This window comes from Rhodococcus sp. As11 (assembly GCF_048957735.1).
In the GTDB taxonomy this organism is placed as follows: domain Bacteria; phylum Actinomycetota; class Actinomycetes; order Mycobacteriales; family Mycobacteriaceae; genus Rhodococcus; species Rhodococcus gordoniae.
Genome location: NZ_JARDJE010000015.1, coordinates 56,691 through 114,361, shown reverse-complemented (window position 1 = coordinate 114,361; position 57,671 = coordinate 56,691). Strand labels below are relative to the sequence as shown.

General features: G+C 67.6%; 52 protein-coding genes (2 of these 52 cut by a window edge). 19 read left to right on the top strand and 33 right to left on the bottom strand.

Translation table 11 applies throughout. The features are described 5' to 3' along the window. From PV766_RS17855 to PV766_RS17815, 9 genes are all read right to left on the bottom strand, one after another. Positions 1 to 690, bottom strand: partial view of a metal-dependent hydrolase gene (locus tag PV766_RS17855; RefSeq protein WP_016932507.1) — the 5' portion only. Its footprint begins 144 nt before the window's first position; 690 of the gene's 834 nt are visible here — the first part of the coding sequence; the start codon lies at positions 688 to 690; its stop codon lies off the left edge, out of view. A 355-nt stretch (positions 691 to 1,045) separates the two neighbouring features. Then, positions 1,046 to 2,506, bottom strand: coding sequence for a catalase (locus PV766_RS17850; protein ID WP_129977737.1), 1,461 nt, complete (start codon positions 2,504 to 2,506; stop codon positions 1,046 to 1,048). A 94-nt stretch (positions 2,507 to 2,600) separates the two neighbouring features. Continuing rightward, positions 2,601 to 3,035 (bottom strand): Fur family transcriptional regulator, encoded by a 435-nt coding sequence (locus tag PV766_RS17845; RefSeq protein WP_064062821.1) that lies wholly within the window; start codon positions 3,033 to 3,035, stop codon positions 2,601 to 2,603. A 105-nt stretch (positions 3,036 to 3,140) separates the two neighbouring features. Next, positions 3,141 to 3,773: an acetoacetate decarboxylase family protein gene (locus PV766_RS17840; protein WP_064062897.1), complete on the bottom strand. Its 633-nt coding sequence runs from the start codon at positions 3,771 to 3,773 to the stop codon at positions 3,141 to 3,143. Continuing rightward, entirely contained in the window at positions 3,766 to 5,478 is a 1,713-nt protein-coding gene (locus PV766_RS17835) for an FAD-dependent oxidoreductase (RefSeq protein WP_421097541.1), read from the bottom strand. Before PV766_RS17835 ends, PV766_RS17840 begins: the two co-directional genes overlap by 8 nt. Next, positions 5,475 to 6,980 carry a flavin-containing monooxygenase gene (locus tag PV766_RS17830; protein WP_421097540.1) on the bottom strand — a complete coding sequence of 502 codons (1,506 nt, stop codon included), beginning with the start codon at positions 6,978 to 6,980 and terminating at the stop codon, positions 5,475 to 5,477. The genes PV766_RS17835 and PV766_RS17830 overlap by 4 nt, the downstream gene beginning before the upstream one ends. Further along, entirely contained in the window at positions 6,977 to 7,555 is a 579-nt protein-coding gene (locus PV766_RS17825; protein ID WP_064062824.1) for a TetR/AcrR family transcriptional regulator, read from the bottom strand. The genes PV766_RS17830 and PV766_RS17825 overlap by 4 nt, the downstream gene beginning before the upstream one ends. 139 nt (positions 7,556 to 7,694) lie before the next feature. Next, positions 7,695 to 8,756: an aspartate-semialdehyde dehydrogenase gene (locus PV766_RS17820; protein WP_064062825.1), complete on the bottom strand. Its 1,062-nt coding sequence runs from the start codon at positions 8,754 to 8,756 to the stop codon at positions 7,695 to 7,697. A gap of 2 nt (positions 8,757 to 8,758) precedes the next feature. After that, positions 8,759 to 10,024 (bottom strand): aspartate kinase, encoded by a 1,266-nt coding sequence (locus PV766_RS17815; protein ID WP_016932516.1) that lies wholly within the window; start codon positions 10,022 to 10,024, stop codon positions 8,759 to 8,761. Positions 10,025 to 10,445: 421 nt separating this feature from the next. On the opposite strand from PV766_RS17815, the gene leuA reads away from it, so the two are divergent. Beyond that, positions 10,446 to 12,257 (top strand): 2-isopropylmalate synthase, encoded by a 1,812-nt coding sequence (leuA, locus tag PV766_RS17810; RefSeq protein ID WP_064062826.1) that lies wholly within the window; start codon positions 10,446 to 10,448, stop codon positions 12,255 to 12,257. 180 nt (positions 12,258 to 12,437) lie between these two features. Here leuA and PV766_RS17805 read toward each other — a convergent pair whose 3' ends face one another. Then, on the bottom strand, positions 12,438 to 13,334 hold the full coding sequence (locus tag PV766_RS17805) for a LysR family transcriptional regulator (protein WP_421097539.1): 897 nt from the start codon (positions 13,332 to 13,334) through the stop codon (positions 12,438 to 12,440). A 71-nt stretch (positions 13,335 to 13,405) separates the two neighbouring features. On the opposite strand from PV766_RS17805, the gene PV766_RS17800 reads away from it, so the two are divergent. The 3 genes from PV766_RS17800 to PV766_RS17790 are packed head-to-tail and all read left to right on the top strand — an operon-like array spanning position 13,406 to position 16,294. Next, positions 13,406 to 14,443 (top strand): EamA family transporter, encoded by a 1,038-nt coding sequence (locus PV766_RS17800; protein WP_421097538.1) that lies wholly within the window; start codon positions 13,406 to 13,408, stop codon positions 14,441 to 14,443. After that, on the top strand, positions 14,338 to 15,591 hold the full coding sequence (locus PV766_RS17795) for a Mur ligase family protein (RefSeq protein WP_064062829.1): 1,254 nt from the start codon (positions 14,338 to 14,340) through the stop codon (positions 15,589 to 15,591). Before PV766_RS17800 ends, PV766_RS17795 begins: the two co-directional genes overlap by 106 nt. Next, positions 15,584 to 16,294 (top strand): type 1 glutamine amidotransferase, encoded by a 711-nt coding sequence (locus tag PV766_RS17790; RefSeq protein ID WP_064062830.1) that lies wholly within the window; start codon positions 15,584 to 15,586, stop codon positions 16,292 to 16,294. The genes PV766_RS17795 and PV766_RS17790 overlap by 8 nt, the downstream gene beginning before the upstream one ends. 4 nt (positions 16,295 to 16,298) lie before the next feature. Here the strand turns inward: PV766_RS17790 and PV766_RS17785 are convergent, their stop codons facing one another. The 3 genes from PV766_RS17785 to PV766_RS17775 form a co-directional block, all read right to left on the bottom strand. Further along, the gene (locus tag PV766_RS17785; RefSeq protein ID WP_421097537.1) at positions 16,299 to 17,141 is read right to left on the bottom strand and encodes an alpha/beta fold hydrolase; all 843 of its coding nucleotides are present in this window, start codon (positions 17,139 to 17,141) and stop codon (positions 16,299 to 16,301) included. A 222-nt stretch (positions 17,142 to 17,363) separates the two neighbouring features. Continuing rightward, positions 17,364 to 17,831: a rhodanese-like domain-containing protein gene (locus tag PV766_RS17780; protein WP_129977744.1), complete on the bottom strand. Its 468-nt coding sequence runs from the start codon at positions 17,829 to 17,831 to the stop codon at positions 17,364 to 17,366. Beyond that, positions 17,828 to 18,499, bottom strand: a complete 672-nt coding sequence (locus tag PV766_RS17775; RefSeq protein WP_064062832.1) for a TetR/AcrR family transcriptional regulator — start codon at positions 18,497 to 18,499, stop codon at positions 17,828 to 17,830. Before PV766_RS17775 ends, PV766_RS17780 begins: the two co-directional genes overlap by 4 nt. 222 nt (positions 18,500 to 18,721) lie before the next feature. Between PV766_RS17775 and PV766_RS17770 the strand changes: the two genes are divergently transcribed. Further along, positions 18,722 to 19,657 (top strand): metal-dependent hydrolase, encoded by a 936-nt coding sequence (locus PV766_RS17770; RefSeq protein WP_421097536.1) that lies wholly within the window; start codon positions 18,722 to 18,724, stop codon positions 19,655 to 19,657. Then, entirely contained in the window at positions 19,657 to 20,832 is a 1,176-nt protein-coding gene (locus PV766_RS17765) for a hypothetical protein (protein ID WP_129977745.1), read from the top strand. The genes PV766_RS17770 and PV766_RS17765 overlap by 1 nt, the downstream gene beginning before the upstream one ends. Here PV766_RS17765 and PV766_RS17760 read toward each other — a convergent pair. After that, positions 20,738 to 21,739, bottom strand: a complete 1,002-nt coding sequence (locus PV766_RS17760; protein ID WP_421097535.1) for an oxygenase MpaB family protein — start codon at positions 21,737 to 21,739, stop codon at positions 20,738 to 20,740. The genes PV766_RS17765 and PV766_RS17760 overlap by 95 nt on opposite strands. A gap of 79 nt (positions 21,740 to 21,818) precedes the next feature. Next, positions 21,819 to 22,568 (bottom strand): GntR family transcriptional regulator, encoded by a 750-nt coding sequence (locus PV766_RS17755; protein WP_064062835.1) that lies wholly within the window; start codon positions 22,566 to 22,568, stop codon positions 21,819 to 21,821. A gap of 130 nt (positions 22,569 to 22,698) precedes the next feature. On the opposite strand from PV766_RS17755, the gene PV766_RS17750 reads away from it, so the two are divergent. Continuing rightward, entirely contained in the window at positions 22,699 to 24,234 is a 1,536-nt protein-coding gene (locus PV766_RS17750) for an aldehyde dehydrogenase family protein (RefSeq protein ID WP_064062836.1), read from the top strand. Between the two features lie 4 nt (positions 24,235 to 24,238). Continuing rightward, a complete protein-coding gene (locus tag PV766_RS17745; protein ID WP_129977746.1) occupies positions 24,239 to 25,204 on the top strand; it encodes an oxygenase MpaB family protein in 966 nt (321 codons plus the stop codon). 121 nt (positions 25,205 to 25,325) lie between these two features. On the opposite strand, the gene PV766_RS17740 is transcribed toward PV766_RS17745, so the two are convergent. From PV766_RS17740 to PV766_RS17720, 5 genes are all read right to left on the bottom strand, one after another. Further along, complete coding sequence (locus tag PV766_RS17740; protein ID WP_421097534.1) at positions 25,326 to 26,801, bottom strand: MFS transporter; 1,476 nt, start codon at positions 26,799 to 26,801, stop codon at positions 25,326 to 25,328. Positions 26,802 to 26,896: 95 nt separating this feature from the next. After that, positions 26,897 to 27,499 (bottom strand): TetR family transcriptional regulator, encoded by a 603-nt coding sequence (locus PV766_RS17735; protein WP_064062838.1) that lies wholly within the window; start codon positions 27,497 to 27,499, stop codon positions 26,897 to 26,899. Then, the gene (gene recR, locus PV766_RS17730; RefSeq protein WP_016693177.1) at positions 27,496 to 28,104 is read right to left on the bottom strand and encodes a recombination mediator RecR; all 609 of its coding nucleotides are present in this window, start codon (positions 28,102 to 28,104) and stop codon (positions 27,496 to 27,498) included. The genes PV766_RS17735 and recR overlap by 4 nt, the downstream gene beginning before the upstream one ends. Positions 28,105 to 28,113: 9 nt before the next feature. Further along, a complete protein-coding gene (locus tag PV766_RS17725) occupies positions 28,114 to 28,437 on the bottom strand; it encodes a YbaB/EbfC family nucleoid-associated protein (RefSeq protein WP_016931828.1) in 324 nt (107 codons plus the stop codon). A 102-nt stretch (positions 28,438 to 28,539) separates the two neighbouring features. Continuing rightward, entirely contained in the window at positions 28,540 to 28,974 is a 435-nt protein-coding gene (locus PV766_RS17720; RefSeq protein WP_421097533.1) for an SRPBCC family protein, read from the bottom strand. A 137-nt stretch (positions 28,975 to 29,111) separates the two neighbouring features. Here PV766_RS17720 and PV766_RS17715 point away from each other — a divergent pair, with 137 nt between their 5' ends. From PV766_RS17715 to PV766_RS17700, 4 genes are all read left to right on the top strand, one after another. Continuing rightward, positions 29,112 to 30,572, top strand: a complete 1,461-nt coding sequence (locus tag PV766_RS17715) for an FAD-binding oxidoreductase (RefSeq protein ID WP_421097532.1) — start codon at positions 29,112 to 29,114, stop codon at positions 30,570 to 30,572. After that, positions 30,569 to 31,876, top strand: coding sequence for a class I SAM-dependent methyltransferase (locus tag PV766_RS17710; RefSeq protein WP_129977748.1), 1,308 nt, complete (start codon positions 30,569 to 30,571; stop codon positions 31,874 to 31,876). The genes PV766_RS17715 and PV766_RS17710 overlap by 4 nt, the downstream gene beginning before the upstream one ends. Next, positions 31,864 to 32,904, top strand: a complete 1,041-nt coding sequence (locus PV766_RS17705) for an AraC family transcriptional regulator (protein ID WP_421097531.1) — start codon at positions 31,864 to 31,866, stop codon at positions 32,902 to 32,904. The genes PV766_RS17710 and PV766_RS17705 overlap by 13 nt, the downstream gene beginning before the upstream one ends. Before the next feature lie 109 nt (positions 32,905 to 33,013). After that, the gene (locus PV766_RS17700; protein WP_064062841.1) at positions 33,014 to 34,213 is read left to right on the top strand and encodes a serine hydrolase domain-containing protein; all 1,200 of its coding nucleotides are present in this window, start codon (positions 33,014 to 33,016) and stop codon (positions 34,211 to 34,213) included. Between the two features lie 56 nt (positions 34,214 to 34,269). Here the strand turns inward: PV766_RS17700 and PV766_RS17695 are convergent, their stop codons facing one another. The 8 genes from PV766_RS17695 to PV766_RS17660 form a co-directional block, all read right to left on the bottom strand. Continuing rightward, the gene (locus tag PV766_RS17695) at positions 34,270 to 36,405 is read right to left on the bottom strand and encodes a 3-hydroxyacyl-CoA dehydrogenase NAD-binding domain-containing protein (RefSeq protein WP_303660429.1); all 2,136 of its coding nucleotides are present in this window, start codon (positions 36,403 to 36,405) and stop codon (positions 34,270 to 34,272) included. A 35-nt stretch (positions 36,406 to 36,440) separates the two neighbouring features. Beyond that, positions 36,441 to 37,655, bottom strand: coding sequence for an acetyl-CoA C-acetyltransferase (locus PV766_RS17690; RefSeq protein ID WP_064062842.1), 1,215 nt, complete (start codon positions 37,653 to 37,655; stop codon positions 36,441 to 36,443). A gap of 158 nt (positions 37,656 to 37,813) precedes the next feature. Beyond that, positions 37,814 to 38,821, bottom strand: a complete 1,008-nt coding sequence (locus tag PV766_RS17685) for a zinc-binding dehydrogenase (protein ID WP_064062843.1) — start codon at positions 38,819 to 38,821, stop codon at positions 37,814 to 37,816. After that, complete coding sequence (gene phnE, locus PV766_RS17680) at positions 38,797 to 40,386, bottom strand: phosphonate ABC transporter, permease protein PhnE (protein ID WP_421097530.1); 1,590 nt, start codon at positions 40,384 to 40,386, stop codon at positions 38,797 to 38,799. Before phnE ends, PV766_RS17685 begins: the two co-directional genes overlap by 25 nt. Next, positions 40,383 to 41,195, bottom strand: a complete 813-nt coding sequence (phnC, locus tag PV766_RS17675) for a phosphonate ABC transporter ATP-binding protein (RefSeq protein WP_016931819.1) — start codon at positions 41,193 to 41,195, stop codon at positions 40,383 to 40,385. Before phnC ends, phnE begins: the two co-directional genes overlap by 4 nt. A gap of 2 nt (positions 41,196 to 41,197) precedes the next feature. Next, complete coding sequence (locus PV766_RS17670) at positions 41,198 to 42,166, bottom strand: phosphate/phosphite/phosphonate ABC transporter substrate-binding protein (RefSeq protein ID WP_129977753.1); 969 nt, start codon at positions 42,164 to 42,166, stop codon at positions 41,198 to 41,200. 25 nt (positions 42,167 to 42,191) lie between these two features. Further along, entirely contained in the window at positions 42,192 to 42,866 is a 675-nt protein-coding gene (locus PV766_RS17665; protein ID WP_421097529.1) for a phosphonatase-like hydrolase, read from the bottom strand. Positions 42,867 to 42,897: 31 nt separating this feature from the next. Continuing rightward, on the bottom strand, positions 42,898 to 44,028 hold the full coding sequence (locus PV766_RS17660) for a TIGR03364 family FAD-dependent oxidoreductase (RefSeq protein ID WP_129977755.1): 1,131 nt from the start codon (positions 44,026 to 44,028) through the stop codon (positions 42,898 to 42,900). Positions 44,029 to 44,126: 98 nt separating this feature from the next. Between PV766_RS17660 and PV766_RS17655 the strand changes: the two genes are divergently transcribed. After that, positions 44,127 to 44,843 carry a GntR family transcriptional regulator gene (locus PV766_RS17655; protein ID WP_016931815.1) on the top strand — a complete coding sequence of 239 codons (717 nt, stop codon included), beginning with the start codon at positions 44,127 to 44,129 and terminating at the stop codon, positions 44,841 to 44,843. On the opposite strand, the gene PV766_RS17650 is transcribed toward PV766_RS17655, so the two are convergent. The 3 genes from PV766_RS17650 to PV766_RS17640 form a co-directional block, all read right to left on the bottom strand. Continuing rightward, the gene (locus tag PV766_RS17650; protein ID WP_421097528.1) at positions 44,798 to 45,529 is read right to left on the bottom strand and encodes a response regulator; all 732 of its coding nucleotides are present in this window, start codon (positions 45,527 to 45,529) and stop codon (positions 44,798 to 44,800) included. The genes PV766_RS17655 and PV766_RS17650 overlap by 46 nt on opposite strands. Next, positions 45,484 to 47,430 carry a histidine kinase gene (locus PV766_RS17645; protein WP_421097527.1) on the bottom strand — a complete coding sequence of 649 codons (1,947 nt, stop codon included), beginning with the start codon at positions 47,428 to 47,430 and terminating at the stop codon, positions 45,484 to 45,486. Before PV766_RS17645 ends, PV766_RS17650 begins: the two co-directional genes overlap by 46 nt. A gap of 70 nt (positions 47,431 to 47,500) precedes the next feature. Then, on the bottom strand, positions 47,501 to 48,196 hold the full coding sequence (locus tag PV766_RS17640) for a hypothetical protein (RefSeq protein ID WP_172506073.1): 696 nt from the start codon (positions 48,194 to 48,196) through the stop codon (positions 47,501 to 47,503). A 633-nt stretch (positions 48,197 to 48,829) separates the two neighbouring features. Here PV766_RS17640 and PV766_RS17635 point away from each other — a divergent pair. Beyond that, complete coding sequence (locus tag PV766_RS17635) at positions 48,830 to 50,428, top strand: FUSC family protein (RefSeq protein ID WP_421097526.1); 1,599 nt, start codon at positions 48,830 to 48,832, stop codon at positions 50,426 to 50,428. Positions 50,429 to 50,469: 41 nt separating this feature from the next. Here PV766_RS17635 and PV766_RS17630 read toward each other — a convergent pair whose 3' ends face one another. Then, a complete protein-coding gene (locus tag PV766_RS17630; protein WP_421097525.1) occupies positions 50,470 to 52,056 on the bottom strand; it encodes a hypothetical protein in 1,587 nt (528 codons plus the stop codon). A 327-nt stretch (positions 52,057 to 52,383) separates the two neighbouring features. On the opposite strand from PV766_RS17630, the gene PV766_RS17625 reads away from it, so the two are divergent. Continuing rightward, on the top strand, positions 52,384 to 53,853 hold the full coding sequence (locus tag PV766_RS17625) for an MFS transporter (protein WP_129977759.1): 1,470 nt from the start codon (positions 52,384 to 52,386) through the stop codon (positions 53,851 to 53,853). Here the strand turns inward: PV766_RS17625 and PV766_RS17620 are convergent. Next, positions 53,840 to 55,492 carry a PucR family transcriptional regulator gene (locus PV766_RS17620; RefSeq protein ID WP_129977760.1) on the bottom strand — a complete coding sequence of 551 codons (1,653 nt, stop codon included), beginning with the start codon at positions 55,490 to 55,492 and terminating at the stop codon, positions 53,840 to 53,842. The two genes, PV766_RS17625 and PV766_RS17620, sit on opposite strands and share 14 nt — an antisense overlap. A gap of 328 nt (positions 55,493 to 55,820) precedes the next feature. Here PV766_RS17620 and PV766_RS17615 point away from each other — a divergent pair, with 328 nt between their 5' ends. The 4 genes from PV766_RS17615 to PV766_RS17600 form a co-directional block, all read left to right on the top strand. Next, the gene (locus tag PV766_RS17615; RefSeq protein WP_006552488.1) at positions 55,821 to 56,270 is read left to right on the top strand and encodes a GlcG/HbpS family heme-binding protein; all 450 of its coding nucleotides are present in this window, start codon (positions 55,821 to 55,823) and stop codon (positions 56,268 to 56,270) included. 40 nt (positions 56,271 to 56,310) lie between these two features. Further along, positions 56,311 to 57,030, top strand: a complete 720-nt coding sequence (locus PV766_RS17610; RefSeq protein ID WP_006552489.1) for a TenA family transcriptional regulator — start codon at positions 56,311 to 56,313, stop codon at positions 57,028 to 57,030. An 84-nt stretch (positions 57,031 to 57,114) separates the two neighbouring features. Continuing rightward, positions 57,115 to 57,501 (top strand): Rieske (2Fe-2S) protein, encoded by a 387-nt coding sequence (locus PV766_RS17605; protein WP_421097551.1) that lies wholly within the window; start codon positions 57,115 to 57,117, stop codon positions 57,499 to 57,501. Continuing rightward, on the top strand, positions 57,498 to 57,671 hold the beginning of the coding sequence (locus PV766_RS17600; protein ID WP_129977761.1) for an NAD(P)/FAD-dependent oxidoreductase. Its footprint extends 1,053 nt past the window's final position; only the first 174 of its 1,227 coding nucleotides appear in the window; the start codon lies at positions 57,498 to 57,500; its stop codon lies beyond the right edge, outside the window. Before PV766_RS17605 ends, PV766_RS17600 begins: the two co-directional genes overlap by 4 nt.

Genomic DNA, 57,671 nt, shown 5'->3' with positions numbered 1-57,671 from the left:
GAACGGGCCGCCCGCACGGATGGACAAGACCGAGGGCAGCTTGATCTCCCACCAGCGCGACCCGCGCCACGGCACGAACGGCGCGAGGAAGGGGATGCCTTCCTTGGTGATGGCATCCCCGAGACAGTGCGTGGCGCACCCGAGGGCCACCGCCACACCCAGGCCCGTCGATGCGACCTCCTGAGGGAACCACGTCCACGACAGGATCGACAGCACCGCAGCGCTCAGGGTGACGATCACCCACCCGCGCTTGTTGGCCCACGACCCGAACAGTCCCCGCAGAGCGAGACCGAGGGTGACGAACAGGACCCCGATGATCGCTTCCCTGCCGAAGCTCGCGACGAGTGCCGAGACTCCGGCGCCGAGCAGCGCCGCGAACAGTGCGGTGTGCGTCATGGTGCGGTGCCCGCCACGTCGCTTCCGGTCGCGGCTTCCCTTGGTGAGCGAGTAGTAACCGAGCGAGACCGCGTCGACGCCCTTGGCGCAGATCTGGCTCACAGGCCCGAACGACCTCGCGACCGTCGACTGTGCCGTGTCGAGATCCGGCAGCAGGGCCGCCCCCGAGCACACCGCCGCGAAGGCGAAAGTCTCCGCGGTGGACGCGGGCGCACCCCAGTCGGGAGGAAGCAGATCGGCGACGACGAGCCCCACCAGCGCTCCGGAAACTGCATGGGTAGGACCCATCACCATGTCGGGCAACACCTTTCGAAGAACGGCCGCGGACCCGCCCCGACGGGGACACCGCCGGTCCGGGTCTCCAACCTAACAACCACAGCCGACACAGCTGTCACACGCATGTTCGAACGAGCGATATGGTGCCCGGATACGGACGGGGCCGCCCCCTGGAGCGGTGGACGGCCCTGTCATCCGTGCCGGATTCCTCGTCCGCGAGGAAGATGGAGTTGTACCGTCGGCGCCGCGAACGGCGCATGACCGAAGGTCCGGAGGGAGAGCGACATGGATACCACGCTGATCGTGCTGGCGCTGGCAGCGCTGATCTACTGGTGGGGGCTCCTCTGATCCCGCCGGCTCCCCCGGCGACGGATCAGGCTCCGGCGCGCACGCCCGCCTCGACCCGCTTGCCGAGTTCCTCGTCGACATTGCGCCAGTACTCGAAGATCCGCTCGTAGAGCGCCTCCGAGGTACCGCCGAGGACGTGACCGACGATGTTGTTCACGAGCCGCTCACGTGCCGCGTCGTCCATCACCTCGCGGACGAGAGTGCCCGCCTGGGCGAAGTCGTCGTCCTCGCGGTGCTGCACGTATCCCGCACGCACGGCCTCGGTTCCGAAGTCCCACAGGCCTTCGTCACCGGCCCGCCCGGGGTCGGCGTGCGGGCCGCCGAAGCTGTTCGGTGCGTAGACCGGCGTCTGCGGGTCGCCGAAGGTGTAGGCCATGCTGCCCTCCTTGCTGTAGGAGTCGACACGGGCGGCCTTCGCGGAGTTCACCGGCAGCTGTGCGTGGTTGACGCCGATGCGGTAGCGATGGGCGTCGGCGTAGGAGAACACGCGGCCGAGCAGCATCTTGTCGGGCGAGAAACCGATGCCCGGCACGATGTTCGACGGCGCGAACGCGGCCTGCTCGATCTCCGCGAAGAAGTTGCGCGGGTTGCGGTTCAGGGTCATGGTGCCGACCTTGATCAACGGGTAGTCCTTCTGCGACCACACCTTGGTCAGGTCGAACGGGTTGAACCGGTAGTTCTCCGCCTCCGCGACCGGCATGATCTGCACGTGGAGCGTCCAGCTCGGGAACTCGCCGCGCTCGATCGCCGTGTACAGGTCGGCGCGGTGGTAGTCGGGATCGGAACCGGCCAGGCGGTCGGCCTCGGCCTGGGTGAGGAACTCGATGCCCTGGTCGGTCTTGAAGTGGTATTTCACCCAGAAGCGCTCACCGGCGGCATTGATCCACTGGTAGGTGTGCGAGCCGAAGCCGTCCATGTGCCGCCAGGTGCGCGGCAGGCCGCGGTCGCCCATCAGCCAGGTGACCTGGTGCGCCGTCTCGGGACGCAGAGTCCAGAAGTCCCACTGCATCGTGTGGTCGCGCAGGCCGGAGCCGGGCAGGCGCTTCTGCGAGTGGATGAAGTCGGGGAACTTGATGGGGTCCTTGATGAAGAAGACCGGGGTGTTGTTGCCGACGAGATCGTAGTTCCCGTCCTCGGTGTAGAACTTCAGGGCGAAGCCACGCGGGTCGCGCCAGGTGTCGGGGCTGCCCTGCTCACCGGCGACGGTCGAAAAGCGGGCCAGCATCTCGGTTGTCGCACCGGGCTGGAACAGCTCGGCCTTGGTGTAGGCGGAGACGTCCTCGGTGACGACGAGCTCACCGAACGCACCGGCGCCCTTGGCGTGCACGACGCGCTCGGGTACGCGTTCGCGGTTGAAGTGCGCGAGCTTCTCGACCAGGTAGTGGTCGTGGAGCAGGATCGGGCCCTGGGTGCCGGCGGTCAGCGACTCGTCGTCGCTCGCGACGGGGATACCGACGTTGTTCGTGGTGAAACGGGTGTTCGTCATGGATGACCTCCGAATACGTGGGTTCGGGTTCTCGGGACACGAACCCGGCAGCTCGACCCGTGGCGGGCCGGGCCACCGGCGAAGTGAGCGGGAGCTAGTTCTCGCGACAGGAGGGGCACAGGCCCCAGAAGGTGACCTCCGCTTCGTCGACGACGAAGCCGTGGTCGTCGGACGGCGTCAGACAGGGCGCGGCCCCCACGACGCAGTCGATGTCGACGACCGTGCCGCATGCGCGGCACACGAGGTGGTGATGGTTGTCGCCGATGCGGGTCTCGTACCGTGCGGGCGAACCGGCCGGTTCGATCCGGCGGAGCAGCCCGTTCCCCACGCATGCCTTGAGTACGTCGTACACAGCCTGCGTCGACACCGAACCGAGTTCGTCGCGCACATGTGCGGCGATCCGGTCTGCATCCGAATGAGGATGCTCGGCAACGGTTCTCAGTACGGCAACGCGGGGAGCGGTCACCCGCAGACCCACGGAGCGCAGTTGCTCCTGGGGGTCGAAGTGATCCTCACGTCCTTGTTGCACGACCCCAAGTATGCCCCTTTTCTGGAATAAGTCAAGAAAAGGATCGATGCGGCCGCCGGTGGACCGAACACCAGGTCCATCAGCGCACGCACGACACCCGGTGACCTACACCCGGTGCACGACCCGTGACCGGCCCGTCGACATCCGCCCGGAGGTGATGACGATGCCGTGGTGGGTGCCCGGGCGCAGCCAGCGGCTCAGCGTCGGCCCCTCCGCGGCGACGGTGACCCGCGCATAGCGGAACCTGCCCCGCAGCCGGGCCGTGGCGCGTCGGACCGCACCACCGGGAATCGGCTGGGCGAAGGTCAGCCCACCCGCGATCGGCAGTTCGGGCCCCTTCGGAACGGTCGACGTGGCGACACTCCACCGCGCGCCGGTCGCGGAGAAGTCGCCGAGGACGTCTCCGTCGAACTTCGCAAGCACCTTCGGCAGCTTCCAGTGCTCGCGACCTCCGTGCACCGACGGCTCGGAATCGACGGCGATGAACGGCACCGCCATCGCCGGGATCAGGCCGCGACGCAGAACCGGACTGGCGAGCACCTCGCGGTACGGTCCGACCGGCGAGTCGAGATAATCGACCGCCATCGCGAGCGTGACGGGCAGTGTCGGCCCGGTCGGGCCGTATTCGGCGGCCTCCGGCGTGCTGCGATGCCACCACAGGGTGGCCCGCACGGCGGCCGGCCAGGGCGGCGGCGGTGAGACCGGGTACTCGGTGCGGTCGTCCCTGCTCTCAGGCACTGTCCAGAGCACGGGTGCTCTCCTTTCGCACGGGGGTGATCGGGAGCCTCAGCGCCGCCGGAGCATCGACGGGCACGGCCGGTCGCACGGGCCGGACGGGCTGCACGGGTTCGTACGCGGAACCGAGCGGCGGCCGGTTGTCCTTCTGCCCCTTGTTCGGCCACAGCGCCATCGCACGCTCGGCCTGCGCGGTGATGGTGAGCGACGGGTTCACGCCGAGGTTGGCGCTCACCGCGGACCCGTCGACGACGTGCAGCCCCTCGTGTCCGTAGACGCGCAGATACGGATCGACGGTGCCGCTACGCGGTGAATCCCCGATCGCACAGCCGCCGAGAAAATGCGCCGTCATCGGGATGTCGAACAGGTCGGCGATCGAACCACCGGCGTCACCGCCGATCTTGTCGGCGACGCGGCGAACCGCCTCGTGGCCCACCGGGATCCACTCGGGGGGCGGGGTGCCCGGCCCCGGTTTGCCGGTCAGTCCCCGGCCGACCGGTGTGCGGCGCGTCGCGAGCTCGAGCGAGTTGTCGTCGGTCTGCATGACCAGGGCGATCACCGTGCGCTCCGACCAGTTCCGCACCGACAGCGAGCGGAGGAAGGCACCGGGATTCTTCGCGGCGACACCGAAGAACCTCAGCAGTCGCGGCATACGGGTGCCACCGTCCACGAGCAGCGTCTGGAGCAGGCCGATCAGATTGCTGCCCTTGCCGTACCGCACCGGCTCGATGTGCGTGTGGTCGTCGGGATGGAAGGACGACGTGATGGCCACGCCCTGCGTGTAGTCGACGACACGATCCTGCGCGGTCGCGGCGAGCACCGCCTCGGAGTTGGTCCGCACCACGGTGCCCAGAGCAGGCGACAGGTTCGGAAGATCACCCGTCTCCCGGCTCGCGAGCAGCAGGCGAGCCGTACCGTAGGTACCGGCTGCGACCACCACCTGGTCGGCCGTGAAGACCTTGCGCTGCTTCCTGATCCCGTCTGTGCCGCGGGTGTGGACCTCGTATCCGCCGCCCGGACGGGGCACCACACGGGTCACCGTGGTGAGTGCGTGGATGTGCGCACCGGCCTTCTCGGCGAGGTAGAGATAGTTCTTGACGAGCGTGTTCTTCGCTCCCACACGGCAACCCGTCATGCAGCTGCCGCATTCGGTGCATCCCGTGCGGTCGGGGCCCGCTCCGCCGAAGAACGGGTCGGGAACCGTCTTGCCGGGCTCGTCGAAGAACACACCGACCGGAGTGGTCGTGTAGGTGTGGCCCACACCCATCTCCTCGGCGACCTGGCGCATCACTTCGTCGGTGGGAGTGGTGCCGGGGTTGGGGCGCACCCCGAGCATCCGGGCCGCCTGGTCGTAGTAGGGCGTCAGTTCCGCTTCCCAGTCGGTGATGTGACCCCACTGCGGGTCGCGGAAGAAGGGCGTCGGGGGCTTGTACAGGGTGTTGGCGTAGTTCAGCGACCCACCGCCCACACCCGCACCGGCCATGACGAGCACGTTCGGCAGCAGGTGCATACGTTGCACCCCGTAGCACCCCAGCTGGGGCGCCCACAGGTACTTGCGCAGCCGCCAGCTCGTCTCGGGCAGCTCGTCGTCCTCGAAGCGCCGTCCGGCTTCGAGAACTCCCACCGTGTAACCCTTCTCGGTGGCGCGCAGTGCTGCAACGCTGCCGCCGAATCCGGATCCGATGACGAGGACGTCGTAGTGGGTCATGCGCTCGCCCCTCCCGTCGCTCGGTGCTCGGTGTAGCTCTCCGGGTCGAACTGCTTGGTCCGCGCCCGGTACTGCCACGTGAAGGTCGGCCACATCACGGAGTTGCGGCCCTTCTCGTCGATGTACCAGCTGCTGCAGCCACCCTGGTTCCAGACCGTGTCGTCCAGTGCCGGATCGAGGTCGGCGGTGTAACGGCGCACCGCGTCGTCGCGCACCTCCACGGCTGCAATTCCCCGGCGCTCCATCGTGCGCAGCGCGTCGGAGATGTAATCGGCCTGCGATTCGAGCATGTACACGATCGAGCTGTGACCGAGGTTGGTGTTGGGTCCGTACATGAGGAACAGGTTCGGGAAGCCGGGCACGGTGATCCCGAGATAGGCCGACGGACTGCCGTCCCACGTCTCGGCGAGAGTGCGGCCGTCGCTCCCACGGATATGGTGCGCGACAGGTGGTTCCGTCGGCGTGAAACCGGTGCCGAAGATGATCGTGTCGACGGGGTATTCGGTGCCGTCGTCGTCGACGACACCGTTCTCGGTGACCGCCGCCAGACCCGAGGACACGACGTCCACATTCGGCCGGGTGATGGCGGGGAACCAGTCGTTGGACAGGAGGATCCGCTTGCAGGTGATCACGAAGTCCGGTGTCAGACGCCTGCGCAGTTCGGGATCGCGCACGCTCCTGCGCAGTACCTGCCGGGCCCGAACCTCGAACAGCGGCAGGAAGCACTTACGGGCGAAAGGCTTCGTCATTCCGACGACGTAGATCTCCTTCTGCCCGTAGACCCCTGCGCGCACGATCTTCTGGGTGACGGGGAGACGCCGGTAGAGCGTGCGGACCGCCCGCGCGATGACGTGGTCGTGCTTGGGCATCACCCAGGAGGCGGTGCGCTGGAACAGCGTGAGGTGCTCGACGCGATCGACGATGGCCGGCACGAACTGGACGGCCGAGGCTCCCGTACCGATGACGGCGACACGCTCGCCGGTGAGGTCGTGGTCGTGATCCCACTCGGCCGAATGGAACTTCTTGCCGCGGAACAAGTCCAGTCCGGGCACCTTCGGGTGGACGGGCGTGGAGAGAGTGCCGGTCGCGGCGACGAGCACGTCGGCGGTCAGATCGCCGCGGGAGGTGGAGATCCGCCACACGGCACGCTCGGCATCCCACTGCGCCTCACGCAGTTCGCATCCGAACATCGTCCGGTCGGTCACACCCTGCTCACGGGCGACGCGGCGGAGGTACGCGTAGATCTCCTCCTGGGTGCCGTGCGCTCGCGACCAGTCGGGTTCGGGCGCGAAGGAGAACGAGTACAGCGCACTCGGAACATCGCATGCGGCACCGGGATAGGTGTTCACACGCCAGGTTCCACCGACATCGTCACCGCGCTCGAGGACGAGGACGTCGGCATCGAGGTTCTCGCGCAACAGCGTTGCGGCCATACCGATACCGCCGAAGCCCGCGCCGACGACGAGCGTGTGCACGTGATCGGGAAGCAGTGCGAGACTCATTTCATCACCAGCGCCTTCCAGACCGGGAGCAGGCGCTCCCGGAATTCTCGATCGGATTCGGGGGTACGCATCAGGGCCGAGACGGCGAAGCCTCGGGCGATTTCGATGCTGAGGTCGATGTGGTCGGGCGAGACCCGGTCGCCCATGATCTGGAGGCATCCGGTGCGAAGAGCGTCGGAGACCTTGCGCTCGAGCGGGATCATGGCCTCGTGCAGGGAGGGATCGGTCCGTGCCGCGACCCACAGTTCGAGCGCCGCGGCGAAGAGCGGCCCGGAGAAGGCATCCATGAGGGCCTCGAAGCCGTGCTCCGGGTCGGGCCGCGTCTCGAGGATCTCCCGCAGTCGCTTGTCGACGAGGTGTCCGACCGCCGCGACGACGAGACTCTCCTTCGTCGGGAAGTGGTGGAGCTGGGCGCCTCGCGAGACTCCGGCACGTTTGGCGATGCCCTGGGTGCTGGTGCCCGAGTAACCGTGTTCGACGAGCGAGTCGACCGCAGCGTCGAGCAGCTTGCCTCGCGTCGCGGCTGTGCGTTCCGCCTGGGTCCGACTACCGTTCGGCGCAGTGTCCTCGATCACGCTCCGAAGCGTAATGGGAAAACAACAAACAGTCCAGACTGCTTGTAAATAACGTCCGGAGTGCAGGTCACCCGAAAAACGACGGAGCGGGCGGACCCGGAAGAGGTCCGCCCGCTCCGCCGAGAAGCTCGGAAGATCGCTAGACGAGCAGCTCCGCGATCTGGATCGTGTTCAGAGCAGCACCCTTGCGCAGATTGTCGCCCGAGACGAAGAGCGCGAGACCGCGCCCCTCCGGAACACCCGGGTCCTGGCGGATACGACCCACGAGCGAGACGTCGTCACCCGCTGCCGCGAGCGGGGTGGGCACGTCCACGAGTCGGACGCCCGGCGCGTTCGCGAGCAGTTCCTGCGCACGTTCGACCGACAGCGGCCGCTCGAACTCGGCATTGATCGACAGCGAGTGACCGGTCACGACGGGAACACGTACGCACGTGCCCGACACGAGCAGGTCGGGCAGACCGAGGATCTTGCGCGACTCGTTGCGCAGCTTCTGGTCCTCGTCCGTCTCACCGGATCCGTCGTCGACGATCGAACCCGCGAGCGGCACCACGTTGAACGCGATGGGGGCGACGTAGTTTTTCGGGGCCGGGAAGTCGACCGCGTCGCCCGCATGGACGAGCTTGTCGGCCTCGTCGGCGACGGCACGCACCTGGCCGACGAGTTCCTCGACGCCTGCCAGGCCGCTACCGGAGACGGCCTGGTAGCTCGACACGATCAGGCGCTGGAGCCCGGCCTCGTCGTGCAGCGCCTTGAGCACCGGCATCGCAGCCATGGTGGTGCAGTTCGGGTTGGCGATGATGCCCTTCGGGGGGTTCTTCACCTGCTCCGGGTTGACCTCGCTCACCACGAGCGGGACCTCGGGATCCTTGCGCCACGCCGACGAGTTGTCGACGACGATCGCACCGGCCGCCGCGAACCGCGGCGCCTGTTCCTTGGAAAGGGTGCCACCGGCCGAGAACAGCGCGATGTCGATGCCCTTCAGATCCTCGTCGGAGGTCGCGGCGACGTCCTCGACGACGATCTCCTCACCGCGGAACGGCAGCTTCTTGCCGGCCGAGCGGGCCGACGCGAAGAACCGCACCGTGTCGGCGGGGAAGTTGCGCTCCTCGAGCAGAGTGCGCATGACGATGCCGACCTGACCGGTGGCACCTACGACTGCGACGGTCGTCCCCGTCGCCCGGCTCGCGTGATCGGTGGTCATCGTTACCGCCCCGTTCCTGCGTGCACGACGGCTTCTTCGTCGCCGCCGAGCTCGAATGCCGCGTGCAGCGCGCGCACGGCGTCGTCGAGTTCGTTGTCGTCGACCAGCACGGAGATGCGGATCTCCGAGGTCGAGATCAGGTCGATGTTGATACCGGAGCCGGCGAGAGCCTCGCAGAACTTGGCCGTGACACCGGGATGGCTCTTCATACCGGCACCCACGAGGGAGACCTTACCGATGTGGTCGTCGAAGAGGACCTGGGTGAAGCCGATATCGCTCTGCTGCTTGGTGAGCAGTTCGACCGCACGCGGCCCGTCGCTCTTCGGGCAGGTGAAGGTGATGTCGGTCTTGCCGGTCTCCACCTTCGAGATGTTCTGCAGCACCATGTCGATGTTGATCTCGGCGTCGGCGACGGCACGGAACACCTTGGCGGCGTAACCGGGAGTGTCGGGGATTCCGACGACGGTGATCTTGGCTTCGCTGCGATCGTGCGCAACGCCGGTGATCAGGGCCTCTTCCACAGGAATGTCCTCCATCGATCCGGACACGATGGTGCCGGGCTTGGTGGTGTACGACGAACGAACGTGCACGGGCACGTTGTAGCGGCGGGCGTACTCCACGCACCGCAGCATGAGAACCTTCGCGCCGCACGCGGCGAGCTCGAGCATCTCCTCGAACGAGACCTTCTCGAGTCGCTGAGCGTCCTTGACGATGCGCGGGTCCGCGGTGAACACGCCGTCGACGTCGGTGTAGATCTCGCAGACGTCGGCCTTCAACGCGGCGGCGAGTGCGACGGCGGTGGTGTCCGAACCGCCACGACCGAGAGTCGTGATGTCCTTGCTGTCCTGGCTCACACCCTGGAAGCCGGCGACGAGCACGATGCTGCCCTCGTCGAGGGCGGTGCGCACACGGCCGGGGGTGACGTCGATGATCTTCGCCTTGCCGTGGCTGCCCGTGGTGATCACGCCCGCCTGCGAACCGGTGAACGACCGGGCCTCGGCGCCGAGCGAGTGGATCGCCATCGCGACGAGGGCGTTGGAGATGCGCTCACCGGAGGTGAGGAGCATGTCCATCTCGCGGGCCGGCGGGACCGGGCATACCTGCTGCGCGAGATCGAGGAGTTCGTCGGTCGTGTCTCCCATGGCCGAGACGACGACCACGACGTCGTTGCCCGCCTTCTTGGTCTCGACGATCCTTTCAGCGACGCGCCGGATCCGCTCGGCCGTCGCGACCGAGGATCCTCCGTACTTCTGGACGACGAGTGCCACGCTGGCCAACCTCCGAGTTTCGGGAACAAGTCCAGTGGCCCAGCTTACCGACCGTGCCTTTCGTCGCCCCGGGGCGTCTCAGGAAAGTGTCGTGTGCAACAGGGACGCGGCGAAGTACAGGTCCGATTCCGTGGGCCGGGGATGGATGAACGGGGCACGATCCCATCGACTCGCCGATCACCCGTCATGTCCGGCGAGTGTGTATCGATCGGGTCACGAGCCGGCGATCCGGTCGGGTGTGGGCGGTGCCACTTGGGTGCTGTGGGGGATGTCGCGATACACTTCTCCACATGCAGCGCGTGCTTCTCCTCGGCCGCCGCGGCGGGATCTGACCAGACCGGCTTCCCGTCGCGGGGTTTCGACGCGCCGGTCGATATTCGATCTGGGCCTACAGGTCCCTTTTTCTCTTTGGAGTTACGTCATGTCACCCGCCGACGCTTTCACCTCCGGCTCGCGCACCATCACGCCGCCGAGCAAGCCGGGCCCGGCCGACCAGCCGTCGTGGAACAAGCAGAAGAACTCGTCGATGCCGGCCTACCGGTACCGGCCGTTCGCCGAGGAGGTCGAGCCGGTCTCGCTGCCCGACCGCACCTGGCCCGACAAGATCATCGATCGCGCTCCCGCCTGGTGTGCCGTGGACCTGCGCGACGGCAACCAGGCCCTGATCGACCCGATGAGCCCCGCTCGCAAGCGGCGCATGTTCGATCTGCTCGTGCGCATGGGGTACAAGGAGATCGAGGTCGGTTTCCCGTCCGCGAGCCAGACCGACTTCGACTTCGTCCGCGAGATCATCGAAGACGGCGCGATTCCCGACGACGTCACCATCCAGGTCCTGACGCAGTCCCGTCCCGAACTGATCAAGCGCACCTTCGAGGCCTGCGCCGGGGCACAGAACGTGATCGTGCACTTCTACAACTCGACGTCGATCCTGCAGCGGCGCGTGGTGTTCCGGGCCGACAAGGAGACGGTGAAGAAGATCGCCACCGACGCGGCCGAACTGGTGCTCGAGGAGGCGAAGAACCACCCCGACACGAACTGGCGCTGGGAGTACTCCCCCGAGTCCTACACGGGAACCGAACTGTCGTACGCCAAGGAGGTCTGCGACGCGGTCGTCGAGACCCTCGGCGCGACCCCGGAGAACCCGGTCATCATCAACCTGCCGGCAACGGTCGAGATGGCCACGCCCGATGTGTATGCCGATTCGATCGAGTGGATGCACCGCAACCTGGCGAAGCGCGATTCGATCATCCTGTCGCTGCACCCGCACAACGACCGCGGCACCGGTGTCGCGGCGGCCGAACTGGGTTACCAGGCCGGCGCCGACCGTATCGAGGGCTGCCTGTTCGGCAACGGTGAGCGCACCGGCAACGTGTGCCTGGTGACCCTGGGCATGAACATGTTCAGCCGCGGCATCGACCCGCAGATCGATTTCTCGAACATCGACGAGATCCGCCGCACCGTCGAGTACTGCAACCAGCTGCCCGTCCCCGAGCGCCATCCCTACGGCGGCGACCTGGTCTACACCGCCTTCTCCGGCAGCCATCAGGACGCGATCAACAAGGGTATGGACGCGATGAAGGTCGACGCGGAGGCCGCCGGCGTCGACGTCGACGACCACACCTGGGCCGTGCCGTATCTGCCCATCGACCCGAAGGATGTCGGCCGTACCTACGAGGCCGTGATCCGCGTGAACTCGCAGTCCGGCAAGGGCGGCATCGCGTACATCATGAAGCAGGACCACGGCCTGAACCTGCCGCGACGTCTGCAGATCGAGTTCTCGCAGGCCGTGCAGAAGGTCACCGACGGCGAAGGTGGCGAGGTCAGTCCCAAGGAGATGTGGGACATCTTCCACGAGGAGTACCTGGCTCCGGTCACGCCGCTCGAACGCATCCGGCAGAAGGTCACCGCAGCCGAGACCGACGACGGCGAGGACACCATCACCGCTGTGCTCGTGGTCGACGGCGTGGAGAAGGAGATCTCCGGTACCGGCAACGGCCCGTTGGCGGCCTTCGTCGATGCCCTCGAGTCGTTGGGCTACCGGGTGGCCGTCCGCGGTTACGCCGAGCACGCCATGTCCGCCGGCGACGACGCCAACGCCGCCGCATACGTCGAGGCCGACGTCACGCGTCCCGACGGCACGACCACGCTGGTGTGGGGCGCGGGTATCGCCCCGTCGATCACCACGGCGTCGCTGCGCGCGGTGGTCTCCGCGGTGAACCGTTCGCACCGCTGACCCTTCCGACAGGAATGCGGTGGCCCCTTCGGGGGTCACCGCATTCGTCGTTGTCCGGGATTTCACCCCGGCAGTTCATCCGGACATCGACAGTTGCTCGACGACGGTGTCATCGACCGGGACGAGTTCGATGCACTGAAGGCCGGGGTGCTCGCCCGACCCGCACGATCGCGTCGTTTCTCACGTCGACAGCTTCCGCGCCGCGGCGGCACGGAAGCTGTCGAGCACCGCGCCCACGGCCGGTCGTCGCGCCGCGCCCGGACGGGTGACGAGTTCGTAGATCCGCGCCGCGCGCACCCCGGCCAACGGCAGCCGCACCAGCGCCGGGTGCAGCACCGAGTACCGGGGCAGCAGCGCCACCCCGCGACTCGCCGCCACGAGCTCTTCGATGACACGGAAGTCATTGATGCGGTGCGCAACTCGCGGCCGTATTTCTGTCACCGCGGCGACGGAGAGCAGCACGTCGTCGACGGGGAAACCACCCCGCACACTGATCCAGCTCTCCCCCGCGAGTTCGTCGACCCGCACGCGTTCCTGCGACGCGAGGCGGTGCCCGGACGGCAGGACGAGATCGATCGGTTCACGCATCAGCGTCTCGACCTGGAGGCGGGGTCCCGACAGCGGCGCCGATCGCTCGTCGCGGTGGGTGAGCACCACGTCGTAGTCGGCGAGCAGAGCGGGTGCGGCCGAGGCAGGGACGTCCTCGTCGCTCACGTCCAGCTCGACACCGATCGCTTCGGCTGCTTCGAGCACGGCCGGGAGCAGGAGCGCCGCCCCCGAGGGGAACGACGCCACGCGTACCCGCCCGCGAGGCGACCGCGCGTAGGCGGCCATCTCGTCGGTCGCTCGGTCGAGGGCGTCGAGCACCTCGTCGGCGCGCACCACCAGCGCACGACCCGCGTCGGTGAACCGTAGCCGGCGACCGTCCGGTTCGAGCAGCGGGACTCCCGCCTCCCGCCCGAGCACCTTGAGCTGCTGCGACACGGCCGACGGCGTCATCGACAGGGCCGCAGCGGTCGCGGCCACCGTCTCGCGGTCGGCGAGTTCGCGGAGAATCCGCATGCGCGCGACATCCATGTAGAAAAATTACACGATCTCTTCAGAAACATTCGCTTGATCTGATTGTTTCCTGAGCAAAGAATCGATGCATGTCGTTCCGGGACCGTCTGCTCGCTCTCACTGTTGTGGTGCCCTGGGGATGCAACTTCCTCGCGATCAGGATGGGTCTCGACCACTTCCCTCCGTTCTTCTTCGCCGGTCTGCGCTTCGCGGTCATCGCCGTCCCGGTGGTGCTGTTCGTGCCGCGACCCGCTGTTCCGCTGCGCTGGCTCCTGCTGTACGGCGCCGGATTCGGTTTCGCCCAGTTCGCGTTCCTCTTCTGGGCGATGGAGGCCGGTCTGCCCACCGGCCTCGCGTCCCTCGTACTGCAGTCGTCAGCGCCCTTCACGGTCCTGCTCGCCGCGCTGTTCCTGCGCGAACGGCTCGACGGCATCCGTCTCGCCGGTCTCGTGGTCGCCGTGTCCGGCATGGTGATCGTCGCCGTGGGACAGGGCGCCGCGGACGCGAGCCTGATACCCATGACCCTCGCGTTGCTCGCCGGACTGTCGTGGGCGGTCGGCAACATCGGGACCCGCAAGGCCGGCGCCGGTGACCCCATGCGCCTGATGCTGTGGATGTGCGTCGTGCCCGTGCTCCCGTTCTTCGGGGTCTCCTGGTTCGTCGAGGGCCCGCAGGCGTGGTCCACCCTCGGTACCGCCGTCACCACCGTGGACGGGGGCCTGGCACTGGCCGGACTCGCCTACGTCGTGCTGGCGGGCACGATCGCCGGTACCGGGATCTACGCCTCGCTGCTGTCGCGCTATCCCGCCGGGACCGTGGCGCCGCTCTCCCTCATGGTGCCGGTCGTAGGTTTCACCGTCGCATGGATCACGCTCGGTGAGCGACCGGCGCCGTCGTCCCTGATCGGCGGTGTGATCGTCGTCGTCGGAGCCCTCGCCGCCCAGGGTGGCCGCGTCAGTGTGACGAGCAGGACGCTCCTCCGGCGACACAACGCTCCCGCGCCTGTGGAACACTCGCCGACGTGGGAACCAGCACAGGAATCACCGCACGTGGACGGCTCGCACTACGCGCAGCCCGGGCCGCCGCGTGGGCGTCCCAGAAGGCCGGACGCGGTAAGGGCTCGATGATCGGAGGGCTCGTCGCCCTGAAGATCGATCCGGCACTGATGAAGCAGCTCGGCCACGGCCGGCAGACCGTGCTCGTCACCGGGACGAACGGCAAGTCCACGACGACACGCATGACGGCCGCCGCTCTCGAGACGATCGATTCGGTCGTCACCCAGGCGGACGGCGCGAACATGGACGCCGGGATCGTCGCCGCTCTCGCCACCGACCTCCGGGCGCCGCTCGCCGCGATCGAGGTCGACGAGCTCCACACCCCGCACGTCGCCGACTCCCTCGAACCCAGAGCGATCGTGCTGCTCAATCTCAGCCGCGACCAGCTCGACCGGGTCGGTGAGATCAACATGATCGAGCGGAAGCTGCGCGAGGGCCTGAAGCGGCATCCCGACGCCGTGATCGTCGCGAACTGCGACGACGTGCTCGTCACGTCCGCCGCCTACGACAACCCGAACGTCGTGTGGGTCGCCGCCGGAGCCGGCTGGGCCAACGACTCGGTGAGCTGCCCGCGCTCGGGCGAACCGATCGTCCGTGAAGGCGACCACTGGTACAGCACGGGCTCCGATTTCGCGCGCCCGACACCCGACTGGTGGGTCGACGACGAGAACCTCCACGGACCCGACGGTCTCGTCCTCCCGCTGAAGCTCACCCTCCCCGGCCGCGCGAACCGCGGGAACGCCGCCCAGGCGGTTGCGGCCGCCGTGGCCCTCGGCGCCGATCCGGAGAAGGCCGTCGCGGCCGCAGCGGTCGTGGAGGAGGTCGCCGGCCGCTACAAGACGGTGCAGGTCGGGCCGCATTCGGTGCACATGCTTCTCGCGAAGAACCCCGCCGGCTGGCAGGAGGCCCTGTCGATGATCGATCCGACCGTCGACGGTCTGGTCATCGCCGTCAACGGTCAGGTGCCGGACGGCGAGGACCTGTCGTGGTTGTGGGACGTGCGGTTCGAGCACTTCGAGGGCGTGCAGGTCGTCGCCGCAGGTGAACGCGGCACCGATCTCGCGGTCCGTCTGACCTATGCGGGGGTCGAGCACACGCTGGTGCCGGATCCGCTGAAGGCCATCGCCTCGTGCCCTCCCGGCCGTGTGGAGGTGCTCGCCAACTACACCGCGTTCCGCGATCTCAACACCGCCATTGCCAGGAGAGCTGCCCATGTCTGAGTCGACCGTCCGCATCGGACTCGTCCTGCCCGACGTGATGGGCACCTACGGCGACGGCGGCAACGCCCTGGTGCTGCGCCAGCGACTGCGGATGCGCGGTCACGACGCCGAGGTCGTCGAGATCGGATTGAACGATCCCGTCCCCGAGTCCCTCGACCTCTACACCCTCGGCGGCGCGGAGGACGCGGCACAGCGGCTGGCCACGCGGCACCTGCAGCGCTACCCGGGACTGCAGCGTGCAGCCGAGCGCGGAGCGCCGGTGCTCGCGATCTGCGCCGCGATCCAGGTGCTCGGCCACTGGTACGAGACGTCCTCCGGCGAACGTGTCGACGGCGTCGGCATCCTCGATGCGACCACCTCGCCGCAGCAGACCCGCGCGATCGGCGAGATCGTCATCCGGCCCGCCCTCGCCGGCCTCACCCAGCCGCTGACAGGATTCGAGAACCACCGCGGTGGAACGACTCTCGGCTCCGATGCCATCGGGCTCGGCCGCGTCGACCGCGGTGTCGGCAACGGCGTGGGCGACGGACTCGAAGGTGCCGTGCAGGGCTCGGTGATCGGCACGTATCTGCACGGTCCCGTACTCGCCCGCAACCCCGAGCTCGCCGATCACCTCCTCATGCGCGCTCTGGGCGTGGACTCCCTGCCGCCGCTGGACCTCCCCGAGGTCGATCTGCTGCGGCAGGAACGGTTGCGCTCCTGAGCGCTCAGCCGTGCGCGGCGACGTGTTCGAGGACCAGCCGTGCGAGTTTCTCCGGTTCCTCGTCCGGGATCCAGTGACTCGTGCCGACAAGGGTTTCCCGTCGATACGGTCCGGTCACGTAGCGGGCCGTCGCCTCGACCCCGCCGGGTCCGATCGCCGAGTCCTTGTCGCTCCATACCATGAGCGTGGGCACGGTGACCTTCGCGAAAGACCATTTCGGATTCGACAGTGGCACAGCCCGATACCAGTTCACGCCGGCCCGCACCGCAGCCCGGTCCTTCAGACGCGCGACATCGCGGTCGGTCGCGGCGGACGGCTGGCCGGTACCGCTGAGCATCCGGCGCGCGACCGTTTCCTCGCCCAACAGGATCTCGGGGATCCAGGGCAGCTGGAAGACCAGCATGTACCACGAGCGGAGCAGCTGCGGACCGGTGACGAACGAGCGCAGGAAGGCTGCCGGATGCGGAACGGACACCGCCGTCACGGTGCGGACGAGTTCGGGGCGGTGCGCGGCGAGCACCCAGGCGACGGCGGCTCCCCAGTCGTGCCCGACGACGTGCGCACGACCGCCCGGCACCGCTTCGACGAGCGCCACGACGTCGTCGACAAGCAGTTCGAGCAGGTAGTCGCGACGCCGGGGTGGTCGCGCGCCGGGCGAGTAGCCACGCTGGTCGGGTGCGAAGGTGCGATATCCCGCGACATGCAGGTGAGGCGCGACCGCGTCCCAGGAGCGGGAGTCCTGCGGGAATCCGTGGAGGAGAACGATGGGTTCCCCGTCGAGCGGTCCGTCGTCGCGGATGTCGAACCGGAGTCCGTCCCTCTCGACGGTGGTGATGCGCTCCTCCATCCGGGCCCCCTTGCAGTCGTGGCGATCGGCACCGACCGACATGTGTCTGCGAATCCACCCCCGGACAGGGGTTCGGCCCGGTGATTCGCTTGACGCGTTCTCCGGGCCGGATCTCTGCTTCACGAGCTTCTCTCTGTCGTCCGCGGACGTCTCATAAGCTCGATTCGCACCTTCGATGTTAGCTACGTCACAGCTCGAATGCAAGCTTTTTCGTGCTGCCGGTCAGACCGGAGCGAGGGGGTATCCCAGCGTCGCCCAATCGTGCAGGCCCCCGCGGTAGTAGGCGAGCGCGGACGCGGGATATCCCGCCTCGATCAGCTTCCGGATCGCATCGGGCGACTGAGGACACTGGGGACCGTTGCAGAAGACGATCGTCGTCCGGGCGGTATCGAGCTCTCCCTTCCGCGCGACGATGTCGTCGTGCGGCATGTTCACGGCGCCGGGGAGAGTCACCCCGCTCCGGGAATCGGGCACACGCGTGTCGACGAGTACGGCACCCCGGCCGAGCAACTCGATCACCTCGAGCTCCCCCACGGTCGTCACGCCCGTCGCCACCTGCAGTGGCTGCACCTCGCCCCAGGTCGTCTCCACCACCATGCGGTCGGCTTCACCGTCCGCCGGACGGGGAACGTTCTGCGGGTCGCCGTCGCGCGTACGATCGGCGCGCCTGATCTGCTCCTCGTTCGTCACGAACCGGACTCTACGGGAGAGTGGTCGCTCCTCGCGGCCCCCGGCGTCGGATCCTTCGGTCCCCACTCCCGCTGGGCGAGGATCGCCGTTCCCATCCAGCGGCGCAGATAGCGACGCAGGTCGTCGTCGGAGCGCGGCGGGGTTCCCGGCGAGACGAAGAACGACTGCATGGTGCGCAGCACGTACTCGACCAGTTCGGCGAGGGAGTCGTCGTCGTAGCCGTAGCTCTTCCAGTCCACATCGAATCGCGTGATCATCGCCATGCCGAACATCCACGCCTCCTCCGAGGCCAGCGCCTCGGGGTGCGGGTTCGAATAGGTGCTCGACAACAGGATGCCGAGATGCGGGGTGCGACGCACCTCCGCGAGTGTGTAGACCACACCCTCGGTCATGGCCTCGACCGGATCGTCGAGTCCCGCGACCTGCCGGGTGAGTCGGTCCAGAAATCCTTCGACCGAAGCGATGGCGGCCGCGCGCATCAGCGCGTCGGCGCTCGGGAAGTAGCGGTAGACCGTCTGGCGGATCACCCCGAGGGACTGGGCCACGTCGGCGATGCTGATCTCCGCGCCGGTCCGGTCGATCAGGTCGACGGCAGCAGCGACGATCCGCTGCGACGCCTCGTCGTCGTCGGCGGGAGGACTCCCACCCCACCCACGTCTGCGTGCCACTTCGCGCTTCCTCGAACCGTCGCCTGGAGAAGGCCCGACGGTAACACGCTCGTCCTCTGCGGAGGTGGTCCGAAACGCTCCCCCTCGAGCGAATGGGACACCTATCATACAGATTGCGCCAGTCGTGTATGTTCACGCCGACCGGGGTCTCCCGGCTCTTCCGGGATCCTTCCCAACGGTGTCCCCCACCAGTCCGGTGTCGACGAGACGAGGTACCGCCCCATGACGAACCTGCAGGTCCGCAAGATGCGTTTCGCATTCGCGGATTACGACGTGCCGTTCCTGTGGAACGAGGAGAATCCCGCTTTCTCGAGCATGGCCAACGCGGTCTCGTTCCTCGCGATCGGCTTCGAGAAGATGATCGTGAACATGATCCGCGAGATCACTCCGCGCATCACCGATCCCGGCGTCCGCGAAGAGGCCGATGCCTTCATGTACCAGGAGGGCCAGCATTCGACCGCTCACCGGCAGCACGTGAAGGGCCTGATCAAGAGTTATCACGGCCTGCAGGAGACCCTCGACGACGTCATCGGTGCCTTCGACACGCTCACCGCCGAGACCTCCGCCGAATACCGGCTCGCGTACACCGCCGACCTCGAGGCGACCTTCACGCCCGTCTTCAAGCTCATGCTCGACAACGACGCAGCGCTCTTCCGCCCCGGCGACGACCGGGTCGCCTCGTTGTTCATCTGGCATTTCGTCGAGGAGATCGAGCACCGCAGCTCGGCGCTCGTCATCTTCGACGCGGTGGTCGGCAGCGATCTGTACCGCATGCGGCAGGCACCGTCGGTGTTCAAGCACGTGCTCGACGTCATCGCCATCGCGTGCGAGGGTTTCAACAAGCACGTGCCCCTGCAGGAACGGAAGATCGACGCGATGTCGATGTTCGCCTCGTACCGCCGTAAGCAGAACCTGCGACGGAGGTTGCCGTTCCTGCAGTACGAGGATCACGGCCCCATGCCGCGCGCGTTCGACGTCCTGCCGCTCGGCGAACAACTCGTCTCGCTGATGGGCATCATCCGCAGCCAGATGCCCAAACACAATCCCGACCACGAGAAGCTGCCGGCCCTCGCCGACGTGTGGTTCCGGCGATTCGACGAAGGTTACGACGTCTCGCACTGGTACACGGCGGACACCGCCGGCGGAAGGAACGATTGATGTCCGACCTGTGCTCGCCCACCTTCGAGGACCTTTCGGCCCGCCTCGGATTCTCGTGCGACGAAGCCGGTGGGATCTTCGAACTGCGCAGTCCGTTCGCGTCGGAGAACTGGACGCTGCCCGTCCTCGAGGCGACCATCGTGCTCGGCGCCGTGCTGATGCTGGTGTACGCGATCGTCCGGCTGCGGCGCACCGGTGACGCCACGAACCTCGTCGTCTGGCTCGGCACGCTCGCGTTCCTGTTCATCATCGAACCACTGCTGTACTTCCCCGACGTATTCGGCGTCGAGGAGTACCTCGATACGATGTTCGCGCACAACGTGTTCACCGTCGAGTTCCTGTGGGGGCGCCTGCCGCTCTACATCATCGCCATCTATCCGATGATGGCGACGATCGCGTTCGAGATCGTCCGCATGCTCGGGGTGTTCCGGCAGTACGGCACCCTCGTCGGGGCGGTTTGTGCAGGTTTCGTCCACCACGCCTTCTACGAGATCTTCGACCATCTCGGTCCGCAGCTGCGGTGGTGGGAGTGGTCGCTCGACAATCCGATCAACCAGCCCTTCTTCGACTCGGTGCCGCTTCCCAGTGTGGTGGTCTTCGCCGCCCTGTGGCCGATGTCCCTCGCGTTCTGCGCGCAGTTCTTCGTCGGCCGGCACATCGACGCCGGTCGCACCTTCGGTGGACTCGAACTGACCTGGCGCACGATCACTGTCGGACTTGTCGCGTCCGTGGGCGTCGTGATCCTCCCGGCGCCGGCGACCGTGATCGGCATGGGCAGCACGACGGTGCGGGCGGCGATCTACGCCGCCGAACTCGTGATCCTGTCGATCGTGGCGATCTACGTGCTCTCGCGCCAATGGTCCCGGCTACGGAGCACACCCGCCGATCGCCCCTGTTCGAACGACCTCGTCCGCTGGTACGCCGTCGCGTATCTCGCCGTGATGGCCGTGCTGTGGATCGGCGCGCTGCCCGACTGGTTCTCGGCCGTCGACGGGGTCACCGAGGCGGGCGACCCGATCGGCAGCCTGTGGTACACCGCGGCGTGCTTCGTCGTCGCAATCGCTTGTGTCGCTGCGACCTTCACCATTCCGCGGAAGGCCGATGCGGGCACGAACGGGACCGCATCGAAGACGCTCGCTGCCGCACCCGGCGGCACCCGCCCGCCCGAGACCTGAGCCGCCCGGCATCCGCACCGTATCGGTCCTCGCGAACTCGATGCGCTGTGGGAGCCTGTCGGATGACCTGTCCGTGCGCCTTCATCCGGCGGCGCATGTCGTGCAGGTAACAGGTGGCCGAGAGCTGACGGATCGGCTCGGGCACCGCACGATAGATGGGCGGGACCACCTTCCAGAACAGATCGAACCGACGCTGGTCGCGCGGACTCCACGGCAGCGCGAACTCGTCACGCATACGTTGCGGGAGCAGCCCGATCGTCATGAAGCGCTGCAGCGGCATGAGCGCGCGGACGGGAAGCGGGGCGTCACCACCGGTGAGCAGATTGCGGGTGAACGAACGCACCTCCGCGTCGACCTCGAAGGTCGCGATCATCTCGTCCCAGTACTTGTCGAACTCCTTCCGCGTCTTCGGCCACATGTCGTCCTCGACCTGCAGGGCAGTGCCGTAGACCGCGGACTGGCGGTAGATGCGTTCGATGTCGGCCTCGGCGAGAGGGCCGAACATCCGCTGGTACATATCGATGCCGTTGCGGTACAGCGTTGCGGCGACCCACAACTGGAGTTCGGGATCGAAGGCGTTGTAGGTCTCCGAACGCACCGGGACGTGCGCCTTGTCGACCATCCGCACGATCTGCTTCTTCTCCTCGGGAGTCCCGAGGGTGACCGCGTAGACGTAGGTCATCGTGGTGCGCAGCCGGTCGAGAGGCCGCTGCAGGGTGCTGCTGTGGTCGGCGACGCCGTGCCCGACTCCGCGCGATGCCAACTGCAGCAGGACCGTCGCGCCGGCCCCGAGCAGGAGCATCGACTCACCGACGAAGTCGGCCAGATCGACGGTGGCGGCCGGGAGCGGCGCAGGGGCCGTCACGGATTTCCCGGCGGGGACGCGCTCGTCGGCGTGGGTCGTCATCGGAGGTCTCCTGATGGTGAAAGTACCAGTGCGGCACCGTCATACGATTGCGCCCATCCGTACCCGGATGGGCGGATGCCTATCCGGAAGGCGAATCGACCCCTGCTCGCTCGCGGTGCGCGACCAGACGCGCGGCCGCATCCTCGAACTGCACGAGCGTCTGCGTGATCACCTCGCTGTGGTCCTGCGCGGTGAGCGCCTCGATCAACGTGATGTGCGATCGGACGGCGAGCCTCCCCCACTCGGCGTCACGTGCGTAGAGGCGGTACGGAATCGTGCGAGCAGCGGCGTTGAGGAACCACGCGAGCTTCGGGCTGTCGGCGATGCGGTTGAGTTCCCGATGGAAGTCGAACTCCGCGTCGGCGATCCGTTCGATGTCGGGTGTCACCCCGTCCGGAAGGACGACGAGCATGCGCAGGCGCTCGTTCAGCTCGGTCAGACGTTCGAGATCGGCCGGCGTGGCGCGGTCGACCGCGCGGAGGGCGAGCTCGACGGCGATCTGCCCCTGCAGCCAGAAGATGTCGTCGATGTCGCCGCGGGTGAGCGGCGAGACCCGGTATCCGCGATTCGGGGCGGACTCGACCATCCCCTCACCTCGCAGCGTCAGCAACGCCTCCCGCACGGGAGTGACGCTGACGCCCAGTTCGACGGCGGTCTCGTCGAGCCGGATGAAGTCGCCCGGGCGCAGGACGCCCGACATGATCGATCCGCGGAGGTGGCCGGCCACCTCGTCGGAAAGTTGCGGACGGCGCCGCACGCGCCCCTCCGAACGTCGGGATGCCGCAGCGTGATCCGTCTCGATCCCGGGGCTGCGTGTCGGTGCCGCCATCGTGTCTCCTGTAGCAATCCGGACAACTGCGCACGGGGGTTGTCCAATCGGCCCGCGAACGCTTAGTGTGATGTCCACTACAGTTATCACATCAAATATATGTGATGTGGTCCACCAGGAAGTGTCGAATATGACCCAGAACCTCACCGATCCGAAGAGGGCCGTGGCCACCTCGGACTCGGCATCCACGACGGCGAGCACCGACACCTTCGCGAGCCTCGATCCCCGGAACGGCGAGGTGATCGCCGAGTACCCGATCGCCGACGAAGCCGCCGTGGGTGCGGCCGTCGAACGCGCCCGTGTCGCCGCCCGCTGGTGGGAGGCGCAGGACTTCCGCGGCCGTCGCGACTGGCTCCTCGAGTTCAAGAAGGCCGTCGCATCCGATGCATCCTCGCTCGCATCGACGGTGTCGAAGGAGACCGGCAAGCCCTTCGGCGATGCCTTCCTCGAAGTGATGCTCGCGGTCGAGCACCTCGACTGGGCGGCCAGGAACGCGAAGAAGGTTCTGAAGCCGCGCAAGGTGCCCTCGGGGCTCGCCGCCTTCAATCAGGCCGCGACCCTCGAGTACAAGCCGCTCGGTGTCATCGGCGTGATCGGTCCGTGGAACTACCCGGTGTACACGCCCATGGGTTCGATCGCCTACTCGCTGGCCGCCGGTAACGCCGTCGTGTTCAAGCCGAGCGAGCTCACCCCCGGCGTCGCGAAGTGGCTCGAGGACAAGTGGAACTCGATCGCTCCCACTCAGCCCGTCTTCCAGGTGATCACCGGTCTCGGTGAGACGGGTTCGGCGCTCGTGCGTTCGGGTGTCGACAAGGTCGCGTTCACCGGTTCCGGCCCCACCGCCCGCAAGGTCATGGCGGTGTGCGCCGAATCGCTCACCCCGCTCGTCGCCGAGTGCGGCGGCAAGGACGCGATGATCGTCGCAGCCGATGCGAACATCGACGAGGCCGTCGAGTTCGCGGCGTTCGGTGCCTTCGGCAATGCCGGCCAGACCTGTGCGGGTGTCGAGCGCATCTACGTCGAGGAGCCCGTCTACCGCGAGTTCCTCGACAAGCTCACTGCCACCGTCGAACGCGCGAAGCCGGGCGGCGACGAGAACTCGACCTACGGCCCCATGACGCTTCCCCGCCAGGTCGACATCGTCCGCAGCCACATCCAGGACGCTCTGTCGTCCGGCGGCAAGGCCGTCCTCGGCGGACTCGAGTCGGTGCAGGAGCGCATCGTCGAACCCGTCATCCTCACCGACGTGCCCGAGACCTCGGCCGCGGTACGCGAGGAAACCTTCGGTCCGACGGTCGTCGTCAACAGGGTCCGCGATCTCGACGAGGCCGTCGAACGCGCCAACGGCACGAACTACGGTCTCGGAGCGTCGATCTTCACGCGCGACAAGAAGAAGGGCCGCCGGCTCGCCGAGCGCCTGCGCAACGGCATGGTGTCGGTCAACTCGGTTCTCGGTTTCGCCGCCATCGCGTCGCTGCCCTTCGGCGGCATCGGCGAGTCCGGCTTCGGCCGCATCCACGGCGCCGACGGCCTGCGTGAGTTCAGCCGTCCCAAGTCCGTCACGGTGGCGAGGTTCGGCTCGCCGCTCGAGCTCATGAGCCTCGAACGCCCGGAGCGCCACCTGAAGATCGCGAAGATCATGCTCGAGTACATGCACGGAAGGTGAGCCGATGACGACCACTCCCCCGCGCACTCGAAGCCGGAAGGCCGCCGTCGTCGCACATCCCGAGGCACGCGTCGAGAAGGCCGGTACGTTCCCGCCTCCGAACAGGGATCCGCGCCCCAAACGTGGACGGAGGGGCTGGGTCGAGGTGATCGACGGACTCGATCCGGTCACCCACCACCAGGACATCGTGCGGATCACCGCCGGCTACGAGTTCCCGTGGGACTACCAGCGGTCGCTGGAGTTCGCCCTGTTCCGCACGTACTGCGTGCCGAGCATCTCGGAGCTGCTCGCCCGCACCGGCGAGTTCGAGAAACGGCCGCAGAAGCGGTACGACGACACGGCGCTGCTCATGGCCGAGCTGGTCGAGCACGGTTACGACGCCGAGCGGGGACGCGAGTCGCTGCGCAACATCAACCGGATGCACGGCAAGTACTCGATCGACAACGACGACATGTTGTACGTGCTGTCGACCTTCGTGTACGACCCGCTCGACTGGATCGACCGTTACGGGTGGCGTCGTCTCCATCCGAAGGAGCGGCTGGCGTCGTTCTACTTCTACCGCCAGGTGGGCATCCGGATGGGCATCAAGGACATCCCGGAGTCGTTCCAGGAGTTCCACCGGTTCAAGCTCGAGTACGAACGCGAGAAGTTCACCTACAGCGACGACAATCACGCCATCGGCACGTACACGCTGCGCCTGTTCCAGTCGTGGTACCCGAAGGTGCTGAACAAGGGCATCGAGAAGGTCGTCTTCGCGCTGATCGACGACCGCATGGCGTCGGCTTTCGGTTTCCCCCAGAGCTCGCCACAGCTGACGGAGATCGCCGAGGGCGCACTGCGGGCACGGTCGGCATTCGTACGGCGACTGCCGAAGCGACGTGTGTCGCTGTCGGCAGGTAATGCCGCGAACCGGACGTATCCGGGCTACCCCCTCGGCTACCGCCCGAGCGACCTCGGCGTCGAGCACTGAATCCGGTCGAACACTCGATCCGGTCGGATACCGAGACCTGGGGACAGGAGGGTCGGCCCCGCATTCCGGTTTCGCGACCGGGGTACGGGGCCGTAACCGTCGCGGAGGAAGCCGGAGCGACTCAAGTCGTGACGGAACGCAGGGACTGCTTCGAGGGGAGCGCGAAACCCGAGACGAAGACCACCACGGCGCAGCCGGCGCACACGAGATAAGCGATCACGAAGCCCGCGGTGCCGATGCCGAGCCCACCGCCGACGGTGTGGGCCGCGAGCACCGACGCGACCACCGCGCTGCACACGGTGCTGCCCACGGTGCGGAGCAGGACGTTGACGCCGTTCGCCGCCGCGTTCTGCGACAGGGGCACCGCACCGAGCAGGAGCACCGGAAGCGTGCAGTACACGAGCGATGTGCCGATGGCCGCGACGAAGATCGCGGCCACCACGACCCACAGCGGTTTTCCGGGCACCGCGTGGACGCTGTAGCCGGCGAGCAGGAAGACCGCTCCCGTCATGATCGTGATCTTGGGCCCGAAACGCTCGGTGATCCGGGAGGCCACGATCGCGAAGATCATCATCGCGAAGCTTGCGGCGAGCTGGCATGCCGCCGCCTGGAGGATGGTCAGGTCGTATCCGGCTCCGTGCGCGGACGACGCCTGCAGCAGCTGGGTGGTGATGAGGGTGTTGCCGTAGAAGGCGAACCCGACGAGCAGCGCCGACAGGTGCGGCGCGAGGACGGAGCGGCGGGCCGAGACGCGGAGGTCGACGAGCGGGTTGCGGTTGCGTAACTGCTGCGCGCCCCACAGCACGAACAGCAGTACCGCCGCGGCGAACGAGAGCAGCACGGCAGGACTCGTCCAGCCCCATGTGCTGCCTTGGGTGATGGGCACGAGCAGGCACACGAGGGCGGCGGACAGGCCGGCGGCGCCCACTGCGTCGAAACGGCCTCCGGTGCGGCTGCTCGACTCCGGGATGACGATCCACGCCGCGAGGGCCACACCGGCCCCGATGGCGGCGGTGATCCAGAAGAGCAGGTGCCAGTCGGCGAACTGGACGATGGCGGCCGCGAACGGGATGCCGACCGCGGTGCCGATGCCGAGAGTGGAGCTGAGGATCGCGATGGAGCGCTCCACCCGATCGCGGGGCATGACTTCCCGGAGGATCGCCATGCCGATGGGCAGTACGGCTGCGCCGGCACCCTGCAGGCCGCGGGCGAGGATGAGCAGTCCGATGTCCGAGGTCAGCGCGCAGATCAGCGAGCCGATGGTCATGAGCGAGAACGCGACGAGCAGCATGCGCTTCTTGCCGATCATGTCGGCGAGGCGCCCGAAGATGGGCGTCATCACCGCACCGACCAGCAGTGTGCTCGTCACCAGCCACGACACCGCGGTGGGTCCGGCGCCGGTGAAGCCCGGCATGCTCGGCAGGAGGGGCACCATGACGGTCTGCATGATGGCCTGGAAGACGGCTCCCACCGCGAGGACCGGGAAGACGAGGTGCCCCAGGTCGCGTCGCTTCTCCGCAGCTCCCGAGGCCGGGCGCCTCGGGGCGGAGGTGGCCCTGCCCGGTACGTGCAGGCGCAGAGGGAGCGAAACCGACATGACGTCCCTCCTCACCGAATAGGTAAATAGCCATTCACCACATTAGGTGAACGGCTATTTACCCTCAAGGGAGGTGACCAAAATCATTTCAGCCGCTAAGAACCGTCTCCGTCGAGCAGTCGCTGCACCAGCGGCGCGTACAGCGCCACCACCTCCTCGACCGTGCCGGTCGCGCGTTCCTGCATCATGCGGCGCCGCATGATCGCCAAACCCATCACCGCCGACATCGCCAGCTCGGCCCGGAGGCGGGCGTCCTGGCCCGGAAGCCGCGCGGCGAGGGCATCGATCATCTGCGTGGAGTAGTTGTCGCGGAGCATGCGGTTGCTTTCCTCGCTGCTGCCCCCGCTCATGAAGAGGATGTTCATCGACAACGGCTTGTAGGGCTCGAGCGGGCGGGCGAGCATCGCGACCATCCTCTCCCCCAGGCTCTCGAGCGGGCCGTCGAACAGCACCTGCGCGCCGTACTGGAAGTCGACGAGTTCCTCGTACAGTTGCTCCTTCGAGCCGAAGTACTTGATGATCAGCGGTGCACTGACCCCCGCGTCCTCCGCGATGTCCTTGAGCGTGATGTCGCGATAGGGGCGCGTCGCGAACGCCTTCCCCGCGGCATCGATGATCAACTGCCTGGTCTCGTCGGAAGTCCGGCGGCGCTTCTCGGGCTCTCCCCGACGCGATGCCTCCGTGCCGCGCACGGTCACATCGCCCGCCTCCCCGACAGCGCTCGTCCCAGCGTCAGCTCGTCGGCGAACTCGAGGTCGCCACCCATCGGCAGACCCGACGCGAGGCGTGTGACGCTCAGCCCCGGGAAGTCACGCAGCATCCGCACCAGATAGGTGGCCGTCGCCTCACCCTCCGTGTTGGGGTCGGTCGCGATGATCACCTCGGAGACGTCGACGCCGTCTTCCTGATTGCCGATCCGGGTGAGCAGTTCGCGGATGTGCAGCTGGTCGGGGCCGACGCCGTTGAGCGGGTCGAGTGCACCACCGAGGACGTGATAGCGCCCCCGGAACTCACGGGTGCGTTCGATCGCCTGCACGTCCTTGGGTTCCTCGACCACGCAGATCACCGTGCGGTCGCGGCGAGGATCGGAGCAGATGCGGCAACGCTGCTGGTCCGAGACGGTGCCGCAGACCTCGCAGAACTGGACACCGTCGCGGATCCGCTGGAGCGCCGCCTGCAGGCGGTCGATCTCGGGCGGCTCGACCGAAAGCAGGTGGAACGCGATGCGCTGGGCACTCTTCGGACCGACGCCCGGAAGTTTGCCCAGCTCGTCGATGAGGTCCTGTACCGGTCCTTCGTACAACGCCGACCTCTAGAAGCCGGGCAGGCCGGGGATTCCGCCGCCGAGCCCACCCGCGAGCGGACCGAGCTTCTCGGCCGCGATGTCCTGGGCCTTCGCCGAGGCATCGGCGATCGCACCGACCACGAGATCCTGCAGGGTCTCGACGTCGTCGGGATCGACGACCTTCGGATCGATCTTCACGGACACGACCTCGCCCGTGCCCTTCACCGTCGCCGTGACGAGACCACCGCCGGCCTGGCCGGTGACCTCCGCCTGCGCCATCTCGTTCTGCGCAGCGACGAGCTGCTGCTGCATCTGCTGGGCCTGGGCGAGGAGTTGCTGCATGTCGGGCATTCCACCACCGGGTTGCACGGCACGTCCTTTCTGAAGTGTGTACGCCAGCCTAGTCCCGGCGCATCGCGGTCGGCACGGACGCCGAGATCGACGAAACCGGGGTCAGTCGACTTCCTTCTTCAGGTTCTCGAGCACCTGCTGCTGGATCTTCCGCAGGCCGAGCGGCGCGAAGGTCTTCTCGAAGAAGCCCTTGACGCCTCCGGCACCCTTCCACTGCGTGAGCACGACGACCGTCGAACCCGTCCCGTTCGGCACGACGCTGTAGGTCGTCACGAGCGTGGAGTTCGCGTCGGTCTCCGTGACGGTACTGCCCTTGACCGACACGGTGGCCTGCACGTCGCGCTGACGCTTCTCCGTGGCCTGGAGGATCCAGTGCGCGACCGTGCCGTCGCCGCGACCGCCGGAGATCACTCGGTAGTCGCGGTAGTGCTCGGTGAGGATGCGCGGACGGACCGTCTCGTAATCGGCGAGTGCGGTGAGTACCGCCTCGGGGGCGGCCGCCACCTGGATCGAACTGCTTGCGCTGACCTGTGCCATGAACGACTCCTTCTTCTTCGTGCGTGCTCGAATGTGCCTGTGACGACTGCATCCATCCTGCCTTCCGCCTTTCGGGACGGATGCGACCGCCGGGTCTATTGTGGACGTGCTACCGATGCGCCGCTCCGAGGAGTCGAATGCAGATGCCGAGATCGTCAGGTGTGAAGGTCCCGTACGGAGAGGCGGTACACCGGCACGGTGTCGACCGTCTGCTGCGTTCGTACCGCGCGATTCCTGCCGACGCGCCCGTGCGACTCGCCAAGAAGACGTCGAACCTCTTCCGAGCGCGCGCCGCGGTGAACGCGCCCGGACTCGACGTCTCCGGTCTCGGCGGGGTCGTCTCCGTCGATCCGCAGGCCCGCACCGCCGACGTCGCCGGGATGTGCACCTACGAGGATCTCGTCGACGCGACCCTGCCCTACGGTCTCGCTCCGCTGGTCGTCCCGCAATTGAAGACCATCACGCTCGGCGGCGCCGTCACCGGACTCGGCATCGAGTCGACGTCCTTCCGGAACGGTCTCCCCCACGAGTCGGTACTCGAGATGGACATCCTCACCGGGTCCGGCGAGATCGTCACCGCCCGCCCCGAGGGCGAGACCGCCGATCTGTTCCACGGCTTCCCCAACTCCTACGGTTCCCTCGGGTACGCGACGCGCCTGCGCATCGAACTCGAACCGGTGAAGCGGTACGTCGCGCTGCGGCACCTGCGGTTCGACACGATCGCCGACCTACAGTCCGTCCTCGCACGGATCGTCGACGAGCGCACCTGGGACGGTACATCGGTCGATTATCTCGACGGGGTCGTCTTCTCGGCAGCCGAGAGCTACCTGACGCTCGGCACACAAACCGACGAGCCGGGACCCGTCAGCGATTACACCGGGCAGGACATCTACTACCGGTCGATCCAGCACGTCTCCGTCAACCGCCCCAAGGTGGATCGACTCACGATCCGCGACTATCTGTGGCGGTGGGACACCGACTGGTTCTGGTGCTCACGCGCGTTCGGCGCCCAGAATCCGAAGATCCGTCGACTGTGGCCGAAGCGGTTGCTGCGCAGCAGCTTCTACTGGAAGCTCATCGCCCTCGATCACAAGTACTCGGTGGCCGACCGGATCGAGGCACGCAAGGGCAATCCGCCCCGCGAGCGTGTCGTGCAGGACATCGAGGTTCCGCTCGAGCGCACCCGGGAGTTCGTCGAATGGTTCCTCGACGAGATTCCCATCGAACCGATCTGGTTGTGCCCCTTGAAATTGCGCGACACCGAGTCGTCCCCGGAGGGCCGGCGGCCGAGCGCCTCGGACGCCCAGCGGCCGTGGCCGCTGTACCCGCTCGAGCCGAAGCGCGCCTATGTGAACGTCGGGTTCTGGTCGTCCGTTCCCATCGTGCCCGGCGCCGAGGAAGGCGCCGCCAACCGGTTGATCGAGAAGAAGGTCGCCGAACTCGACGGGCACAAATCTCTCTACTCGGATTCCTACTACTCGAAGGACGAGTTCGAGAAACTCTATTACGGCGGTGGCGAGTACCCCACCCTCAAACAGAAATACGACCCTCGGTCCCGTCTACTGGACCTCTTCTCGAAGGCGGTGCAACGAAAGTGACCATTTTCAAGGCCGAGAACGATCGATCCACCGAGGACAAGCTCGCCCTCGCCCAGATCGTCGAGATCGTGACCGGCGGCGACATGCCGCTGCGCTTCACGGCCTACGACGGCTCCGCAGCGGGCCCGGCGAACTCCCCCTACGGCCTGCACCTCGCATCGCCCAAGGGCGCGACGTACATCGCCACGGCTCCCGGCGATCTGGGCATGGCCCGGGCCTACATCTCGGGTGATCTCGAGGCGCAGGGCGTGCATCCCGGCAACCCCTACGAGTTGCTCGCTTCGCTCGGCGACCTGCACTTCGAGCGTCCTCCGGCCCGCGTCCTCGCGCAGATCGCCCGGTCGCTCGGCACCGAACTGCTCAAGCCGATCGCGCCGCCGCCGCAGGAACACCTGCCGCGCTGGCGCCGGATCGCCGAGGGTCTGCGGCACTCGAAGTCGCGCGACGCCGAGGTCATCCACCACCACTACGACGTGTCCAACGAGTTCTACGAGTACGTGCTCGGACCGTCGATGACGTACACCTGCGCCGTCTTCGAATCCCGGAATCAGAGCCTCGAGGACGCCCAGGAGAACAAGTACCGTCTGGTCTTCGAGAAGCTGCGATTGAAGCCGGGCGACCGTCTGCTCGACATCGGTTGCGGCTGGGGCGGAATGGTGCGGTATGCAGCTCGGCGCGGCGTGAAGGCCCTCGGCGTGACGCTCTCCGGGGAGCAGGCCGAGTGGGCGCAGAAGGCCATCGTCGAGGAAGGTCTGAGCGACCTGGCCGAGGTCCGGCACTCCGACTACCGCGACGTGACCGAGGGCGGGTTCGACGCCATCTCGTCGATCGGCCTGACCGAGCACATCGGCGTCGCCAACTATCCGGCGTATTTCCGGTTCCTCCACGACAAGCTGCGTGCCGGTGGTCTGCTGCTCAACCACTGCATCACCCGGCCGACCAACAACAGCCGGGTCAAGGCGGGCGGTTTCATCGACCGGTACGTCTTCCCCGACGGGGAACTCACCGGCTCGGGGCGCATCATCACCGAGGCGCAGAACATCGGCTTCGAGGTGATGCACGAGGAGAATCTGCGCGAGCATTACGCCCTGACGCTGAAGGGCTGGTGCGAGTACCTCGAGAAGCACTGGGAGGCGTGCGTCGCCGAGGTCGGTGAGGGCACGGCCCGTCTGTGGGGCCTGTACATGGCCGGCTCCCGTCTCGGCTTCGAACGCAATGTGGTGCAGCTGCACCAGGTGCTGGCGGTCAAGCTGGGCGACGACAAGAAGCCGCAGACGCCGCTACGGCCCTGGTGGGTCGCCTGACCTCACCCGGTTTCATCGCATATCTTGGACGCGTGTTGCCGGATCTGGACCCGAGACCGCTCCCGAGCCGCCGTCGGTCGGCTCGGGAATCGGATTGGGATGCCATTCGTGCCTGGACGGACGACAAGTACATGCGGTTCGATGTACGGCCGACGGACCGCACAGCCGTCCCCGCATCGTCGATGTTCTCGGTACCGATCCACGACATCACCATGACGCGGTTCCGCTACGGCGTAGAAGTCGATCTTCGGAACTTCGATTCCGACGCAGGAAACATCCTGGTGTTGACCACGATTCGAGGCAGGACACGTCATGCGACAGGAACATACGACGAGACCGAATTGGGTGCGGGCCAGACGTTCGTCGCCGACTGCAGTCGGGTGGACTATCGGCTCGACGCAGATCCCGACCATCTCCAGCTCAACCTGACGATTCCGCACCGCTTCCTGTCCGATCTCGCCCTGCAGTGGTGGGGCTACGTTCCCGACGAACGACTGTGGAGTCACCAGTGTGCGGTCGGAGGGCCGGACAGTGCGTGGCTCGCCCTGCTCGACTACGCCACAACGACGGCTTCGACCGCCCCGGACGCTGTTGCCGCCGGAAGAATAGGCCACAATCTCCAGGAGATGCTCGCCGCTCACCTGCTCGACGAGTGGGCTCGCTCGGCGGGCATCGACCTCACCGGGCCCGCGCCGGTTGCCGCTCCTGGATATGTGCGGCTTGCTGTGCAGTACATCGACGAGCATGCGAAGGATCTGCCCACCGTCACCGAGACGGCATCAGCAGTGGGCGTCAGTGTCCGTGCCCTCAACGGTGCGTTCAAGAAATATGTGGGGACCTCCCCGCGGGCGTATCTGGTCGAGCAGCGACTGCGCGGCGTTCGTCGCTCTTTGAGCGCGGGGTCTCCTTCGGTGTCGTCCGCGGCCCACGAATGGGGGTACGTCAACATGGGTGTCTTCGCCGCGGCCTATCGGCGCCGGTTCGGAGAGAACCCGTCGGAGACCTTGCGTCGAGCGCGCACAGGCTAGACGCGTCATTCTTGCCGATTGCAGATATCCCCTACCGATCACAGACGTACAGAGCCGATCACATGTCCTACCTTCCATGCGTGTCACGCATCACACCGGAAGGACGGATATGCACACACTGGATCTCTCTGCTTTGACAACGAGTCTCGACGACGCTCTGGACCACGTCACCGCTTTTCCCGACGGACCGGCTCTGGTTCCCGGCGTTGCAGCCGCGGTCACGCGCTCGACCGGGTCCGTGTACGAGGGGGCGTCCGGCGTCCGCTCGTTGAGCGATGCCACTCCGATGACCACGGATTCGGTACTCGCACTGTTCTCCACCACCAAGGCGATCACCGGAACAGTCGTGCTCCAGTGCGTCGAAGAAGGACTGATCGACCTCGATGCTCCGGCATCGGAATACGTGCCGGACATCGCAGATCTCTCCGTCGCAGAGGGTTTCGACGAGTCCGGGGTCCTGACGCTGCGCGCTCCCCGCACGCCGATCACCACCCGAATGCTGTTGCTGCATACTGCCGGACTCGGGTACTCGTTCTTCGACGACACCTATCACCGTCTCTCGGTCGCGGGCGTCCACCCGAGCGTGATCACAGCAACTCGTGCGGCGCTGCAGACGCCTCTGCTGTTCGAGCCCGGTACCCGGTGGAACTACGGATCCAACATCGACTGGGCGGGGCTCGTGGTCGAAGCCGTTCGCGGGAAGCGACTCGGCGACGTCATGACGGAACGTGTCTTCCGTCCACTGGGGATGAGTGACACCGCATTCACCATGACCCCCTCGATGCAGGAACGACGAGCAGAGATCCACCAACGCAGGGAGGACGGGACGCTCGTGCCGACCGGTCTGGTGCTGCCGCAGGAGCCCGAAGTGGATATGGGCGGTCACGGCCTGTACTCGACCATCGGTGATTACACCCGATTCCTACAGATGTGGTTGAACGACGGTGAGGGTGAGTACGGTCGAGTGTTGCAGCCGGAGACTGTGGCGAAAGCTGCGATCAGCGGTCTCGGCGACCTTCAGGTGACGATGCTCCCAGGAGTCGAGCCCGAGCTCTCGAATGACGCGGAGTTCTTTCCGGGCCAGCGGAAGACGTGGTCGTACTCCTTCATGGTCAACGAGGAACAAGCGCCCACCGGCCGCAGCGCAGGGTCCCTGAGCTGGGCGGGACTGGCAAATCTGTACTACTGGATCGACCGTCGTGCCGATGTTGCCGGAATCTGGGCGGCACAGGTGCTCCCGTTCGCCGACCGCGCCTCCGTCGGTGGATTCCTGGAGTTCGAATCGCGCGTCTACCGCGCACTGCGCTGAGAAAGGGCTCCCGACGCCGTGGCGTCGGGAGCCCTTCCGTGTAACCGTCGTGTGCGTCAGCTGCGCAGCGACGCCGGCGGGGTGAAGCGTTCGCCGTACTTGGCGGCGAGCTCCTCGGCCCGCGCGACGAAGCCTTCCTTGCCACCCGGGTAACCGACGATGTACTGAGCGACACCACCGGTCCAGGCCGGGAAACCGATGCCGAAGATCGAGCCGATGTTGGCGTCGGCGGTGGTCTCGAGAACACCCTCGTCGAAGCACTTCTGGGTCTCGATCGCCTCGGCGAAGAGCATGCGGTCGATCAGATCCTGCAGCGGCACATCGAGGGTCGCCTCGGTCTTGAAGTGATCGCGCACACCCTGCCAGATGCCCTGACGCTTGCCGTTCTCGTCGTACTCGTAGAAGCCGGCCTTCTCGAGACGACCCGGACGGCCCTGCTCGACCATCCAGTCGACCACGTCGAGTGCGGGATGACGCGTGGTGCCGAGCTTGGTGTCGCCCTGCTTGGCGGCCTCCTCGGTTTCCTTCGCGATCTTCTGCATGAGCTTCATGTTCAGCTCGTCGGTCAGCTGCAGCGGCGGAGCCGGGTAACCCGCCTGCGAACCGGCCTGCTCGATGGTCGCGGGCTCGATGCCCTCGCCGAGCATGGCGATGGCCTCGTTGACGAAGGTGCCGATCACACGCGAGGTGAAGAAGCCGCGACTGTCGTTGACGACGATCGGGGTCTTGCGGATCGCGAGCGTGTAGTCGAACACGCGGGCCAGGGCCTCGTCGGAGGTCTTCTCACCCTTGATGATCTCGACCAGCGGCATCTTGTCGACCGGCGAGAAGAAGTGGATACCGATGAAGTCCTCGGGACGCTTGACGCCGGTCGCGAGACCGGTGATGGGCAGCGTCGAGGTGTTCGAACCGAGCAGCGCGTCGGGATCGACGATGTCTTCGATCTCCTGGAACACCTTGTGCTTGAGCTCGGTGTTCTCGAACACCGCCTCGATGACGAAGTCGACGCCCGCGAAGTCGGCGGGGTCGGCCGTCGGCGTGATGCGGTCGAGCAGAGCCTTCGACTTCTCCTCGGTGGTCTTGCCACGCGAGAGAGCCTTGGTCTCGATCTTCTCCGAGTAGTTCTTGCCACGCTCGGCGGCCTCGAGGGTGACGTCCTTGAGGACGACCTCGTAACCGGCCTTGGCGGAGACGTAGGCGATGCCGGCGCCCATCATGCCCGCACCGAGAACGCCGATCTTCTTGATCTCGCGCTTCGGCACGTCCTTCGGACGCGAAGCGCCCGAGTTGATGGACTGCATGTCGAAGAAGAACGCCTGGATCATGTTCTTCGCGACCTGGCCGGTGGCGAGTTCGACGAAGTACCGCGACTCGATGGTCGACGCGTTGTCGAAGTCCACCTGCGAGCCCTCGACGGCGGCGGCCATGATGGCGCGCGGAGCCGGCATCGGAGCGCCCTTGATCTGCTTGCGCAGGTTCGCGGGGAAGGCCGGGAGGTTCGCGGCGAAGGCCGGGCTGGAGGGGGTGCCGCCGGGGATCTTGTAGCCCTTGACATCCCACGGCTGGACGCCGCCCTCGGGGTTGGCCTTGATCCATTCCTTGGCGGCCGGAACGAGCTCCTCGACGCTGCCCACGACGTCGTGGACGAGGCCGATCTCCTTGGCCTTGACCGCGTTGTACTTGTTGCCCTGCAGCAGAACCGAGAGCAGCGCCGTCTGGATGCCGAGCAGGCGCACGGTGCGGGTGACGCCACCGCCACCGGGGAGCAGGCCCAGGCTGGCCTCGGGCAGACCGATCTGCACGCCCTTGACATCGGCAGCGATGCGGTGATGCGTCGCGAGGGCGATTTCGAGGCCGCCACCGAGAGCCGCGCCGTTGATGGCGGCGACGACGGGCTTACCGAGGGTCTCGAGACGACGCAGGTCGGCCTTGATGCCCTGGACCTCGTCGAACGCGGCCTGCGCGTCGTCGGGGCCGATCGCGATGATGTTGCGCAGGTCGCCGCCGGCGAAGAAGGTCTTCTTCGCGGAGGTGATCACCACACCGGTGATGGAGTCCTGCTCCTCGTACAGACGGTCGACGGTGGCCTTCATCGACGCCTTGTACAGCTCGTTCATCGTGTTGGCGCCCTGGTTGGGATCGTCGAGTGTCAGCACGACGATGCCGTCGGCGTCCTTGTCCCAGGAAATCATGTTGTCGCTCACTGTTTTTCGAATTCCTTCCGGTGTCAGACGCGCTCGATGATGGTGGCCACACCCATGCCGCCACCGATGCACAGGGTGACGAGGGCGCGCTTGGCTCCGCGGCGCTCGAGCTCGTCGATCATGGTGCCGGTGATCATGGCGCCGGTGGCGCCGAGCGGGTGGCCCATCGCGATGGCGCCGCCGTTGACGTTGAGCTTCTCGTCCGGGATGTTCAGGTCCTTCTGGAACTTCAGGACGACGGAGGCGAACGCCTCGTTGATCTCGAACAGGTCGATGTCGTCGACCGTCAGGCCCGCCGAGGCGAGAACCTTGTGCGCGGCCGGCGTGGGGCCGGTGAGCATGATCGTCGAGTCGGCACCGGAGGTGGCCGTGGCGACGACGCGGGCACGCGGGGTCAGACCGAGGTCCTTGCCGGCCTGCTCGGAACCGACGAGCACGAGTGCCGCGCCGTCGACGATGCCCGAGCTGTTGCCGCCGTGGTGGACGTGATCGATCTTCTCGACGAAGTGGAACTTCTGCTGCGCCACGGCGTCGAAGCCGCCCATCTCACCGATGGTCGCGAACGACGGCTGCAGCTTGGCGAGGCCTTCGAGGGTGGTGTCGGGACGCATGTGCTCGTCGTGATCGAGGATCGTCAGACCGTTCTGGTCCTTGACCGGCACGACCGACTTGGAGAAGTAGCCGCCCGACCAGGCTGCCGCGGCGAGTTGCTGCGAGCGCAGTGCGTAGGCGTCGACGTCCTCGCGGGTGAAGCCCTCGATGGTCGCGATGAGATCGGCGGAGATGCCCTGGGGAACCAGGTAGCTGTCGTAGTTGGTGGCGGGATCGAGCATCCACGCGCCACCGTCGGAGCCCATGGAGACACGCGACATGGACTCGACGCCGCCGGCGAGAACGAGCTCGTCCCAGCCGGAGCGGACCTTCTGCGCAGCCATGTTGACGGCCTCGAGGCCCGACGCGCAGAACCGGTTGATCTGCACGCCGCCCGTGGTGGCCGGCAGGTTCGCGATGGTGACAGCGGTGCGGGCGATGTCGGCACCCTGATCGCCGACGGGGCTGACGACACCGAGGATCAGGTCGGAGATGCGGTTCTCGTCGAGATCGGGGAATCGAACACGCAGCTCGTCGATCAGGCCCGTAACCAGGGAGATCGGCTTGACGGAGTGCAGCGAGCCCGTCTTCTTGCCTCGGCCGCGTGGTGTTCGGATGGCTTCATAGATGAATGCCTCGGTGGTCACAGTGCGCAGGTTCCTTCCCGTGCTTGCGGAGCGACGGCACCCACGGCCCTGCAGAGGGCCGCCGTGCCCAACCTCCCCCACGGTAGAAGCGGGTACCCCTCGGCCGTAAGGACCGAAGCGATCGGTGTCCGTGACCGAACCGAACGTCCGCAAACCCCTTACGGGACCACCGCCGCCCGCAGGCGCGGCCCCGCGTGCAGGACTTCTCGCAGCGCATCGAGGGGGACGGGGGTGCCGACGAGCTCGTCCCACGGGTAGACGGCGACCGTGCGGGACAGGAACGCCACGGCCTCGCGCAGGTGCGCGGGTTCGTAGTTGTGCACCCCGCCGATGGTGAGCCACCGGCGCACGATCGCCTCCGGATCCACGGGAACGGCGGGACCGGGCGCCACCGAGCCCGCGAGCACGAGGCGCCCGCCCACATCGAGGCGCGACACGAGCGACGCGATCGCATCCGCCGAACCCGAGAAGTCGAGAGCGATATCGGCAGGACCACCGTCGTCGAGAACCGCGCCGAACCGTTCGGCGCGTGCCGCGCGCTGCGGGTCGATGTCCACGATCGTGACGTCGGCACCGGCTTCGGCACACATGGCGACCGCCGTGACACCGAGCATCCCGGCACCGCACACCACGACCCTGCGGCCGTCGAGATCGCCGGCCGCCTCGACCACCGCGACAGCCGTCGCGGTCGCACACGAGGCCGGAGCTGCGACGACGTCGGGCACCGCGGCCGGGACGGGCACGGTCGTCGCGCCCGCGGGCAGCACGATGTACTCGGAGTAGGTGCCCGACAGTGGCCACGGCCCGGTGAACGGTTCGTGGCCGACCTTCGTCACCGACCTGCACTTGGCCGTGCGCCCGGATCGGCACCGGTCGCAGTCGTGGCACGCGCACGTCACGCTCCACACGATCCGCTCCCCCACCGCCGCGGAGGCGTGCGGACCGGCAGCGACGATCTCCCCTACCCCTTCGTGTCCGAGCACCGAGGGCGCCGGTCCGGGGCGGCGCCCGGACACGGTGTGCAGGTCGCTCCCGCACACCGTGGCGAGGCGGACACGCACGAGCAGTTCGCGGTAACCGAGGGCCGGTATCGGTACCTGCCGCAGCTCGATGCCCGTCCCGGTCCACACCGCCGTACGGCTCACACGACCTTCGAGCGGATCCATCCCGACATCCTTTCGATGACGTACACGACGGCGAACACGATGACGACGATCGCGCCGGCGAACTCGAAGTTCAGCGTCCGGACCGCTTCGAAGAGAAGGAATCCCACGCCGCCCGCACCGACGACACCGAGAACGGTCGAGGTGCGGATGTTGACGTCGAGCAGGTACAGCGTCGACCCGACGACCGACGGAACCACCTGGGGGATCACCGCGGCGAAGAGGGTCTTCCACCATCCGCCGCCGACGGCGCGGACCGCGTCGAGCGGCCCGGGGTCGATCTCCTCGACCGCGTCGGCGACGAGTTTGCCGAGGAATCCGACGGAACCGACGGCGAGCGCACACGCACCGGCGACCGGACCGAGTCCGATGGCGGCCACGAAGATCACCGCGAGTACGAGTTCGGGGATCGCCCGCACCACGAGGATCACGGCGCGAGCGGTGGCATAGACGGTGGGATGCGGAGACACGTTGTTCGCCGCCAGGATTCCGAACGGAAGCGACAGCACGGCACCGACGGCGGTGGCGACCGCGCCGATCGCGAGGGTCTGCAGCACCGCGTCGACGAGATCCGAACCCACCGCGGTGAAGTCCGGTGGAACGAGCCGTGTGAAGACCTCGAGGGACGGTCCGATCCAGGTGAACAGATCACGCGGATCGATACGGAGAGCGAACAGAGCGGCCGCCGTGGCCGCGATGACGGTGGAGGAGAAGATGATACGCGAGAGACGTTCTCGTCCAGGACCGTTCGCGGACGGAGTGAGCAGAGCGCGCCGGACGACGATGGCGACGACCTCCATCGCCGCGATGATCATCAGGATCACGCAGACGATTCCGAGTGCACGTGGATAGACGAGTCCGCGCAGTGCGTCCTGCAACGCGAATCCGATTCCGCCGGCTCCGACGAAACCGAGGACGACGGAGGTTCGGAGGTTGATGTCGATCCGGTAGACGAAGGCGGCGGTCCAGGACGGGACGACCTGCGGCAGAACCGCGTTGATCATCTCCCGGACGTATCCGACGCCGGTGCTGCGCACCGCCTCCCGTGGACCTGCGTCGGTCTGTTCGATCGCGTCGGCGAACAACTTGCCGAGCATGCCTATCGAGTGGAGAGCCAATGCCAGAACACCGGGCAGGACGCCGATTCCGAGTGCGCGGACGAACAGGACCGCAAACAGCAGGTCGGGCATGGCGCGGCAGAACGTGATGACGGCGCGGGCGATGCGGTGCAGCGCCGGGTGCGGTGTCGTGTTGCGCGCAGCCAGGAACGCGAGCGGTACCGATGCGACCGCCGCGAGGACGGTGCCGAGCACCGCCATGAGCAGCGTCTCGATCGCGAGCACACCGATGCGGCCGGGGTCGTCGAGCCGCGGCGGCAGCATGCGTTCGATCAGGCCGGCCGTCGAGTCGAGCCCGTCCAGCAAGGTTGTGGGAGCGAAATCGATGTACGTGGCCGACGCGACGACCACGACCGCGACGACGGCCCAACCGGCGGTGATCGTCCGCCGACGGTCACGACCGGCGCCGTGGGGCCTCGTCTCCGTGCGGGTCGGGGTGAGGATGCTCATGCCGACCGTGCTCCGAGAGAGCCGGAGGCGGGTTCGACGCGCTGGTAGATCTCCATGGCCTCGTCGCGGGAGAGCCCGACCGCCGGGCGATCGAGCACCTTGCGACCGTCTCGCAGGCCGACGATGCGGTGTGCCCAGCCGAGTGCGAGGTCCACCTGGTGCAGCGTGCACACGACGGTGAGCTTGTCTTCCATGCACACTCGGAACAGCAGATCCATGACCACGCCGGCGTTCTCCGGATCGAGGGAGGCGACGGGTTCGTCGGCGAGCAGCACCGTGGGCCGCTGCATGAGGGTCCGTGCGATCGCGACGCGCTGCTGCTGGCCTCCCGACAGGGTGTCGGCACGCCGGTCCGCGAGGTCGGCGAGACCGACCCGGTCGAGATGCTCCCGCGCCTCGACGCGCATGGTCTTCGGGTAGGTGAGCGCCCCGTAGCGGGGCAGCGACAATCTGCCGAGCCCGCCGATGAGCACGTTCTCGAGGCAACTGAGCCGTCCGACGAGATTGAACTGCTGGAAGACGAATCCGACGTCCTTGCGCAGCGACCGCAGCTCGCGGCGGGACGCGAGATCGACCCGTGTACCGGAGACGTCGATCCTGCCCTCGGTGACGGGGTGCAGACCGTTCAAGCACCGGAGGAAGGTCGACTTCCCCGAGCCCGACAGACCCAGCAGGACGACCAGTTCGCTGCGGTGCACGTCGAGATCGACGCCGGACAGCGCGGTGGTGGTGCCGAATTCCTTGGTGACGCCGCGGGCCGAGACGACGAGGTCGTCGCCGGCGACCTGGTGGGTGGGATCGATGCTCATCGTCAGCCCTTGCACTTCTCGGATTCGGTGATCTCGCAGACGTGTCGGACCCCGTCGTAGTCGGCGTCGGTCGCAGCCACGACACCCCAGGCACGCTCGTCGGTGATTCGGCATTCGCCGTCGCAGTATCCCTGGGCGAGCAGGTAGTCGGCGTTGCCCTTCTCGGTGAGGATGGTGGCGAGTCGTTCGGTGACCTCGGTGCCGAGGGAGTTGTCGGCGACGAACAGGGATCCGGCGATCGTCTCGGATTCCCAGACCTTCTTCAGTTCGCCTTCCCGGAGGTCGCCGCTCTCGATCATCGTCCGGTCGACCATGGTGTCGAACGCGAAACCGGCGTCGCAGTCGCCCGCTGCGATCGCCAGGGCGGAAGCGTCGTGCCCACCGGCGTAGACGGGGGTCAGACCGGCGACGAGATCCTGCTCGGTTCCCGACTCGACGACTCCCGCTTCGATGAGTCCTGCCGAGGGGTACAGGAATCCGGACGTCGAACCGGGATCGACGAAGCACACGTCCTTGCCCGCGAAGTCCTCGATGCTGTCGATCCCGGAGTTGCCGGACTGCGTCAGACCGTAGGAGCGGTAGCCGGGTTCGGCGTCCGGGTCCTGGACGACGGCACCGAGCGGAGTGGTGTCGGCGCCGTTGAGTTGCGCCACGACGTACGCGAAGGGACCGAAGAAGGCGAGGTCGACGTTGTCGGCGATCATGCCCTCGACCACGCCCGCGTAATCGGAGGCCTGGACGAACTCGACGGTGGATCCGGTCTCGTCCTCGAGCATCGTCAGCAGCGGCTCGTAACTCGACTTCAGATCGGACGAGTTCTCGGCGGGAATCGCACCGAGCGTGATGGTTTCGGGAAAGCCTTGTTCGTTGAGCGTGTCGGGATCCGAACCGCCGCAGGCGGTCAGAGCGAGGGTGAGACCGGCGGCGAGACCGGCGGAGACGGCGGCTCGGCGAGACGACAGGGAACGCATGGGAAGGGTCCTTCGAGTCGGCAGGTCAGGAGACGATCAGGGCGGGCAGAGCGACGATCGAGTCGAGAACGTGGGTGGCACCGGCTTCGCGGAGGGTCGCCTCGTCGTGGGCTCCTGTGCGCGTGCCGGCGACGACGGACGCTCCGGACCGCAGACCCGAGAGCATGTCGCCGGCGGTGTCACCGACCACGGCGATCTCGCGGACGTCGTCGGTGCCGGTGCGCAGCAGCGCGGTGAGGATCATGTCGGGGTAGGGACGACCGCGACCGGCGTCGGCGGGCGTGAGGGCGATGTCGGCGAGGTCGCGCCAGCCGAGTGCGTCGAGCAGCCGGTCCTGGGTGGAGCGGCTGAATCCGGTGGTGAGTGCGACTTTCACGCCTGCCTCGCGTAGTTGCGTGATCGTCTTCTCCGCGCCCGGAATCGGGGCGACGTCCCCGGCGTCGACGAACCGTTCGTAGGCGCGTTCGAAGGCGTCGTTGGCGATCCGGGCGCGCTCGTCGCTGCCGAACAGGGCGCGGAAGACGACGATCTTCGACTGCCCCATCGTGTCGAGGACGTATCGGCGCGCGTCGTCCCGCTCGGGGCCGCTCTCGGGAAGGCCGACGGCGGTGGCCGCTTCGTCGAAGGCGCGGACGACGAGTCCGTCATCGGCGACGGTGGTTCCGGCCATGTCGAGCACGGCCAGTCGGATGGTGGTCATGATCTTCTGCTCCAAGGGTTTCGGGAGGCGGTCAGAGTCCGAGCAGGTCGGCGGTCTCTTCGCCGAGATAGGGGCCGAGTGTCATACCGCGGCCACCCGGCCCGGCGACGACCCATACGTCCTCGTCGGCCTTCGCGCGGTGGACGAGCGCGGTGGGATCGGTGCACTGGCTGTAGACCCCTGCCCAGCGCCGGACGACGGGCGGCAGACGGCGACCGAGGAGTTCTTCCGTGACGGCGGTGAGATGGTCGTAGGGTTCCTCGTCGACGTCGAAGTCGAACGGTTCGTCGTAGGCGTGGGTGTCTCCGATGGTCAGGCCGCCGTGCAACCGTTGGACGCACAGCAGCTGCATGCGATGTTGCTCTGCGACGGGGCGTTGCTGTTCGGCGACGGTGAGATCGTCGAGGGCGGTACCGGCGAATCCCGGGTAGTAGCGGAGGCTGTCACCGTCGGCGATCGAGGTGGTGAGCGGTTCGTCCAGTGGTGCGGTCTGCATCATCTGCAACCGGACCCGGCGCAGCGGCAGGTCGCCGGCGAGATCGCGGGCCAGGCCACCGAGTGTCGCGCCGGGGCAGGCGAGAACGAGATCCACCTCGTGCACGACACCGTGATCGTCGCGTACCCGGACCGTCCCGTGCGGCGTGCGGGAGACGTCCCGGGCCTCGGTGGACGGCAGGAACCGGTAGCGACCCGACGTGGCGAGGTGTTGCCGGATCGCCGGAAGCGCGATGCGGGACTCGACGGCGGCGTCGGTACCGCAGTGCAGTGCGGCGACGAATTTCCCACGGAGCGCAGGGTTGACACCGCGCGCTTCGTCGGCGTCGAGAAGTGTGAATCCTCGCCGGCCCGCGTCGTCACGCGCGACGGCCTCCTCGGCGACGGCGACCTCGGCGGCGGTGCGCAACAGCGTCAGTGAGCCGTTCGCACGGAAGCCGACATCGGGCACGCGCGCGCCGAGATCCTCCCACAATTCCCGGGACCGGAGGGTCGCGTCGAGTTCGCCGCGCGTGCGGCCGGAGACCCAGACGAGACCGAAATTGCGCACGGTGGCACCGCGTGCTTCCGGTTCGCGTTCGAGATGCAGGACGTCGTGTCCGCGACGGACGGCGGCGTCGGCGTGTGCGGTGCCGAGGATGCCACCACCGATGATCAGGATTCGCATGTCTGCAACAGTGGAGCATGGTCTAGACCAGATGGGGACGGTTCGGCGAACGCACGGTGAACAGTTGGTATAGACCGGAATTCGGTTACGCTGGATGTGTGGCCACCGTCGTTCGCGAAGCGCGCACCCTCAAGCACCAGGTCGTGCGCCGCCAGGTCGAGTGTCTTCTCGACCAGCTCACCGTGGGAGACCAGGTGCCCTCCGAGCGCGATCTCGCCACCCGATTCGACGTCGCCCGCGAAACCGTCCGCCAGGCACTGCGCGAACTGCTCGTCGACGGCCGCATCGAACGACGGGGTCGCAGCACCGTCGTCGCCGGACCGAAGATCGTCCAACCCCTCGTCATCGGTTCCTACACCGAAGCCGCCCTCCTCGAAGGACGGAGCGCGGGGCGTGTGCTGGTCGCGTGGACCGACCTCGTCGCCGACGACGAAACGGCCTGCCGCCTCGGCATCGAGGCCGGAGACCCCGTCCTCGAACTCGAACGTGTCCTGCTCACCGACGGGGTGCACGTCGGACTCGAACGCACCCGGCTTCCCGCACACCGCTTTCCGGAGCTGCGCCGGACGCTGGATCCGTCGTCGTCACTGTACGCCGCGATCCGCGCCTGCGGGATCACGTTCGCGCGGGCGGTCGAGAAGATCGAGACCACACTGCCCGACGCGCGCGAAGCGGCCCTGCTCGACGCCGACACCCGCACACCCATGTTGTTGCTCGAACGGATCTCCTACGACGAGAACGACGTTCCCATCGAACATCGCCGCTCGCTCTATCGCGGCGACCGGATGTCGTTCGTCACGACCGTCACTCCCTGAGCAGCAGGTCGGTCGACGCCCAGGCCTGCTTCCCGCGCCCGGACGATCGCGCTCGCCCGGTCGGCCGCACCGATCTTGCCCAGGATGTTCGACACGTGGTTGCGCACCGTCTTCTGGCTGAGTATCAGTCGCCGGGAGATCGCCGCATTGTCGAGTCCGCGCGCCACGAGATCGAGGATCTCCCGTTCACGTTCGGTCAGATCCGGGAAGGCGGCCGCAGTGTTGCGGGATGTCGACACCGCCGCAAGGGCTTTCGCGGCGACCGCCGCGCCGACGATCATCTCCCCGGCGGCCACCGCCCTGATCGCCCGTTCGACCCCCGACGGATCGGCCCCCTTGACGAGATAGCCGGAGGCACCGGCGCGGATGGATGCGACCAGGATGTCCTCGTCCTCGTGCATGGTGACCATCAGGATGCGGGTGCCCGGGACCTTCCGGAGAATGCTGCGGGTCGCGTCGATCCCCGAGCCGTCGCCGAGTTCGATGTCCATGAGCACGACGTCGATGTCGGCGTTCACGCCTTCGAGCGCCTCCCCCACCGAACTTGCCTGGCACACCACGTCGATCCCGTCGAGGGTGCCGAGGAGCGCGGCCATACCGAGGCGGAAGACGGGATGGTCGTCGACGATCGCGACGCGTATCACCGGGTTGTCGCTCTCGATTCGGACCAGGGTAGCCGCGCGCACACCACGACACCGCGCGGGTCGCCGGATTCGATGCCCACCGTCCCACCGACCTCCCGGGCCCGTTCACGCATGCTCGGCGTGCCCACGCCGACGCGTGCGTCGGCTGCGAGTCCGCTCCCGTCGTCGACGATGTCGAGTGCCAGAACGTCGCCCTCCGCCGCGACCCGCACCGTGCACTCGTCGGTACCGGAATGCCGCCGGGCGTTGATGATCGCCTCGGAGGCGATGCCGTATGCGGCCCACGCGACAGGGCCGGACATCCCGGCCGGGAGGTCGGCCTGCAGGTGGACGCGGAATCCCGCGCGGGCGTGCGTGATCACGAGCTCGTCGAGGGCTGCGGTGAGACCGAGTTCGTCGAGGACCGGGGGCAGCAGGCTGCGCGAGAGTTCGCGGACACCGTCGACCTGGCGGTCGAGTTCGCGGAGCAGTTCGTCGACGAGCACGGCCGCGGCCTCCGGATCGGTGGTGACGAGATTGCGTGCCCCCTGCAGACCGAGCCGCACCCCGGCGAGCGACGGCCCGAGTCCGTCGTGCAGTTCGCGGCGGATGGTGCGGCGTTCCTCGAGCCGGACCTCGGTGAGGCGCCGGCGGGCGTCTTCGAGGTCCTCGGCCGACCGCAGTACCACCAGTCCGGCATCGACGACGGTCGCGAGTTCGGTCAGCGCCCGCCGGCTGCGGGCCCCGAGCGATTCACCCGGCGGTGCGGTGACGGCGAGGGTCGCGTCGCCCGAGCCGACCGGCACCTCCTCGACAGGTCCCGAGGCGGTCCCCCAGCGCGCGATGACGTCATCCCCGCGGCGCACCTCGACCGATTCGAGGCGCAGCGCGGTGCCGATGCCGGCGGCGAGTTCACCCAGCAGCAGGTCGGGGGAATCGGCGCCGGCGAAGTGCCGCCCGAGAATCCGTACCGCGCGCGCCGGGTCGACACCGTCGCCGTAGACGAGCCGGTGCACCCTCCGGCCGAGCCACATCCGCACCGGTTGCACAGCGAGCGCGACGGTGGTGGCCCCGACCGCCTGGGCGAACACCGATTCGTTCGGGAGCACCAGCGAGACCGCGACCGTCACCGCGAGATAGCAGGTGACGAGCACGGCGGTGAGACTGCCGGCGAGAGCAGCGCGTCCGACCGCGAGGTCGATGCCCCAGAGTCGTTGGCGCAACACGACGGCGAGGATCGCGACCGGATAGAAGGCCTGCGTCGCGAGGTGGAGCAGAGGTGTGAGCATCCACGGCACATCCGGCACCGCCAGCGGGATGTACGAGGCCGTCATGAGCGCACTGCCGAGAGCGAGCCATCCCATCCCGGATCGTTCGGCCGCCGGGGCGTGACGGCGGCGCCACTCGACGTGTCCGGCGGTGAGGAAACCTACGGCCACAACGGGTCCGACGAACCAGATGTCGGCGATGCCGGTGAACGTGCGCGCCCAGAAGAACCAGGCGATCGTCACGACGCCGGCGAGAACCCCCGCTCGCACCACCGGGCCGGCAGGACGATCGCGGACGAGCCACGGCACCACCAGGAACAACGCGAGCGTCCCGGGGATCCAGGTGGTGTTCTGCAGCGGCCCGAGGAATCCCACGGGAAGTTCGGGACGGACGAGGGCGAGCTGGGTCCAGCTGTAGGACACCGCTGCCAGGCCCACCCCGATCGACGCGACGGCCAGCAGGATCGGAACGGCATGGACGCGACGGGCGAGGATGACACCGGCGACCGTCCCGTAGACGGCGGCACCGACCACGTCCACGAGGAAGAACAGCTGGTCGGAGTCGAGCACGGGCCGGGCCGCGACGAACACGACCACGGCCGCGACGGCGAGCAGCCAGGAGGCGACGGCCACGACGGCGGCGGGTACCGGAGCCCCGGTACCCGCCGATCCGTTCGCTGTGGCTGTGTCCTTCATGGTGCGGTGAGTATGCACCACTGTGTCCTTGATGCGGCAGGTATACGCCGCTGGGCCGTTCGCAGGGGTACTAACGTGCACGCCGGTCCGTGAGAGCGAATCCGACACCGGCCACCAGCACCCACACCGGGCCGGTGAAACCCGCCATGTACTGCAGCGGGGAGATGCCGAGGAGCAGCGTCAGGCCACCGAGAACGATGCTCGCCCAACCGATCCACCGAGGTGCCGCACGGTGACGCAGGGCGGCCACCGCGACCGCGACGCCGCTCACTCCGGCCCCGACCCACAGCCACGGGATGGTGCCCATCCAGTGCGAGGCGAAGACCGCGACCTCGGGCACCATCCGATCGGTGTTCCCGAGCCCGAACAGCAGCTCGGTGTCGAGCCCCGTGCCCATGAGTGTCGCGACCGAGGTGAGCACGAGCCCGAAGGCCGCGACCGTCGGCACGAGGCCGAACTCCGGAGTGCCCGCACGCAGTCTTCGCTGCAGGCCCGCAGCGAAGACGAGCAGCAAGGCCGTCGACACCATCAACGTCAGGTGCATGACGAGCATGGCCGTGCGCTGCCCGGCGAACTCGGTCATGATCGCCGCCGCGTTGCCGGCGGTGCGCTCGTCGTACGCCGCGCCCATCGCCATGCTCGCCTGGATGCCCACGACGCCGGCGAGTCCGGCGGCGGCGCCCGTCCACGCCCAGATCGAGCCGGGGCCACGAGGGTCGGGGGTGATCGGCGTGAGAGGTTCGGTCTCGGTGCCGAGAGTGTTCATGGGGGTCCCTTCGGATCGGTGCGACGCCCTGCGCGTCGTGGAAGGAACGATCCGGCGCCCGGTGTCCCGGATGGAAGGGGCGGCCGTCCCGATCTTTCGGGATCCCTGCCCGTGCCGCCGCCGGGCGGCACACACCCGCCGCTCACGAGCTCGGGGAGGTTGTACGCGATTCTCCCGGGCGGTTTCAGGTAGCCAGCGCAACACAACCTCCCCGAGATCGGAGAGTGCCGACGCGAATATTCTGCGGGCGCCCGGATCCGCGTCGTTCCGAATTCACTCAGGGATGACGGGCGCGGCGTTCGCTCGCCGAATGCAGAGCACCGACGGAAGCGAAGGCTGCAGCAAGTACCAGCAGCAACAGCACGACATTCAGAGTCATGGAAATGTCCTTTCACGGGCCGGGTGAAAATTACCCGGCATCGAAACAGGCGCCCCTCACTTCTATCCCATTCCCACCGAATATGCGAGTCGTTCCATTTTTCCGAACCGACTCGAATTGTTCGCGCTTCGAACACCGAGAATTTCCCGCAACGTATTCGACGGGAGAATGCGCACTCCCGGACGAGTGACCTGGGCCTCATGTTCGCACGCCGACGCGAAGGACCGTCGGGACCGTTCCTAGAGTGATCGGTCGTGGCGGAGTCGAGCGGAGACCATCGGGTTGCCGAACTATCGCTGCCCACTCCCGCCCCCTTACGCACCGCTTTGCTGACGGTTCCCCGTCAGGGACGCCGGTGGCCCGGGGCCGCGCGTGCAGTCGCCACAGTCGCGGGGCCCGGTCTCGTGGGCGTCACTCTGGGATTCGGTGCCGTCTCCGCCGTCGCCACACTCGGCGCCTTCGCCGTCGTCTACGGCGAACAACGTCCCTATCGGGTACGTGCCCGGGTGGTCGCCCTCGTCGGCACGGTGCTCGTCGTGCTGGCGACGATCGGTGCCGCGGCCGGGTCGGTGGTCCACGACGCGGTGGCAGCCGGCGGGTCGGCGTGGTGGTATCTGCTGGTCGTCGCGGCGATGACCGCGACCGTCTCGGTGTGCGCGTTCGTCGTGGACGCATTGCGCATGGGTGCGCCCGGCGCCTTCCTGATGTTGCTGTCCCTCGAGATCGCCTCGGCTCTGCCCGCGTTGGGGGTGTCCGTCCCGGCGGTCGCGGTGTGGACGGCGATCGGAGCGGCGACGGCCGTCGTGATGTCCGTGTCCGGCGCCCCCTTCCGGCCACGGACCCCGGAACGCACCGCGGTGGCCGCGGCGGTCGTCGCCGTCGACGCGGTCTTCGAGGAGAACTCACCGGCGCATCGCCGTGCCGCCGTCCACGATCTGCACGTGGCCTGGCAGTGCCTGCACGACGCCGGCCTCGTCGGCTCGGGGCACCCCCTGGAACGGGCATTGCACGCCGCCCACGTTCGATGTGCGGAGACACTGCACGAACGTCCGCGCGACGAAGCGGTCCCCGAGGACGACCTGCAATTGCAGCCGCCGCTGCGGCGGCCCTCGGTGCGGTACCGCCTCGCGCGGGCCGCGCACCCGCGCAGTCGTTCGGCGACGATCGCGGTGCGCCTGCTCGTCGCGGGGCCGGTCGCCGGCACGACCGCGATCGCGCTGGGTGTCGGGCGCCCCGATTGGGCGGTCATCACGGCGGCGATGATCCTGCACCAGGGACCGGACCGGATCCTCGGCTCGTACCGGGCCGCGCACCGCTTCGTCGGCACCGTGCTCGGGCTCGTCCTGCTGGCCTGCCTGACGCCCTTCCATCCGAGCGGTGTCGCGCTCGTGGTGGTGCTGGCCGCGGCGATGGCCGGCACCGAGATGTTCCTGGTGCGGAACTACGGCCTCGCGATGGTCTTCATCACCCCGCTCGTCGTCGTTCTCGGCGGGCTGGGTACCCCCGGCGATCTGGTGACGGTCTCACGCGACCGGTTCCTCGAGACCGTCGTCGGCGTCTGTGTCGCGCTGGCGGTGATGTGGGGCGTGCTGCCCCGGGCCCACCGCCGCGTCCTCGACTTCGCCGACGGTCGCGTCCGTGACGCCGTCGCCGGGATCGCCGCGTCGACGGACGTGAAAGAACTGCCCGAACTGCGCCGCGACCTGGAGTTCGATCTGCACGCCTCCACCACCGCAGCGGTCATCGCCGCGCACACCGAGCCGGCGTGGACCCGGCAGCGCTGGACCGAGCATCGCCGGCTCCACGAGCTCGGCTACCGGATCCTGACCCTGCCGGAACGACCGGGACCCTGAAGCAGGGACCCGGTCGCTTCCGCACGAAGATGCGCCTTTCGTCAGAGCACCAACACTGCGAAGACGGTCGAGAGGATCAGTCCCGCCATCACCGGCAGGAAGCACTTGCGGGCGAGATCCAGCACCGGCACCCGGGCGAAACCGGCCACCGCGACCAGCGAGGACCAGGCGATGATGACGCCGCCGCCCGACCAGATGTTGCCCATCTGACCGATCGCCGCGAGCGTCGACGGGTCGACGTCGACGGCCGGGCCGAGAGCACCCGACAGCGCGCCGGTGAGGGGCAGTCCGCTGAATCCGGAACCGTCGAGTCCCGCGACCACTCCGATGAGCAGAATTCCGAACGAGGTGACGAAGGCGTTCTGCGGCAGATGTGCCTGTACCGAGGTCACGAGGTCGAACAGGATTGCCGGGCCTGCGGCGTCGGTGGACAGGCCGAGGATCGGGCCTGCGAACTCCGGGTTGCCGATGAAGAAGAAGCCGGCGATCGGAAGAACACAGCCCATGGCTTTGAATGCGAAGACCAGACCGTCGACGAGGTGATCCGAGGTGGTCTCGAGGAAGCTTCCCCGGTCGGTCGACGCTGCGGCAGCGAACAGGATCAGGGCTGCGATCCCGCCCACGATCGCGGCGGCCTCACCACCCTGCAGGGGCGGCACGACCTCGGTGAACTTGCCCAGCATCAGATAGACGATGAACGCGAGGTAGGCCAGCGGCACGAGCATCGCGAACGCCTTCGCGGTACCGCGACGCTCCTTCTCCGCCTCGGCGGGGTCGGCGACCGGCTCGGACGGAGCCACCAGCACCGCCGTGGCCGCCGTTGCCGGCTCGCCGCCACCACCGGGCCCGCCGGGACCGCCGGCCGGTTCGGGCCGGCGCGGAGGACGGGAGCCGCCTGCTCCACCCGAGGAGTCGTCGCCGCCACGGGTGTCACCGATGCCGCTGTCGGCTTCGGATTCCCATTCGACGAGCAGGTCGGCGGACGGTGCACGCCAGTGCCGCTTCTGGACGAAGTAGGTGATGAGCAGTGCCGTGACGCCCACGATCAGGGAGAGGACCAGTGCCTTGTCCGCGACGGAGTCGGCGTCGACGCCGGCGGCTGCCGCGGAGATACCGGGTGCGACCTTGATGATGTAGTCCGACGACAACGCCATGCCCTGACCGCAGATCGCGATGACCATGCCCACCGACAGCGGGGACATGCCGGCGCGGATCGCGACGGGGATGAGCACTGCGCCGACGAGGGGCACGGCCGGGGTGGGCCAGAAGAACAGGGAGATCACGTAGGTGACGGCGGCGAGGACGAGGAAGCTGCTGGTGCCCGCGCGCATGACGCGCCGGAACGGCGCGACCATCATCCGGTCCGCGCCGAGCTGGCGCAGCGCGCCGAGCATGGCCGTGACCATCGCGATGATGAGGAAGATGTTGAACAGTTCCTTCGCCGCGACGAGGCTCGCGTTGAAGATGGCCGACAGTCCCGTGACGATGCTGCCCGAGAACGTCAGTGCGGTCAGGAAGGTTGCGACGACTGCAGGAACGACGATGTTCTTCCGCAGGGCCATGGTGGCCAGGATGACGAGGATGCCGGCCAGGTAGACCCAGTGCGCGGCGGTGAGGTGTACGTCCAAGGCGTTTCCTTCGACAGGAGGGTGGAACGAGTCGGGCTGTGTTCGTGGACGGTGAATGGGCACTCGATGTATTGGGGGAACTTTCCGCTACGGCCCGTGCTCGGTCAACGAGAACGGTGCACAGTGACCGACACGCTGACTGTGCACTGTGTTCCACTTTTGCGATTTCGTGACGCCGAGTCGCTCGCATGTGAAAAATTGCTACGAACATGTGTCGCGAGCCCGGCGCCGGTCTCGCGATCTCGCCGAATGTGCACCCTGCCCCGGCTCGTCCGGATCCGATGTGCATCTCGACTCCGCGATGGCGATGCATCCGACGGTAGCGCAGTGCGACAGTGGTCCGACGGTACGAACCGTGCCGCGCACGTTCCCGAGGTTCCGGAGAGTTCGATGACCACTCGCACCGATACACCGGCAGCGCCGGCAACCGAAACGGATGCAGGCACCCCTACGGCCCTGTCCGCCCTGCTCGCCGGAACCCTCGTCGGGACACTGAGCAACAACATCATCAATGTCCCACTGCCACAGATTCTTTCCGACTTCGACGCAAGCCTCGACGACGGCGCGCTCCTGGCGGTCGGTTTCCTTCTCACTTTCGCTGCGGCGATGCCCCTCGCGGGGTACATCGGCGACCGATACGGCCGCCGGCGCGTCTACTGCGGCGCACTGCTCGGCACCGCGATCTGCGCGGCCGGAGCGGCGACGGCGCCGACCCTCGAGATCCTCGTGGTCTGGCGCGCCCTCGGTGGACTCGCGGCCGCCGCCTTCGCACCGGCCGTCATGGGGCTGATCGCGTGGCTGTTCGGCGCACACCGACGCGCACGCGCGGTGAGCGCGTGGGCCACCGTGAACGGACTCGGCCAGGCCGTCGGCCCCACCCTCGGCGGTTTCGTTGCGGGACAGTGGGGTTGGCGATGGGTTTTCGTCCCGATGATTCCGATTGCACTGATCGGACTCGCCGGAACGCTGCGCTGGATCCCGATCTTCCCCGGCCGCCGGATGACCCTCGACGTACCCGGCGCGATCGCACTGACACTCGGTTCCGCCGGAGTCGTGCTGGGGCTGAGCATGTTCGGACAGGCGGGGATCCCCACGTCCGCGGCAGGAATCGTGCTGGCGGTCTCGATCGTCGTACTCGTCGGTTTCGTCGGGCACTGCCTGCGCGCGACCGTACCGTTCGTCGACGTCCGGCTGCTGGTCGAGAGCCGGTTCGCGCGGAGCGCGGCCGCCGCCTTCGCGCAGATGTTCTGCCTGGGTGCGGCCCTGCTGGCCGTGCCGCTGCGGTTGCACGCGACGGGCGCGTCGACGGCCACGGCCGGGGTGATCCTGTTCGCGCTGCCCGCAGTGATGGCGGCCCTCGCCCCGGTGGTCGGCCGCACCGTCGATCGTGTCGGTGGACGACGGATGTTGCGGGCGGGACTGGTGGTGCTGCTCGTCGGTCAGGTCGCGCTCGCCGTCGTCCTCTCGGCGGACGAGCCACGCCTGTGGCTCGTCGCGACGGTCCTGGCGATCACCGGTGCCGGCATCGCCGCCGTGCAGACCCCTGCAGCGGCAGGATCGACCCGGTCACCGGCGGGTGAGCGCGGGACAGGGCTGGGCGTGTTCAACCTGATCCGTTTCGGCGGATCGGCCGTGGGGGCGGCGTGGGTGACCGTCGCGCTCGGCTCGTGGACGGTGGGCCCGCTCTTCGCGGTGTGCGCCGTGGTCGTGTGCGCGGGGTTGGCCGCCTCGTTCCTGGGGACGGATCCGGAGGACACCGAACCCGTCTCCGATTCGACAGCCCTCAGCGGTAGTTGATCTCGTTCTCGACCGAGGTGCGCAGCCGGTCGAGGAGCTCGAGCCGGACGGCGAGCCAGGCCGTGAACTGGTTCTCCGGTATCCGGACGTCCATCGCCATCGCGCGGGAGATCCGGTCGAGCTTCGACAGCATCGTGTTGCGATGAACCGACAACTCCCGCGCCGCCGCATTGACGTTCCCGCCGGCCGCGAGATAGGCCGACAACGTGTCGTAGAGGTCGGTGCCGGGCTCGAGCGCGCCGAGCACGTCGCCGACGAATCTGCGGCTCCGGTCGGTCTCGGCGACCAACTCGAGCACGCCGTAGCCCCGCAGATCGCGATACGCCACCGAACCCGACATCCCGAGCCGCTGCCCGATGCCGAGCGCCACGCGGGCCTGCCGGTAGCTCTCGCGGATCTGGTCCGCCCCGACGGCCGGAGCACCGTGGGCGACGGGTACCGGGCGCACGCGCCGGCGGGACAGATCCTGTGAGACCGCGTCGGCGTACTCGGCGATCTCGAGCTCGACATCGCGCGGGTCGCGGTAGCGCAGCGACCGCACCACGACCAGGACGTCGCCGATCACCGTGACGTACGAGCGCACCGACGGATGGGGCAGGACGCTGGCCGCGTACCGGGCCAACCGCAGCAGTCCACCGGATTCGTCGCCACCCGGACCGGCCGGGTTCTCCCCGTAGCCGGGCGCGACGAAGACCGCGAACGTCGAGGTGAGGTCGATGTCGTGGTACTCGGCGCGGGCCTGCATGTCGTGCTGGCTGGTGAAGCTGCCGTGCACCAGAGCCTGCACGAAATCGCCGCGGGCCCGTTCCTCGGCCTCGTCGACACTGCGTTGCCGCAGCATCTCCGACCCGATGATCGCCGTCGCCTGTTCGGTGACGACCGCGTGCTGGGCCAGCTCGTGCGGTCCCGGCGACGGCCCCGAGGCGAGAACGACCACCCAGCCCTCGAACCGTTTGCCGAGCCGGATGGTGCTCGCCGTGCACGTCCAGGGCGTGCCTCCGACGACCTCCTCCAGCACGCGGGTGTCGTGGTGCGCGTGACGATCCGCTGCCGTCACCGCCGACAACTTCTCGAGCAGGATCTCCGAGATCTCGTCCGCCCGGCCGGCATCCACGCCATGGAAGGCGACGGCCTGGCCACGCGCGTCGAGCGCGATCGCCGGATGCTGCGCGAGGGCGGAGACCTCCTTGACCAGCAACGTCAGTCCCGCGCCACGGTGCAGCAGACCGGCGAGCGTCGAGTGCACGTGCGCGGAATAGCGCATGACGTGCATTTCCTGCATCAGCGACCGCTCGGCGAGCAACCTGTTGAGCGCCGCGAATCCCACGGGCAGGTCGAGTTCGATCACCACCGATCCCGGCGGCCAGGACACTCCGGCGGGCGCCGCGCCGTCGACGACCAGCGCCGCGGCGCCGCGGGCCGCAAGCGCGGACAGAGCGTGCGCGCTGTCGGCGAGCGACTCCGGCCGCATGTACACGGCGACACCGTCGAGATCGTCGAATCGGCCGATGACCTCGCCGAACGGCAGCACCCAGGTGAGCGCCCGGTCGAGATCGGCCTCCCGATCCACGACCCGGGCGCCCGCCATGAGCGGTTCGTCGAGCAGCCCTCGGACTGTCAGACGCGGGCTCGATTCCATGGGGACCTGCTTCCCTCGGGAGCATCTGCGGGCCGCGAGGGGGTGGGCCCGCCGACACCGTGGCGGTGTGCACTTTCTACACCAGTTACCAGAGTCGTGGGTCACAGACACATGTGCACTGTGTACACCGAATTCCGAAAACGACGGTGATCTTGACCGTCCCCATCGGCGCGCGGCCCTGTTAGAAATGAGCCACGCCGGACGCACCGCTTCACCACTCCGGCACCCGCCGACACGTCAGCGACGCGGCATCGGCGGGACGCATCCGGATCCCGACGCGGACCAGGAATCGTCCGACTCTCCGACCCGACCTCGAAAGTGGACACCCATGCACCGAATCCACCGCATCACCCTCGACGACGCACTCCCCCTGCTCGCCGCCGGCCGCGCGAAGGCCGAGGAGATCGGCGTGAAGCAGACCCTGTGTGTCTGCGACGAGAGCGCGAATGTCATTGCTCTGCACCGGCTTCCCGGCGCCCGCCTCACCGGCGTCGAGATCGCCATGGCGAAGGCGTTCACCGCCGCCGGGCACGAGCGCGCCACCCACCTGTTCAACGAGGGCCCCAACGGACCCGCCCTCCCCGGCAACGAAGCGTTCGGCATCAGCCACATGCTCCCCGGGAAGTTCGCGATCTTCGTCGGCGGCTTCCCCCTCGTCTACGACGGGCAGATCGTCGGCGCCGTCGGCATCAGCGGCGGCAACGGCGAGCAGGACAAGGCGGTCGGCGCCGCCATGATCGCCGAATTCGAAGCTCTGACCTCCGCGATCAACGCCTGATCGCATCCCCCGCACGACCTCCTCACCGAAAGGCATCATCATGACCGAACTGCTCGGACGCGACGAATTCCGCGCCGCACTCGAAGACGCCATCAAGGGACGCGAGGCCAAGAACGCCTCGTTCAGCAAGGCGTGGGCCGAGGGCAAGCTCGAAAAGCACCACTTCGCCCGGTGGGCCGAGAACCACTACCACTACGTCGGCCCCTTCGCCGACTACCTGGCGAACATCTACTCCAACACCCCCGATCACTTCACCGACGCCAAGGACTTCACCCTCCAGAACATGTACGAGGAGGAACTGGCCGACATCCGGCACACCGACCTGCTCATCAAGTTCGCCGAGGCGTGCGGCACCACCAAGGAGCGCGTCGAGGATCCGAACAACATGAACGCCGTGACGCGCGGCCTGCAGGCGTGGTGCTACGCGGTGTCCCAGCGCGAACACTTCGTCGTCGCCACCGCGGCGCTGGTCGTCGGCCTCGAATCGCAGGTGCCGAGCATCTACAAGAAGCAGATCGTCCCGCTGCGCGAGGTGTACGGATTCACCGAGGACGAGATCGAGTTCTTCGACCTGCACATCACCTCCGATGTGGTGCACGGTGAGCGCGGCTACCAGATCGTCCTGGACTGCGCCGACACCCCGCAGCTGCAGCAGCGCTGCCTGCAGCTCGTCCGCTGGGGAGCGGAGATGCGCTTCTCGTACACGAAGGGCCTGTACGACACGTACGTGGCTCCCGATCTGGAGCTGGCGTCCGCCTGATCCGATGTGCGGGAGCGGAAGTCGCTCGCGGCTTCCGCTCCCGATGTCGCACACGAGCGAAGGAGAAGCATGTCCACCGAAATCATGGGCAGCGGGACCACCGGCACCGATGCCGCAACGGAGTCCCCGGCCTGGGTCGCCGTCGCCACGGTGAAAGAGGTGACCCGCCGCCGCAAACTCCGCGTGGAGGTCGCCGGCCTCGCGATCGCACTGTTCCATGCGAACGACCGCATCTACGCCTTCGCCGACCTGTGCATCCACCAGGACCGCTCGCTCGTGAAGGGCACACTCCTGCACGGCCGGGTCATCTGCCCCGGCCACCAGTGGCGCTTCGATCTCGAGACCGGATACGAAGAGGACCAGGACCTCTGCCAGCCGGTCTATCCCGTCCTCGTGCGCGACGAGACCGTCCTCGTCGACCCCACCCCGCGTCCGGCACCGGCCGCATCCGGAAAGGATTGCACGGCATGACCGTTCGCACCGTAGTCACCGTGGGCGCCGGCCAGGTCGCCGCCGTCGCCGCACGCACCCTGCGTCGCCGCGGCTTCGACGGACGGATCGTGCTGCTCGGCGACGAGCAGCACGCCCCCTACCAGCGTCCGCCTCTGTCGAAGGAATTCCTCGCGGGCCGTGAAGGAGTC

What these genes read in the sequence shown, in the direction of transcription:
- PV766_RS17725 (WP_016931828.1), bottom strand. Translation starts at nt 28,437, where the DNA reads ATGCCCGACATGCAGCAACTCCTCGCCCAGGCCCAGCAGATGCAGCAG.
- PV766_RS17720 (WP_421097533.1), bottom strand. Translation starts at nt 28,974, where the DNA reads ATGGCACAGGTCAGCGCAAGCAGTTCGATCCAGGTGGCGGCCGCCCCC.
- PV766_RS17800 (WP_421097538.1), top strand. Translation starts at nt 13,406, where the DNA reads ATGTCGTTCCGGGACCGTCTGCTCGCTCTCACTGTTGTGGTGCCCTGG.
- PV766_RS17760 (WP_421097535.1), bottom strand. Translation starts at nt 21,739, where the DNA reads ATGACGACCCACGCCGACGAGCGCGTCCCCGCCGGGAAATCCGTGACG.
- PV766_RS17835 (WP_421097541.1), bottom strand. Translation starts at nt 5,478, where the DNA reads ATGACCCACTACGACGTCCTCGTCATCGGATCCGGATTCGGCGGCAGC.
- phnE (WP_421097530.1), bottom strand. Translation starts at nt 40,386, where the DNA reads ATGAGCATCCTCACCCCGACCCGCACGGAGACGAGGCCCCACGGCGCC.
- PV766_RS17700 (WP_064062841.1), top strand. Translation starts at nt 33,014, where the DNA reads ATGCACACACTGGATCTCTCTGCTTTGACAACGAGTCTCGACGACGCT.
- PV766_RS17765 (WP_129977745.1), top strand. Translation starts at nt 19,657, where the DNA reads ATGTCCGACCTGTGCTCGCCCACCTTCGAGGACCTTTCGGCCCGCCTC.
- PV766_RS17745 (WP_129977746.1), top strand. Translation starts at nt 24,239, where the DNA reads ATGACGACCACTCCCCCGCGCACTCGAAGCCGGAAGGCCGCCGTCGTC.
- phnC (WP_016931819.1), bottom strand. Translation starts at nt 41,195, where the DNA reads ATGAGCATCGATCCCACCCACCAGGTCGCCGGCGACGACCTCGTCGTC.
- PV766_RS17785 (WP_421097537.1), bottom strand. Translation starts at nt 17,141, where the DNA reads ATGGAGGAGCGCATCACCACCGTCGAGAGGGACGGACTCCGGTTCGAC.
- PV766_RS17750 (WP_064062836.1), top strand. Translation starts at nt 22,699, where the DNA reads ATGACCCAGAACCTCACCGATCCGAAGAGGGCCGTGGCCACCTCGGAC.
- PV766_RS17820 (WP_064062825.1), bottom strand. Translation starts at nt 8,756, where the DNA reads ATGACCACCGATCACGCGAGCCGGGCGACGGGGACGACCGTCGCAGTC.
- PV766_RS17695 (WP_303660429.1), bottom strand. Translation starts at nt 36,405, where the DNA reads ATGATTTCCTGGGACAAGGACGCCGACGGCATCGTCGTGCTGACACTC.
- PV766_RS17790 (WP_064062830.1), top strand. Translation starts at nt 15,584, where the DNA reads ATGTCTGAGTCGACCGTCCGCATCGGACTCGTCCTGCCCGACGTGATG.
- PV766_RS17740 (WP_421097534.1), bottom strand. Translation starts at nt 26,801, where the DNA reads ATGTCGGTTTCGCTCCCTCTGCGCCTGCACGTACCGGGCAGGGCCACC.
- PV766_RS17685 (WP_064062843.1), bottom strand. Translation starts at nt 38,821, where the DNA reads ATGGATCCGCTCGAAGGTCGTGTGAGCCGTACGGCGGTGTGGACCGGG.
- PV766_RS17660 (WP_129977755.1), bottom strand. Translation starts at nt 44,028, where the DNA reads ATGCGAATCCTGATCATCGGTGGTGGCATCCTCGGCACCGCACACGCC.
- PV766_RS17645 (WP_421097527.1), bottom strand. Translation starts at nt 47,430, where the DNA reads ATGAAGGACACAGCCACAGCGAACGGATCGGCGGGTACCGGGGCTCCG.
- leuA (WP_064062826.1), top strand. Translation starts at nt 10,446, where the DNA reads ATGTCACCCGCCGACGCTTTCACCTCCGGCTCGCGCACCATCACGCCG.
- PV766_RS17605 (WP_421097551.1), top strand. Translation starts at nt 57,115, where the DNA reads ATGGGCAGCGGGACCACCGGCACCGATGCCGCAACGGAGTCCCCGGCC.
- PV766_RS17615 (WP_006552488.1), top strand. Translation starts at nt 55,821, where the DNA reads ATGCACCGAATCCACCGCATCACCCTCGACGACGCACTCCCCCTGCTC.
- PV766_RS17640 (WP_172506073.1), bottom strand. Translation starts at nt 48,196, where the DNA reads ATGAACACTCTCGGCACCGAGACCGAACCTCTCACGCCGATCACCCCC.
- PV766_RS17805 (WP_421097539.1), bottom strand. Translation starts at nt 13,334, where the DNA reads ATGGATGTCGCGCGCATGCGGATTCTCCGCGAACTCGCCGACCGCGAG.
- PV766_RS17620 (WP_129977760.1), bottom strand. Translation starts at nt 55,492, where the DNA reads ATGGAATCGAGCCCGCGTCTGACAGTCCGAGGGCTGCTCGACGAACCG.
- PV766_RS17850 (WP_129977737.1), bottom strand. Translation starts at nt 2,506, where the DNA reads ATGACGAACACCCGTTTCACCACGAACAACGTCGGTATCCCCGTCGCG.
- PV766_RS17715 (WP_421097532.1), top strand. Translation starts at nt 29,112, where the DNA reads ATGCAGATGCCGAGATCGTCAGGTGTGAAGGTCCCGTACGGAGAGGCG.
- PV766_RS17670 (WP_129977753.1), bottom strand. Translation starts at nt 42,166, where the DNA reads ATGCGTTCCCTGTCGTCTCGCCGAGCCGCCGTCTCCGCCGGTCTCGCC.
- PV766_RS17770 (WP_421097536.1), top strand. Translation starts at nt 18,722, where the DNA reads ATGACGAACCTGCAGGTCCGCAAGATGCGTTTCGCATTCGCGGATTAC.
- PV766_RS17665 (WP_421097529.1), bottom strand. Translation starts at nt 42,866, where the DNA reads ATGACCACCATCCGACTGGCCGTGCTCGACATGGCCGGAACCACCGTC.
- PV766_RS17830 (WP_421097540.1), bottom strand. Translation starts at nt 6,980, where the DNA reads ATGAGTCTCGCACTGCTTCCCGATCACGTGCACACGCTCGTCGTCGGC.
- PV766_RS17755 (WP_064062835.1), bottom strand. Translation starts at nt 22,568, where the DNA reads ATGGCGGCACCGACACGCAGCCCCGGGATCGAGACGGATCACGCTGCG.
- PV766_RS17610 (WP_006552489.1), top strand. Translation starts at nt 56,311, where the DNA reads ATGACCGAACTGCTCGGACGCGACGAATTCCGCGCCGCACTCGAAGAC.